49 protein-coding genes and 1 riboswitch (2 of these 50 only partly in view) are annotated in these 56,703 nt (G+C 62.7%); of the genes, 28 read left to right on the top strand and 21 right to left on the bottom strand.

Features of this window, described 5'->3' with window-relative positions; genetic code table 11:
• From tsaE to ACVDHI_RS15280, 9 genes are all read left to right on the top strand, one after another.
• Nucleotides 1-399, top strand: partial view of a tRNA (adenosine(37)-N6)-threonylcarbamoyltransferase complex ATPase subunit type 1 TsaE gene (tsaE, locus tag ACVDHI_RS15240; protein WP_029313846.1) — the 3' portion only. 75 nt of this gene lie to the left of the window's left edge; 399 of the gene's 474 nt are visible here — the last part of the coding sequence; its start codon lies off the left edge, out of view; it ends in the stop codon at nt 397-399.
• Nucleotides 390-1,940 carry an N-acetylmuramoyl-L-alanine amidase gene (locus tag ACVDHI_RS15245; RefSeq protein WP_447212240.1) on the top strand — a complete coding sequence of 517 codons (1,551 nt, stop codon included), beginning with the start codon at nt 390-392 and terminating at the stop codon, nt 1,938-1,940. The genes tsaE and ACVDHI_RS15245 overlap by 10 nt, the downstream gene beginning before the upstream one ends.
• A gap of 106 nt (nt 1,941-2,046) precedes the next feature.
• On the top strand, nt 2,047-3,930 hold the full coding sequence (mutL, locus tag ACVDHI_RS15250; RefSeq protein ID WP_408813319.1) for a DNA mismatch repair endonuclease MutL: 1,884 nt from the start codon (nt 2,047-2,049) through the stop codon (nt 3,928-3,930).
• A gap of 92 nt (nt 3,931-4,022) precedes the next feature.
• Entirely contained in the window at nt 4,023-4,940 is a 918-nt protein-coding gene (gene miaA / locus ACVDHI_RS15255) for a tRNA (adenosine(37)-N6)-dimethylallyltransferase MiaA (protein WP_447212241.1), read from the top strand.
• A 72-nt stretch (nt 4,941-5,012) separates the two neighbouring features.
• Nucleotides 5,013-5,276, top strand: coding sequence for an RNA chaperone Hfq (gene hfq, locus ACVDHI_RS15260; RefSeq protein WP_011704864.1), 264 nt, complete (start codon nt 5,013-5,015; stop codon nt 5,274-5,276).
• A gap of 63 nt (nt 5,277-5,339) precedes the next feature.
• Nucleotides 5,340-6,626, top strand: a complete 1,287-nt coding sequence (gene hflX / locus ACVDHI_RS15265) for a ribosome rescue GTPase HflX (protein ID WP_447212242.1) — start codon at nt 5,340-5,342, stop codon at nt 6,624-6,626.
• Nucleotides 6,627-6,719: 93 nt separating this feature from the next.
• Nucleotides 6,720-7,871, top strand: coding sequence for an FtsH protease activity modulator HflK (hflK, locus tag ACVDHI_RS15270; RefSeq protein ID WP_010673195.1), 1,152 nt, complete (start codon nt 6,720-6,722; stop codon nt 7,869-7,871).
• A 3-nt stretch (nt 7,872-7,874) separates the two neighbouring features.
• Nucleotides 7,875-8,759, top strand: a complete 885-nt coding sequence (hflC, locus tag ACVDHI_RS15275) for a protease modulator HflC (protein WP_010673196.1) — start codon at nt 7,875-7,877, stop codon at nt 8,757-8,759.
• A gap of 91 nt (nt 8,760-8,850) precedes the next feature.
• Nucleotides 8,851-9,039 (top strand): DUF2065 family protein, encoded by a 189-nt coding sequence (locus ACVDHI_RS15280; RefSeq protein WP_324058900.1) that lies wholly within the window; start codon nt 8,851-8,853, stop codon nt 9,037-9,039.
• Between the two features lie 88 nt (nt 9,040-9,127).
• Here ACVDHI_RS15280 and ispB read toward each other — a convergent pair whose 3' ends face one another.
• Nucleotides 9,128-10,099 carry an octaprenyl diphosphate synthase gene (gene ispB / locus ACVDHI_RS15285; RefSeq protein ID WP_010673198.1) on the bottom strand — a complete coding sequence of 324 codons (972 nt, stop codon included), beginning with the start codon at nt 10,097-10,099 and terminating at the stop codon, nt 9,128-9,130.
• A 242-nt stretch (nt 10,100-10,341) separates the two neighbouring features.
• Here ispB and rplU point away from each other — a divergent pair, with 242 nt between their 5' ends.
• The 4 genes from rplU to ACVDHI_RS15305 all read left to right on the top strand — a co-directional run bounded on the left by rplU (nt 10,342) and on the right by ACVDHI_RS15305 (nt 14,058).
• Nucleotides 10,342-10,653: a 50S ribosomal protein L21 gene (rplU, locus tag ACVDHI_RS15290; RefSeq protein WP_005304210.1), complete on the top strand. Its 312-nt coding sequence runs from the start codon at nt 10,342-10,344 to the stop codon at nt 10,651-10,653.
• A gap of 17 nt (nt 10,654-10,670) precedes the next feature.
• Nucleotides 10,671-10,928, top strand: coding sequence for a 50S ribosomal protein L27 (gene rpmA / locus ACVDHI_RS15295; protein ID WP_010673199.1), 258 nt, complete (start codon nt 10,671-10,673; stop codon nt 10,926-10,928).
• A gap of 189 nt (nt 10,929-11,117) precedes the next feature.
• Nucleotides 11,118-12,320 carry an Obg family GTPase CgtA gene (gene cgtA / locus ACVDHI_RS15300; RefSeq protein ID WP_010673200.1) on the top strand — a complete coding sequence of 401 codons (1,203 nt, stop codon included), beginning with the start codon at nt 11,118-11,120 and terminating at the stop codon, nt 12,318-12,320.
• Nucleotides 12,321-12,687: 367 nt separating this feature from the next.
• On the top strand, nt 12,688-14,058 hold the full coding sequence (locus ACVDHI_RS15305; RefSeq protein ID WP_447212243.1) for a YjiH family protein: 1,371 nt from the start codon (nt 12,688-12,690) through the stop codon (nt 14,056-14,058).
• A gap of 70 nt (nt 14,059-14,128) precedes the next feature.
• Here the strand turns inward: ACVDHI_RS15305 and ACVDHI_RS15310 are convergent, their stop codons facing one another.
• Nucleotides 14,129-17,014 (bottom strand): HD domain-containing phosphohydrolase, encoded by a 2,886-nt coding sequence (locus ACVDHI_RS15310; protein ID WP_324062740.1) that lies wholly within the window; start codon nt 17,012-17,014, stop codon nt 14,129-14,131.
• A 216-nt stretch (nt 17,015-17,230) separates the two neighbouring features.
• On the opposite strand from ACVDHI_RS15310, the gene ACVDHI_RS15315 reads away from it, so the two are divergent.
• Together ACVDHI_RS15315 and ACVDHI_RS15320 are read left to right on the top strand one after the other, a co-directional pair.
• Complete coding sequence (locus ACVDHI_RS15315) at nt 17,231-18,220, top strand: luciferase-like monooxygenase (RefSeq protein WP_010673203.1); 990 nt, start codon at nt 17,231-17,233, stop codon at nt 18,218-18,220.
• A 184-nt stretch (nt 18,221-18,404) separates the two neighbouring features.
• Nucleotides 18,405-18,890 (top strand): 2TM domain-containing protein, encoded by a 486-nt coding sequence (locus ACVDHI_RS15320; RefSeq protein ID WP_041211140.1) that lies wholly within the window; start codon nt 18,405-18,407, stop codon nt 18,888-18,890.
• Nucleotides 18,891-19,016: 126 nt separating this feature from the next.
• On the opposite strand, the gene ACVDHI_RS15325 is transcribed toward ACVDHI_RS15320, so the two are convergent.
• Genes ACVDHI_RS15325 through lptD form a run of 6 tightly spaced genes read right to left on the bottom strand, consistent with a single transcriptional unit; the run spans nt 19,017 to nt 25,815 of the window.
• Complete coding sequence (locus tag ACVDHI_RS15325; RefSeq protein WP_039040022.1) at nt 19,017-19,838, bottom strand: symmetrical bis(5'-nucleosyl)-tetraphosphatase; 822 nt, start codon at nt 19,836-19,838, stop codon at nt 19,017-19,019.
• A gap of 6 nt (nt 19,839-19,844) precedes the next feature.
• Nucleotides 19,845-20,207 (bottom strand): Co2+/Mg2+ efflux protein ApaG, encoded by a 363-nt coding sequence (gene apaG / locus ACVDHI_RS15330; RefSeq protein WP_010673206.1) that lies wholly within the window; start codon nt 20,205-20,207, stop codon nt 19,845-19,847.
• Nucleotides 20,208-20,211: 4 nt separating this feature from the next.
• Nucleotides 20,212-21,024, bottom strand: a complete 813-nt coding sequence (gene rsmA, locus ACVDHI_RS15335) for a 16S rRNA (adenine(1518)-N(6)/adenine(1519)-N(6))-dimethyltransferase RsmA (RefSeq protein ID WP_010673207.1) — start codon at nt 21,022-21,024, stop codon at nt 20,212-20,214.
• The gene (pdxA, locus tag ACVDHI_RS15340) at nt 21,014-22,009 is read right to left on the bottom strand and encodes a 4-hydroxythreonine-4-phosphate dehydrogenase PdxA (RefSeq protein WP_447212254.1); all 996 of its coding nucleotides are present in this window, start codon (nt 22,007-22,009) and stop codon (nt 21,014-21,016) included. The genes rsmA and pdxA overlap by 11 nt, the downstream gene beginning before the upstream one ends.
• 50 nt (nt 22,010-22,059) lie before the next feature.
• Nucleotides 22,060-23,352 carry a peptidylprolyl isomerase SurA gene (gene surA / locus ACVDHI_RS15345; protein WP_010673209.1) on the bottom strand — a complete coding sequence of 431 codons (1,293 nt, stop codon included), beginning with the start codon at nt 23,350-23,352 and terminating at the stop codon, nt 22,060-22,062.
• A gap of 30 nt (nt 23,353-23,382) precedes the next feature.
• A complete protein-coding gene (gene lptD / locus ACVDHI_RS15350; protein WP_045523771.1) occupies nt 23,383-25,815 on the bottom strand; it encodes an LPS assembly protein LptD in 2,433 nt (810 codons plus the stop codon).
• A 174-nt stretch (nt 25,816-25,989) separates the two neighbouring features.
• On the opposite strand from lptD, the gene ACVDHI_RS15355 reads away from it, so the two are divergent.
• The 3 genes from ACVDHI_RS15355 to djlA are packed head-to-tail and all read left to right on the top strand — an operon-like array spanning nt 25,990 to nt 28,509.
• Nucleotides 25,990-27,000 (top strand): aminoglycoside phosphotransferase family protein, encoded by a 1,011-nt coding sequence (locus ACVDHI_RS15355; RefSeq protein ID WP_447212244.1) that lies wholly within the window; start codon nt 25,990-25,992, stop codon nt 26,998-27,000.
• The gene (gene murU, locus ACVDHI_RS15360; RefSeq protein ID WP_447212245.1) at nt 26,997-27,665 is read left to right on the top strand and encodes an N-acetylmuramate alpha-1-phosphate uridylyltransferase MurU; all 669 of its coding nucleotides are present in this window, start codon (nt 26,997-26,999) and stop codon (nt 27,663-27,665) included. Before ACVDHI_RS15355 ends, murU begins: the two co-directional genes overlap by 4 nt.
• Nucleotides 27,666-27,684: 19 nt before the next feature.
• On the top strand, nt 27,685-28,509 hold the full coding sequence (gene djlA / locus ACVDHI_RS15365; protein WP_069784555.1) for a co-chaperone DjlA: 825 nt from the start codon (nt 27,685-27,687) through the stop codon (nt 28,507-28,509).
• A gap of 85 nt (nt 28,510-28,594) precedes the next feature.
• On the opposite strand, the gene ACVDHI_RS15370 is transcribed toward djlA, so the two are convergent.
• From ACVDHI_RS15370 to ACVDHI_RS15385, 4 genes are all read right to left on the bottom strand, one after another.
• Entirely contained in the window at nt 28,595-29,950 is a 1,356-nt protein-coding gene (locus ACVDHI_RS15370) for an NCS2 family permease (protein ID WP_010673214.1), read from the bottom strand.
• Nucleotides 29,951-30,205: 255 nt separating this feature from the next.
• Nucleotides 30,206-30,535, bottom strand: coding sequence for a hypothetical protein (locus ACVDHI_RS15375; protein ID WP_039040029.1), 330 nt, complete (start codon nt 30,533-30,535; stop codon nt 30,206-30,208).
• Nucleotides 30,536-30,646: 111 nt separating this feature from the next.
• The gene (gene ettA, locus ACVDHI_RS15380; protein WP_010673216.1) at nt 30,647-32,314 is read right to left on the bottom strand and encodes an energy-dependent translational throttle protein EttA; all 1,668 of its coding nucleotides are present in this window, start codon (nt 32,312-32,314) and stop codon (nt 30,647-30,649) included.
• Between the two features lie 198 nt (nt 32,315-32,512).
• On the bottom strand, nt 32,513-33,358 hold the full coding sequence (locus ACVDHI_RS15385) for a lytic transglycosylase domain-containing protein (RefSeq protein WP_219603968.1): 846 nt from the start codon (nt 33,356-33,358) through the stop codon (nt 32,513-32,515).
• A gap of 310 nt (nt 33,359-33,668) precedes the next feature.
• On the opposite strand from ACVDHI_RS15385, the gene ACVDHI_RS15390 reads away from it, so the two are divergent.
• The 3 genes from ACVDHI_RS15390 to ACVDHI_RS15400 are packed head-to-tail and all read left to right on the top strand — an operon-like array spanning nt 33,669 to nt 36,446.
• Complete coding sequence (locus tag ACVDHI_RS15390) at nt 33,669-34,409, top strand: glycosyltransferase family 2 protein (protein WP_124813446.1); 741 nt, start codon at nt 33,669-33,671, stop codon at nt 34,407-34,409.
• Entirely contained in the window at nt 34,409-34,768 is a 360-nt protein-coding gene (locus ACVDHI_RS15395; protein WP_039040033.1) for a lipid-A-disaccharide synthase N-terminal domain-containing protein, read from the top strand. Before ACVDHI_RS15390 ends, ACVDHI_RS15395 begins: the two co-directional genes overlap by 1 nt.
• Nucleotides 34,758-36,446 (top strand): ArnT family glycosyltransferase, encoded by a 1,689-nt coding sequence (locus ACVDHI_RS15400; RefSeq protein ID WP_324062751.1) that lies wholly within the window; start codon nt 34,758-34,760, stop codon nt 36,444-36,446. The genes ACVDHI_RS15395 and ACVDHI_RS15400 overlap by 11 nt, the downstream gene beginning before the upstream one ends.
• A gap of 42 nt (nt 36,447-36,488) precedes the next feature.
• Here ACVDHI_RS15400 and ACVDHI_RS15405 read toward each other — a convergent pair whose 3' ends face one another.
• Together ACVDHI_RS15405 and ACVDHI_RS15410 are read right to left on the bottom strand one after the other, a co-directional pair.
• Nucleotides 36,489-37,487 (bottom strand): NAD-dependent epimerase, encoded by a 999-nt coding sequence (locus ACVDHI_RS15405; RefSeq protein ID WP_324062753.1) that lies wholly within the window; start codon nt 37,485-37,487, stop codon nt 36,489-36,491.
• A complete protein-coding gene (locus tag ACVDHI_RS15410) occupies nt 37,484-38,833 on the bottom strand; it encodes a UDP-glucose dehydrogenase family protein (protein ID WP_324033463.1) in 1,350 nt (449 codons plus the stop codon). Before ACVDHI_RS15410 ends, ACVDHI_RS15405 begins: the two co-directional genes overlap by 4 nt.
• A gap of 292 nt (nt 38,834-39,125) precedes the next feature.
• Here ACVDHI_RS15410 and ACVDHI_RS15415 point away from each other — a divergent pair, with 292 nt between their 5' ends.
• The gene (locus tag ACVDHI_RS15415; protein WP_039040037.1) at nt 39,126-39,734 is read left to right on the top strand and encodes a YitT family protein; all 609 of its coding nucleotides are present in this window, start codon (nt 39,126-39,128) and stop codon (nt 39,732-39,734) included.
• A gap of 97 nt (nt 39,735-39,831) precedes the next feature.
• Here ACVDHI_RS15415 and ACVDHI_RS15420 read toward each other — a convergent pair whose 3' ends face one another.
• The 3 genes from ACVDHI_RS15420 to ACVDHI_RS15430 are packed head-to-tail and all read right to left on the bottom strand — an operon-like array spanning nt 39,832 to nt 42,512.
• Nucleotides 39,832-40,623, bottom strand: a complete 792-nt coding sequence (locus ACVDHI_RS15420) for a heme ABC transporter ATP-binding protein (RefSeq protein ID WP_042016790.1) — start codon at nt 40,621-40,623, stop codon at nt 39,832-39,834.
• A 15-nt stretch (nt 40,624-40,638) separates the two neighbouring features.
• Nucleotides 40,639-41,670 carry a FecCD family ABC transporter permease gene (locus ACVDHI_RS15425; RefSeq protein ID WP_324062792.1) on the bottom strand — a complete coding sequence of 344 codons (1,032 nt, stop codon included), beginning with the start codon at nt 41,668-41,670 and terminating at the stop codon, nt 40,639-40,641.
• Nucleotides 41,667-42,512 (bottom strand): heme/hemin ABC transporter substrate-binding protein, encoded by an 846-nt coding sequence (locus ACVDHI_RS15430; protein ID WP_103260746.1) that lies wholly within the window; start codon nt 42,510-42,512, stop codon nt 41,667-41,669. The genes ACVDHI_RS15425 and ACVDHI_RS15430 overlap by 4 nt, the downstream gene beginning before the upstream one ends.
• Before the next feature lie 167 nt (nt 42,513-42,679).
• Between ACVDHI_RS15430 and hutX the strand changes: the two genes are divergently transcribed.
• Nucleotides 42,680-43,192 (top strand): heme utilization cystosolic carrier protein HutX, encoded by a 513-nt coding sequence (gene hutX / locus ACVDHI_RS15435; RefSeq protein ID WP_042881286.1) that lies wholly within the window; start codon nt 42,680-42,682, stop codon nt 43,190-43,192.
• Complete coding sequence (gene hutZ, locus ACVDHI_RS15440; protein ID WP_010673228.1) at nt 43,189-43,746, top strand: heme utilization protein HutZ; 558 nt, start codon at nt 43,189-43,191, stop codon at nt 43,744-43,746. Before hutX ends, hutZ begins: the two co-directional genes overlap by 4 nt.
• A 65-nt stretch (nt 43,747-43,811) precedes the next feature.
• Here the strand turns inward: hutZ and ACVDHI_RS15445 are convergent, their stop codons facing one another.
• From ACVDHI_RS15445 to ACVDHI_RS15455, 3 genes are read right to left on the bottom strand one after another with little or no spacing between them, the layout of a single operon-like run.
• Nucleotides 43,812-44,219, bottom strand: a complete 408-nt coding sequence (locus ACVDHI_RS15445) for a hypothetical protein (RefSeq protein WP_041211184.1) — start codon at nt 44,217-44,219, stop codon at nt 43,812-43,814.
• A gap of 39 nt (nt 44,220-44,258) precedes the next feature.
• A complete protein-coding gene (locus ACVDHI_RS15450; protein ID WP_039040040.1) occupies nt 44,259-44,810 on the bottom strand; it encodes a cysteine hydrolase family protein in 552 nt (183 codons plus the stop codon).
• A gap of 14 nt (nt 44,811-44,824) precedes the next feature.
• A complete protein-coding gene (locus ACVDHI_RS15455; protein ID WP_324062755.1) occupies nt 44,825-45,793 on the bottom strand; it encodes a ChaN family lipoprotein in 969 nt (322 codons plus the stop codon).
• A 196-nt stretch (nt 45,794-45,989) separates the two neighbouring features.
• On the opposite strand from ACVDHI_RS15455, the gene ACVDHI_RS15460 reads away from it, so the two are divergent.
• The 4 genes from ACVDHI_RS15460 (at nt 45,990) to ACVDHI_RS15475 (ending at nt 56,009) form a co-directional block, all read left to right on the top strand.
• Nucleotides 45,990-48,083, top strand: coding sequence for a TonB-dependent hemoglobin/transferrin/lactoferrin family receptor (locus tag ACVDHI_RS15460; RefSeq protein WP_324062757.1), 2,094 nt, complete (start codon nt 45,990-45,992; stop codon nt 48,081-48,083).
• Nucleotides 48,084-48,344: 261 nt separating this feature from the next.
• On the top strand, nt 48,345-49,487 hold the full coding sequence (locus ACVDHI_RS15465; RefSeq protein WP_210600401.1) for a 3-phenylpropionate MFS transporter: 1,143 nt from the start codon (nt 48,345-48,347) through the stop codon (nt 49,485-49,487).
• 63 nt (nt 49,488-49,550) lie between these two features.
• Complete coding sequence (locus ACVDHI_RS15470) at nt 49,551-53,012, top strand: hybrid sensor histidine kinase/response regulator (protein WP_010673234.1); 3,462 nt, start codon at nt 49,551-49,553, stop codon at nt 53,010-53,012.
• Between the two features lie 201 nt (nt 53,013-53,213).
• Nucleotides 53,214-53,300: riboswitch (cyclic di-GMP riboswitch) on the top strand.
• A 111-nt stretch (nt 53,301-53,411) separates the two neighbouring features.
• Entirely contained in the window at nt 53,412-56,009 is a 2,598-nt protein-coding gene (locus ACVDHI_RS15475) for a glycosyl hydrolase family 18 protein (protein WP_043152616.1), read from the top strand.
• A 139-nt stretch (nt 56,010-56,148) separates the two neighbouring features.
• On the opposite strand, the gene ACVDHI_RS15480 is transcribed toward ACVDHI_RS15475, so the two are convergent.
• Nucleotides 56,149-56,703: the 3' portion of a putative RNA methyltransferase gene (locus ACVDHI_RS15480; RefSeq protein WP_042864341.1), read on the bottom strand. 246 nt of this gene lie beyond the right edge of the window; the window shows 555 of its 801 coding nt (coding positions 247-801); the start codon falls outside the window, past its right edge — the gene reads right to left on this strand; the stop codon is at nt 56,149-56,151.

Consider the following 56,703-nt stretch of genomic DNA (forward strand, 5'->3'; position numbering starts at 1 on the left):
TGCCAACAGGCCACCACGGTATTTCTGCACGGTGCCCTCGGGGCCGGCAAAACCACCCTGACCCGAGGCTGGGTGCAGGGACTGGGTCATGAGGGCAAGGTCAAGAGTCCGACCTATACCCTGGTGGAACCCTATGAGCTTGCCCAGTGGCAGGTCTATCACTTCGATCTCTATCGACTGGCGGACCCGGAAGAGCTGGAGTTCATGGGCATTCGCGACTATTTCGCCGCCGATACCCTCTGCCTGGTGGAGTGGCCAGAGAAGGGCGACGGCTGGCTGCCAGCCCCGGATCTCGAGATCACCCTGAGTTATGCAAACGAGCAGCGCGAGGTGCAGATTGATGCCCGCACTGCTATCGGCGAAGCCATTCTGGAACGGTTGTCATCTCAGTGCGCGTGATCCTTGTTTTTGTTCTCTCCCTGATGGCATTGCCCACCTGGGCCAATCAGCTCAAGAGTGTGCGGGTGTGGCCATCACCGGACAACACCCGGGTGGTGCTCGACATGAGCAGCGCCCCCAATTTCAACTACTTCACCCTGACCGGTCCGAACCGTCTGGTCATCGACCTGAAAGGGGCGAGCAACGCCACCAACCTGGCCCGCATCGAGAACAAGAGCGAGCTGGTGCGCAAGATCCGCGAGAGCACGCCGCTGGAGAAGGGGGGCCTGCGACTGGTGCTGGATCTCGGCTCTGCCATCAAGCCGGTGGTCTTCCCGCTGGCGCCGGCAGGCCCCTATGGCCACCGTCTGGTGATCGATCTTCCCTATGAAGAGAAGGGGAGCGCTGCGGCGCAGCCCGCTCCCGTCGGGGGGCACGGCAAGGCCATCGTCATCGCCATCGATCCTGGTCACGGCGGGGAAGACCCGGGCTCCATCGGCCCGCGCCGCACCTACGAGAAACGGGTGACCCTGGCGGTCTCCCAGAAGCTGGCGGCCCTCATCGACCGGGAGCCCGGCATGCGAGCCGTGCTGACCCGCCGTGGCGACTACTTCGTCGATCTCAACAAGCGCTCCGAGATTGCCCGCAAGGCCAAGGCTGACCTGCTGGTGTCGGTGCATGCCGACAGCTTCCACAACTCGACTCCTCGCGGCGCCTCCGTCTGGGTGTTGTCGACCAACCGCGCCAACCGCGAGATGGGTAGCTGGCTCGAGAAGCAGGAGAAGCAGGGTGAGCTGCTGGGGGGCGTTGGCAAGGTATTGGCCGAGTCTGATCCCAACCCCTATCTGGCGCAGACCTTCCTGGATCTCTCCATGGACAAGTCCAGGGCCGAAGGCTATGACGTCAGCCGCCAGATCCTGCGCTCGCTCGGCCGGGTGGCCAGATTGCACAAGAAGGCGCCGGAACATGCGAGTCTGGCGGTGCTGAAGGCGCCGGACATCCCCTCGGTACTGGTGGAGACGGGCTTTATCTCGAACCACGCCGAGGAGAAGCTGCTGGCCACCGCCAGCTATCAGGATCAGCTGGCCCGGGCCATCTTCGAGGGGATCCGCAACTATTACCGCAGCCATCCGACCAAGGGGCCCATGCTCACCGGCAAGGGCCAGGTTGCCGCCCCGCCGCGTCAGGCGCCTGCCAGCAAGCCGCTCGCCGTCAGCAAGCCGGTTGCCCAGCCAACGCAGCAGGTCGTGACCAACCGGATGCCGGCGAGCGAGCCCTATCGCGTTGGTGAGGGCGGCGCCCCGGTCAGCAGCGTCGGCAGCGCCTCCGGTGCCGGCGTGATCAAACCTTACAAGGTCGCAGCCCAGGAGCCGAGTGCGCCGGTAGCCAGCGTGCAGAGCAACGACAAGTCCAACATGATCCGCCACGTGGTCACCCGCGGCCAGAGTCTCTCCCGTCTCGCCGAGAAACATGGGGTGAGTCAGGCGCGACTGGTGGAGATCAACAAGCTCAAGTCACGGGACATCCAGATAGGGCAGGTGCTCTATATTCCGCGAAAATAGCGCGGGCTGAAGAACGCCGCCCTTCTCTGCCGATGGCAGGGAGGGGCGGTGAGCGTTGATGGCGCCAGGTCCACCTCTTCCCCTTTTTCATCTGCAGGAGCAAGCGATGCCAATCCGTATATTGCCGCCGATTCTGGCCAACCAGATTGCTGCCGGTGAGGTCGTGGAGCGGCCCTCCTCCGTGGTGAAGGAACTGGTGGAAAACAGCCTGGATGCGGGGGCTGACCGGGTCGAGATCGACATCGACAAGGGAGGCGCCAAGCTTATCCGCATTCGTGACAACGGCTGCGGTGTCGCCAGGGATGAGCTGGTGCTGGCGCTGTCGCGCCACGCCACCTCCAAGGTGGCGACCCTGGACGATCTGGAAGGGATCAACAGCCTGGGCTTTCGCGGGGAGGCGCTCGCCTCCATCAGCTCCGTCTCCCGCCTCACCTTCACCTCCCGTACGGCAGAGCAGAGCGAGGCCTGGCAGGCCCAGGCGGAAGGGCGTGAGATGAGCGTCACCGTCAAGCCGGCAGCCCACCCGGTGGGCACCACGGTGGAGGTGGTGGATCTCTTCTTCAACACCCCGGCGCGGCGCAAGTTCATGCGCAGCGAAAAGACCGAATTTGCCCACATCGACGAACTGGTGCGCCGCATCGCGCTCTCCCGCTTCGACGTCACCCTGATCCTGCGCCACAACGGCAAGGTGGTGCGCCAGTACAAGGCGGCCAACACGGTGGCGGAGCAGGAGCGCCGCCTCGCCGCCGTCTGCGGCTCCCCCTTCATGCACCATGCCCTGGCGGTATCGAGCGAACACAGCGACGTGCGGTTGTGGGGCTGGCTGGCCACCCCGGCAGGAGCCAGGCCGCAGAACGACCTGCAATACACCTATGTCAATGGCCGCATGATGCGGGACAAGCTCATCAATCACGCCATTCGCCAGGCCTATGACGAGCTGCTGCCCGCCGACCGCTTCGCGGCCTATGTGCTTTATATCGAGCTGGATCCCCGCCAGGTGGACGTCAACGTCCATCCGGCCAAGCACGAAGTGCGTTTCCATCAGGCGCGTCTCATCCACGATTTCATCTTCCAGGCGCTGTTTACCGCCCTGCGCCAGGACGGGGCAGGGAGCGCCACCGATGCCCCCCTGGCCGAGACCCAGGTCGAGCTGCCGGGCAGCCCGGAGATCACCTATCCGGGTCAGGCGCCGCGCACCGAGTGGTACGGTGCCGAACACGGCTATCGGGCTCCTGCCCCTGCGCGAGATGGCGACGGCGTGCGGGAAGGCGGTGGTGGCAGGGGAGGACACTACCAGCCTCCCGAGCCCCCGAGCCGGGCCGCGATGCGAGGCATGGGTGCCTTGCTCACCACCCTGCCCGAGGTGGCGATGCCAGAATCCCGGCCCGTAGCCGAGAGCGGTGCCGTCGAGACGCCAGCCCGAACGGGGGAGTGGCGTGCCCTGAGCCTGGTCGAGCAAGCCTATCTGCTGATGGAGCGTCAGGGGCAGCTGGCGCTGCTCTCCCTGGTGCGCGCCGAGCGTCTGTTGTTGCGCCACTGGCTGCTGGATGCCTGGGGCCAGGGGCTGGCGGCCCAGCCTCTGTTGCTGCCGGTCTCCTTCAAGCTGCCGAAAAACCTGGTCGCCATGGTGGAGGAGCGGGAACGCCTGCTCAAACGCATGGGGCTGGAGTTGAAAAGCGGGGGACGCGACACCATGATCCTGACTCGGGTGCCTGCCCTGCTGCGCCAGACCGATCTGGCCCGCCTCTTACCCGAATTGTTGCAGCTGGTCGAGAGCGGATCTGACAGTGATGCCGACGCGCAGGCTGGGGTACTATGCCAGTGGTTGGTGGAACAAGGCATAAGTGCCGAAAAAATATACGATTTTGCCACTGCCACCCGGTTGTTGACGGAACTTGTTGCCGATTTCAGTGACCAACTGGCAGACGTTCGCATGGTGCGCCCGTTGCCGCTGGCGAACGTGCTGGCCGAGTTTGCCGATGGCAACTGACGGCGTCTCGTCGTCTGTTGCATCCATATGACCAGTTTTATGCCGGCTCGCCCGTGAAGGGGCGGCCGAAGGGAGTGTTTAACGTGGCTGACTTGCCGACTGCAATTTTTCTGATGGGGCCGACGGCCTCCGGCAAGACGGATCTCGCCATTGAACTGTGCCAGGCCCTGCCCTGCGACATCATCAGCGTGGACTCCGCGCTCATCTATCGCGGCATGGACATAGGTACCGCCAAGCCGACGCCAGCCGAGCTGGCGCAGGCCCCGCACCGGCTCATCGACATCCTGGATCCCGCCATGAGCTATTCGGCGGCGGATTTTTGCAAGGATGCCCTGCGGGAGATGAAAGAGATCGCCGACCGTGGTCGCATTCCGCTGCTGGTGGGCGGCACCATGCTCTATTTCAAGGCGCTGCTGGAGGGGCTTTCTCCGCTGCCTTCCGCCGATCCCGCCGTGCGGGCCGGCATCGAGGAAGAGGCTGCCCGCCTCGGCTGGCAGGCGCTCCATGACGAACTGGTGCGCATCGACCCGGTGGCCGGTGCCCGCATCCACCCCAACGATCCCCAGCGCCTGTGCCGGGCGCTCGAGGTTTACCGCATCAGCGGCAAGACCCTCACCGAGCTGACCCAGGTACAGGGAGAGGGGCTGCCCTACCGGGCGCTGCAGTTTGCCATCGCGCCGAGGGATCGGGCCGTGCTGCACCAGCGCATCGAACAGCGGTTTGACAAGATGCTGGGCAGCGGCTTCGAGCAGGAGGTCAGGGCGCTTTACGAGCGGGGGGATCTCACCCCGGATCTTCCCTCCATTCGCTGCGTGGGATACCGCCAAATGTGGGACTACCTGGCGGGGGAAGTGGAGTATGGTGAGATGCGTTATCGCGGCATTGTTGCCACCCGCCAGTTGGCCAAGCGTCAGATGACCTGGTTGCGCGGTTGGCCTGATGTGACCTGGTTGGAATCTGGTGAGTCTGGCAATCTGGCCAGGGTCGTCGCCCAAGCTGGTCCGGCTTGACACTCCTGTATAATCAGGTTGTTATATTGAATATCCGGTGTTTAAAAACAACAAACTATAAGGAAAAGAAAGATGGCTAAGGGGCAATCTCTCCAAGACCCGTTTTTGAATGCGCTGCGCCGTGAGCGTATTCCTGTTTCTATCTATTTGGTGAACGGCATCAAACTGCAGGGTCAGATCGAATCGTTTGACCAGTTTGTCATTCTGCTGAAGAACACCGTGAGCCAGATGGTCTACAAGCACGCCATTTCCACCGTGGTGCCGGCCCGTGCCGTCAACCATCACCAGCACGCCCCGGGCGCCGCCGGTGAAGAGCAGGGTGAAGCCGAGGCGTGATATCCTGCGGCGAGTCCACTCGCCAACTCAGATCCATCATGATACCTGTCAAGGAGCAAGCGCTTGTTTGACCGTTACGAAGCTGGTGAACAGGCCGTTCTGGTACATGTCAACTTCAGCGATGAGGGCGAGCGGGAGGATCTGGACGAGCTCAAGATGCTGGTGAGCTCGGCCGGGGTCAATGCACTGGGGGTGATCACCACCAGTCGCAGCGCACCCAGCGCCAAATTTTTTGTCGGCAGCGGCAAGGCGGAAGAGATCGCGTCCCAGGTCCAGATGCTGGACGCCGATGTGGTCATCTTCAACCATGCCCTGACCCCCGCCCAGGAGCGCAACCTGGAGCGTCTGTTCCAGTGCCGGGTCGTGGACAGGACAGGCCTTATCCTCGATATCTTCGCCCAGCGCGCCCGCACTCACGAAGGCAAGTTGCAGGTCGAACTGGCCCAGTTGCGCCATCTTTCCACTCGTCTGGTGCGAGGCTGGACCCACCTTGAGCGACAAAAGGGGGGGATCGGTCTGCGCGGCCCGGGTGAAACCCAGCTTGAAACCGACCGACGCCTGCTGCGTGAGCGCATCAAGGCCATTTTGGGCCGCCTCGACAAGGTGGCCAAGCAGCGGGAGCAGGGGCGCCGTGCCCGCAACCGCAACGAAGTGCCGACCGTTTCTCTGGTGGGGTATACCAACGCCGGAAAATCCACTTTGTTCAACCAACTTACAGATGCCAGCGTGTATGCTGCCGACCAATTGTTCGCAACCCTGGACCCCACCCTGCGCAAATTGGTGATCCAGGATGTGGGTGATGTGATCCTGGCGGATACAGTTGGATTTATTCGGCACTTGCCCCATGATCTGGTCGCGGCCTTCAAGGCGACCCTGCAGGAGACTCGCGAAGCGGACCTGCTGCTGCACGTGGTGGACTGCGCCGATGAACAGATGCAGGAGAATATCGAGTCGGTCCAGCGTGTGCTGGCCGAGATCGAGGCGGATGACCGTCCCCAACTGATGATCTGCAACAAGATCGACAAGCTGGGGGATCGTCCGGCTGGTCTTGAACGGGATGAGGCTGGACGACCGGTGCGAGTCTGGTTGTCGGCCCAGACTGGCGAGGGCAGTGAATACCTGTTCCAGGCACTGACCGAACTGCTGGCCGGCTCCATGGTGCATCACACCCTGCAACTGCCCCCTTCCGCCGCCAGACTGCGCAGTGCGCTCTATCGGCTGAAAGGTATCGAGCAGGAAGGTTTCAGCGAGGAGGGGGACTTTGTGCTGGAAGTTCGCCTGCAACTGGCTGACTGGAACCGCCTCATGAAACAAGAAGGTGAGAGTTTACAACGCTTTATCAGGCATTGATGGGTCGATGAACATAACTGGTTTGCTGATTTCATCGCCCCTCTGTGGCCCGATAGAGATGATATCCATCCGCATGTATTAATGGAGACGCTGATGGCTTGGAATGAGCCTGGTAACAATGGCAAAGACCGTGACCCCTGGGGGAACAACGGCAAGAATCAGGGCCCCCCTGATCTGGACGAGATGCTTCGCAAGGTGAGCCGTCGTTTTGGCGGTCTGCTCGGTGGTGGCAAATCCGGTGGTGGTGACGTCGGCAAGTTCGGCCTCTCCATCGCGCTGGTGGTGGCCGTGGTGGTATGGGTCGTCAGCGGCTTCTACACCATTCGCGAAGCCGAGCGGGGCGTGGTGCTGCGCTTTGGCGAATACTCCCACAACGTGGATCCCGGCCTGCGCTGGAAACCGACCTTCATCGACCGGGTGATCCCGGTGGACGTGGAGTCTGTCCGTTCCCTGCCGGCGTCCGGTTTCATGCTGACCCAGGATGAGAACGTGGTGCGGGTCGAGATGGACGTGCAGTATCGCGTGGTCGATCCCGAGCAGTACCTGTTCAGCGTGACCAATGCAGACGAGAGCCTGAGCCAGGCCACGGACAGCGCCCTGCGCTACGTGGTGGGTCACACCCGGATGGACGATGTGCTGACCACGGGTCGTGAGAAGGTGCGTCAGGAAACCTGGCAGGTGATCGACAGCATCATCGAGCCTTATCAGATGGGTCTGCAGATCGTGGACGTCAACTTCCTGCCGGCGCGTCCGCCGGAAGAGGTGAAGGATGCGTTTGATGACGCCATCTCCGCCCAGGAAGATGAGCAGCGTTTCATCCGTGAAGCGGAAGCCTATGCCCGTGAAGTGGAGCCCAAGGCTCGTGGCCAGGTCAAACGTCTGGAGCAGGAGGCCGAAGCCTACAAGTCCCAGATCGTGTTGAAGGCCAAGGGTGAAGTCGCTCGCTTCAACGAGCTGCTGCCCCAGTATCAGGCCGCGCCCGAGCTGACCCGTGATCGTATCTACCTGGAAACCATGGAAGAGCTCTATCAGCAGGCCAACAAGGTGGTGGTCGACATGCCGGCTGGCAACAACAGCATGATCTACCTGCCGCTCGACAAGCTCTCTGGCAAGGCGAATGCCGTGCAACCGGCACGTCCTGCGGGCACCCCGGCAGTCGAGGCGGCCCAGCCGTCCAACGAAGGGGCCAACTCCACTCCGACCCCGCTGCGTGGCGGTGATCGTTTCAGCACAGGGAGAAACTGATAGATGAAAAAGCTAGCTATTGGTGTCATCGCTGTGGCCGCCATGGTCTGCTTCTCTTCCATCTTCATCGTCGATGAAGGACAGAAGGGGATCGTGGTGCAGTTTGGCAAGGTGAAACGGGTCGACTCCGGTGAACCGCGCCTGTACGAGCCGGGCCTGCACTTCAAGGTGCCGCTCATCGACCAGGTACGCAAGATGGATGCCCGCATCCAGACCCTGGAAGGCCAGGCGGATCGCTTCGTTACGTCCGAGAAGAAGGATCTCATCATCGACTCCTACGTGAAGTGGAAGATCGAGGACTTCTCCAAGTACTACCTGGCGACCGGTGGTGGCAACAAGATCCAGGCTGAAGACCTGCTCAAGCGCAAGATCAACAACGGCCTGCGTTCCGAGATCGGTAACCGCACCATCAAGGACATCGTCTCCGGCGAGCGCAGTACCGTGATGGAAGATGCCCTGATGAAGATGGCGCGCTCCTCCGAGCTCGGCATCAAGGTGGTGGATGTGCGCATCAAGCAGATCAACCTGCCGGTGGAAGTTTCCAGCTCCATCTATCAGCGGATGCGTGCCGAGCGGACTGCGGTAGCCCGTGAACACCGTTCACAGGGCCGCGAGCAGGCCGAGATCCTGCGTGCAGACATCGACCGCAAGGTGACCGTCATGATCGCCGACGCCGAGAGTAATGCCCGTCAACTGCGTGGTGAAGGGGATGCCGAAGCCGCCAGGATCTATGCCGACAGCTACAAGAAGGACCCCGAGTTCTTCAGTTTCGTGCGCAGCATGGAGGCCTATCGCAAGAGCTTCGCCGGTGGGAACGACCTCATGGTCCTGAAACCGGACAGCGAGTTCTTCCGCTACCTCAAGTCGCCGCACGGCAACAAGCAGTAAACATGTGTTGATATGACCCAAGGGCCTGATGATTCAGGCCCTTTTGTTTGCCGGCCACAGACCGGCAGGGGAACAGGGACAAGGAGAGGTGATGCTGACATCCATGTTGATGGGGCTGGGGTTGCTGCTGCTCTTCGAAGGATTGGGGCCCTTGCTTGCTCCCAGGGCATGGCAGCAGATGCTGCGCCTGCTCGGGGAGTTGCAGCCGGAACAGCTGCGCCGCATCGGCGGCTGTCTGGTGGTGGCAGGTGGTGTCATCTTGTGGGCGTTGGCCCGTTAGAATCTGTGTTGATACGACAGTGGCACGGGGAATTCGGACAATAAAAAAGAGGCCCTCTGGCCTCTTTTTTATTGTCCGCCGGCTGGCATCAGGCGCTGCGCTGCACCGCCATGTGGGCCAGGGTCTCCAGCGCTTGCTTGTGCCGGGAGTCCGGCAAGATGGCGAGGGCGGCGATGGCCTTGTCAGCCTCTTCCCGAGCCCGCTGGCGGGAGTATTCGAGAGCTCCGGTGCGATCCAGGATGCCCAGAATACGCTCCAGGTGATCCATACCGTTGCGGTGCTCGATGGCATCGCGCACCAGTTGACGCTCTTCCGGGGTACCCACTTCCATGGCGCGCAACAGCGGCAGGGTCGGCTTGCCTTCGGCCAGATCGTCACCCACGTTCTTGCCCATCTCCTCGCTCTGGGAGCAGTAGTCCATCACGTCGTCGATGATCTGGAACGCGGTACCCAGGTACTTGCCGTAGTCGGTCATGGCCTGCTCGACGGGCTCGGGCTGATGGGTCAGCACGGCGGCGAGTCGGGTCGCGGCTTCAAACAGCTTGGCGGTCTTGCAGTAGATGACCGTCATGTAGCTCTCTTCCGTGGTATCCGGATCGTTGCAGTTCATCAGCTGCAGCACTTCGCCTTCGGCGATGGTATTGGTGGCATCGGAGAGGATCTCCATCACCTTCAGGTTGGAGAGTTCGCTCATCATCTGGAAGGAGCGGCTGTAGAGGTAGTCACCCACCAGGACGCTGGCGGCGTTGCCAAACAGGGCGTTGGCGGTTTCCCGGCCGCGGCGCAGGTCGGATTCGTCGACCACGTCGTCGTGCAGCAGGGTGGAGGTGTGAATGAATTCGATGATGGCGGCCAGTTTCAGGTGATCTTCACCCTCATAGCCCAGTGCGCGTGCGGCCATCACGGTCAGCATGGGGCGCATCCGTTTTCCGCCTGCACTGACAATATAGAAACCCAGCTGGTTGATCAGGCTGACATCGGACTGGAGTCTCGCCAGGATCAGTTCATTGACCGCCGTCATGTCGGCGGCACAGAGCGCACGGATAGTCTGTTGGTCCATAAGTCTCGTAACGTGACGGCAGCATTTACTGCGTTTTTAGCAATGGCGGGGATTCTACACGATTTCACAATGGGTTACAGTTAGGCGTTTATTCACGGGGGCAGATATGCGCACAAAATAAACTTTTTGCTAAATTGGCCTTGCCTCGGCAAATCGTTCTGCGTAGAATGCCCGCCCATTGTTATAGGTTTTTGTGCGTGTCTGGCCTTGAGCAAATGACACGCCTTTACGGAGTTAATCAAATGTACGCGGTATTCCAAAGCGGCGGAAAACAACACCGTGTGGCCGAAGGTCAAATCGTTCGTCTGGAAAAGCTGAACGTTGAGACTGGCGCTACCATCGACTTCAACGAAGTGCTGATGGTTGCTGCAGGCGACACTTTCAAAGTAGGTGCTCCTTTCGTTGAAGGTGGCAAGGTTGTGGCTGAAGTTGTGGCTCACGGCCGTGGCGAGAAAGTGACTATCGTCAAGTTCCGTCGTCGTAAGCACCACCGTAAGCAAGCGGGCCACCGTCAGTGGTTCACTGAAGTCAAAATCACTGGCATCAGCGCTTAATTAGAGGAGTCCGATAGATGGCACACAAAAAAGCTGGCGGTTCATCCCGCAACGGTCGCGATTCTGAAGCTAAACGCCTGGGCGTGAAGCGTTTCGGCGGCGAAACAGTTCTGGCTGGCAGCATCATCGTTCGTCAGCGCGGCACCAAGTTCCACGCTGGTGAGAACGTTGGTCTGGGCAAGGACCACACTCTGTTCGCTACCGCGAACGGTAAAGTGCAGTTCGAAGTTAAAGGTCCGCAGAATCGTAAGTACGTCAGCATCGTTGCTGAGTAATTACGGACCGCAAGGATCCGAAGCCCCGCCAACCTGGCGGGGCTTTTGTTTTTCTGATGAGTTTGACGAAAAAACGGCACGCGGATGAGCCGGCGCTGACAGCCCTCATCGGCCAGATGCGCCTCGCCCGAAGGGGCCCGTATCACTATAATTGCGTATCGGTTTTTCGAATTAAGGTGACGGTTACCTATGAAGTTTGTTGATGAAGTCCAGATTCGAGTCGATGCCGGTGACGGTGGTAACGGTTGTGTGAGCTTTCGCCGAGAGAAGTACATCCCGAACGGCGGCCCGGACGGCGGTGACGGCGGTGATGGTGGCGACGTGTATCTGGTGGCCGATGAAAACCTGAACACCCTGATCGACTACCGTTTCGAGCGCTTCCACGCCGCCGAGCGTGGCGAGAACGGCCAGAGTGCCAACTGTACCGGTCGTCGCGGCAAGGACAAGATCCTGCGCGTGCCGGTGGGAACCCGTGCCACCGATGAAGACACCGGCGAACTGCTGGGGGATTTGACCAGTCACGATCAGAAGCTGCTGGTTGCCAAGGGCGGCTTCCACGGCCTTGGCAACACCCGCTTCAAGAGCTCGGTCAACCGGGCGCCGCGCCAGAAGAGCAACGGCACCCCGGGTGAAGTGCGTACCCTGAGGCTGGAGCTGCTGCTGCTGGCGGATGTCGGCATGCTGGGTCTGCCCAACGCAGGCAAGTCCACCTTCATTCGCGCCGTTTCTGCGGCCCGTCCGAAAGTGGCAGACTACCCCTTCACCACCCTGGTACCGAACCTGGGTGTGGTACGCGGTGAGAACTCCCGCTCCTTCGTCATTGCAGACATTCCCGGCCTCATCGAAGGGGCTGCCGAGGGTGCAGGCCTGGGGATCCGCTTCCTCAAGCACCTGGAGCGTTGCCGCGTCCTGATCCACCTGGTGGATATCTGCCCGGTGGATGGCTCCGATCCTGCCGAGAACGCCGTGACCATCGTCCGGGAGCTGGAAAAATACAGTCCCGAGCTGGCGGGCAAGCCGCGCTGGCTGGTGTTCAACAAGATGGACCTGATCCTGGAAGAAGAGGCTCAGGAAGTGATGGACAGAGTCAAGGCAGCCCTCAACCACGAAGGTCCGGTCTACGCCATTACCGCCATCAGCAAGGAAGGCACCAAGAAGGTGTGCTACGACATCCTGGATCTGCTGGACACCATGCCTCGTCAGCTGGCGGAGGATGCCAGAGACGCCATCGAGAAGGTGGAGTTCAAGTGGGACGACTACCACAAGAACCAGCTTGCCAAGGCGGAAGCCGATGCCCTGGCGGCGTCCAAGGCCTTCGATGATGGCCTGGACGATGACGACTGGGACGATGAGGACGACGACGGCGTCGAAGTCATTTACGTTCGCGATTGAGCATCATGTTCGTGACAAGACCGGAGCCAGACAGGCTCCGGTTTTTTTTATGGGAGGATCGACGGGATCACCCTATAGATATATTTTTCATGTCTCTTATTGCCTGGCAGTGGCTGCGGATTATACTGCGCACCTGAATGTAACCTGTGTGAAACATTATGCTAACCATTCAAATTGAATCGATATGCATGACTGTTTTGGTTTGTTCTTATGGATGGTTCGCCTGATAAAATATTTATGCTTGAAATGATCAATTAACGGCTTGTTTGTGCAGTTTTTTGGGTTATTCTTGCGCCCGTTTTCCGGGCGAGGGCATGAGTATGCAGGCGGCCCGGCTGAAGGAAAAGTCACATTTAAGGCTGTTTATATGTTGGAAAAGACCCTGGAAGCACCGGCAATCCGTACTCGCCGCAACGTGCTGATGTTTTTGATCCCGTCACTGATCGGGATCCTGCTGTTCATGACCCCGGTCATCTATGACGGCAATGTCACCATTCCCGTCGCCGTGCTGGCGAAGCTGGTTCAAACGGTGTTTGCCGATCATCTGGTGGCCATGGTCAGCGCCATCATCACCACCACCATGCTGATGACCCTGATCGCCTGGCTGTTCAAACCGGCGATCCTGGTAAAACGCCCCTTCCTCAACAGCCTGTTCAACGTCTCCCCCTTCTGGGCGTGCGTGCGGGTGCTGGGCGGGGTCTTCGTGCTGTTGACCTTCTTTGAAGCCGGTCCCGAGATGCTGCGCTCAGGGGCGACCGGCGGCCTGGTGCTGCATGATCTGTTGCCGGTACTGTTCTCCGTCTTCATCTTTGCGGGCCTGCTGCTGCCCTTGCTGCTGGATTTCGGTCTGCTGGAGTTTGTCGGTACCATGATGACCCGCATCATGCGTCCGGTGTTCCGTCTGCCGGGTCGTTCTGCGGTGGACTGCTTCGCCTCCTGGCTCGGTGATGGCAGCGTCGGGATCCTGCTGACCAGCAAGCAGTATGAGGGCAAGTTCTATACCCAGCGGGAAGCGGCCGTCATCGGTACCACCTTCTCCGCCGTCTCCATCACCTTCTGTCTGGTGGTGATCTCCCAGGTGAAGCTGGAGCACATGTTCGTCCCCTTCTACCTGACCGTCTGCCTGGCCGGTGTGGTGGCCGCCATCGTGGTGCCGCGCCTGCCGCCGCTCTCCTGGAAGAAGGATGTCTACAGCGACGGTACTCCCCTGTGCCGCAAGCAGGAGGCCATCCCCCATCAGCACAGCGTACTGAGCTACGGCTACCATCGTGCCCTGACCAAGGCCGAGGGCATGACCGACATGGGGGCAGTGGCACGGGAAGGGGTGAAAAATGCGCTGGACATGATCTTCGGCGTGCTGCCGGTGGTGATGGCCATCGGCACCTGCGCCCTGATGCTGGCGGAGCACACCCCGGTGTTCAACTGGCTGGGGGCCCCCTTCGTACCCTTGCTGGAGCTGCTGCAACTGCCGGAGGCGGAAGCTGCTTCCAAGACCATCATGGTGGGCTTCGCCGACATGTTCATCCCGGCGGTGCTGGCCTCCACTATCGAGAGCGACATCACCCGCTTCGTGATCGCCGCCATGTCGGTCACCCAGCTCATCTACATGTCGGAAGTGGGCGCTCTGTTGCTGGGCAGCAAGATCCCGGTCAAGTTGTGGGAGCTGTTCGTCATCTTCCTGCTGCGCACCCTGGTCACCCTGCCGGTGATTGCCGGTGTGGCGCACCTGCTGTTCTAAGGGGCGAAGTGGAACGAAAAACGGTCAACCTGGGTTGACCGTTTTTTTATGGGCGAGTGCCAGCGGAAGGTCAGTGTGATCCTGCCAGCAGGGCCTGGCATTCGACCTCGTCCAACTGCTCGGGGGCGAGGAAGCGTATGGCGTAGTCCCGCCAGATGCCGCTCTCGATGAAGAGGGCAAACAGGGCCGGGTCTATGTGCTGTTCCTGCACCATCTTCACCATGATGGCCAGGGACTGGGAGACCGTTTTGCCAGACTTGTAGGGGCGATCGCTCGCCGTCAGCGCCTCGAAGATGTCTGCAATGGCCATGATGCGGGCGGGAATGCTCATCTGCCCCCCTTGCAACTGGCGCGGATAGCCCGTGCCGTCCATCCGCTCGTGATGGCCCCCCGCAATCTCCGGCACCTTGCGCAAATGGCGGGGGAAGGGAAGCTTCTCCAGCATGCGTATGGTCTGGATGATGTGATCGTTGATCTTGTAGCGCTCCTCTTCGGTGAGGGTGCCACGGCCGATGGCGAGATTGTAGCGCTCCCCCCGGTTGTAGAGGTGGGTGGGCACCCGCACCTTGAAGCCCCATGGGTTGTGTCGGGCGAGATTGTCGTGCTCGGGGCGAGGGATGAGATGGACCGCCTTGTCGGCGAGCAGCGACTCGCGGCAGGGGAGGGGAGAGGGGGCCTCCTGGTGGCGCTTGCGCTCCTCCTGACTGATGCCGAGCCGATCGTCCAGAGTGCGCAACCAGGTGCGGCTGGCAATGGCATCCAGCCTGGCGAGCTTCTCCGGCGCCATCCACTCGCCCCCCAGATTGCACTCGGCCACGAAGGCGAACTCCTGATCCAGGGTGTGCCAGAGGGGGGTTACAGCCTCGAGGGCGGCCTGCTGCCTGGATGGGGGCAGCAGGGCGCAGAGTGCCTCGATGTGGGCATCCCGCTTGAGCACCTCGAAGCGAGTGCGGATCTCGTGGATCCTGTCGTAAATGGTCTCGAGTTTGGTCGCCTTGTCCACCACGAACTCCGGGGTGGTGACCTTGCCGCAGTCGTGCAGCCAGCTCGCGATATGGATGGCCTCCCACTCCTCTTCGTTGAGCCGGAAATCGGCAAAGGGCCCCGTCTGCTGTGCGCAGGCAGCCTGGGTCAGCATCCTGGCCAGTTCCGGCACCCGCTGGCAGTGGCCGCCGGTGTAGGGGCTCTTGGCATCGATGGCACCGGCGATGAGCTCGATGAAGGCTTCCAGCAGCTGCTTCTGCTCCTCCAGCAGGCGCTGGTTTTCGATGGCGGAGGAGGAGGTGCCCGCCAGCGCCTCGATGAGGCTGATGCGCGAGGCCAGTTCGCGGGCCGAGCAGTCTGGCAGGATCAGCAGCAGGCAGCCGATCAGCTCCTGACGGTGGTTGTGAAGGGGTTCGACCAGCAGTTGGCAGGCGCCGGGGAAGGGGCCCCAGTCGCTGAGGTAGCGGGCCCACTGTGCCTCGTCGAGGGGCAGGCAGAGGCGCTCCGTGTGGTAGAGACCGCCGAGCAGCGCCGCCTGCCACTGTACCTGTTCGCACGCCAGCGGCTGCCCCTGCCAGATGGCGTGAACGGCCTGCATCTCGCTCTCCTGGGCCAGGAAGAGGCAGCCGCCCTCGGCCTGGGCAGCCGCCACCGTCTCGTGCAGGATGCGGCTGAGCAATGAATCGAAGCGATGCTCTGCCGCCAGCGCCCGGCCCATGTTCATGAAATTGCCGAGGGTCAGGCGCATGCTGGACATGGCGCGGGCGAGGTCGTCAATTTCGCGGATCGCCGAATCCGGCCCCGGGCTTTCGCCAAAGTCGAAGTGCTGGATCCGCTCAGCCTCCCCGGTCAATACCAGCAAGGGGGCGGCAGTACGCCGGGCAGCCAGCCAGATGACGGGCAGCAGGAGCAGCAGACCGGCAAGGGCCCAGGCGAGATTGTGCAGCGCATCCTGGCGCGCCGGGGCGGTGAGCACCTCGGTGGGCACCAAGAGGGCGAGATAAAACGGGGACTCTTCCCCGAGGGAGGAGAGGTTGACCAGCCACTCCTGACCCTGAACCGTTGCCAGGGTCAGCTCGGCGGGGTGATGCAGCAGGGCAGGCCGCGCGGCCATCTCCTGTTGCAGCCTGGTGAGAATGGGGTGATTGAGGGCCGACAGCATGGGCAGGCGGCTCAGTTGCTCGAAGCTTGGGAGGCGCTCGGGATCCGTGGCCAGCAGGGTCCCGACCTCGTCAAACAGCACCAGCTGGCTGTGACCGGGCAGGGGCAACTCGCCGATGAGGGAAGAGAGTCCCTCCACGCCCGCATCGAGCCCGATCACTGCCCGGCGATCGTCGCTCTCCACCGCCAGTGTCATGCCTGGCTCCCGGGTAGTGAAGAAGAGGTAGGGGTGGGTCACTATGATGCCCGTGCTCCAGCGCGCCTCCTTGTACCAGCCCCGATCTCGCGGATCGAAACGGTAGTCCGGCATGGGGCGCCGCTCCAGCAGCCGCAGCCGCTGGTCGAAATAGAGGAACTCTCCCTGTCCCTGATGCAGGCTCTGGACCAGCAGGCGGCTCTCGGGCGGAGGCGCCTCCAGCGCCCCTCTCGCTCGTTCGGTCAGCTTGCGAACCAGAAAGAAATCGCCGTCCTCGTAACCGGCATAGATGGCGCCGTAACTGGTACTGTTGGCCAGTACTTCCGCCAGCTGGGGCAGGAAGGCGAGCCGCGTCTCGAGGTCTGTCATGGCGGACAGCTGGCCGCTGCGCAGCAGATTCAGGGACATGCGGGCTGGTCGCTGGTTCAGCTTGATGGCGAGGGCAAGCTGCTCCCGGTATTGCTTGAAGCTCTGACGTTCGTGCTCCAGCCCCTGCTGCATGCCCTGCTGGAACTGCAGCACGATGAGGGCGCCCCCCAGCAAGGAGAAGAGCAGGATGAAAAGGGTGGCAATGTGTACGTAAAAGGGTCTGCGACTGAGACTTGCGTTTGTCATGGACGGATCCTTGTCCCCTGGCGATCGCCGTATTGGTCACCTAACAGTGTGCTTGCTGGATGACAAAAAGCCTAGGACTCGATCTTGCGCTCTTCGGCCCGAAATCAACAGCCGGCCTTCGCGCTGCCCCCTTGCCCTGTGGTGAGATGATTCGTTCAGATATCTCGTGCTACATTGCTCCCCTGATAAACGCCCTGTGAACCAATGGAGTGTCCCATGTCTGTCGTCCCCTATTCCGTGCTGGATCTGGTGCCCGTGCCCGAAGGTGGTCTACCGGCCGAGTCGTTTCGCCACTCGCTGGATCTGGCTCGCCATGCGGAGCGCTGGGGCTACCACCGCTACTGGCTGGCGGAGCACCACAACATGCCGGGCATTGCCAGCGCCGCCACAGCGGTGCTGATTGGCCACCTGGCCGGGGGCACCACGACGTTGCGGCTCGGGGCTGGCGGCATCATGTTGCCGAACCACTCCCCCCTGGTCATTGCGGAGCAGTTCGGCACGCTGAGTTCCCTCTATCCGGATCGCATCGATCTCGGCCTGGGCCGCGCCCCTGGCAGCGATCAGCGCACCATGCAGGCGCTGCGCCGCCAGCGCAGCGGCGAGGTGGATGACTTCCCGGCGGATGTGCGCGAACTGATGAGTTATTTTGGCGACGAGGTCGGTGCCGTGCAGGCGGTGCCGGGTCAGGGACTCCATGTGCCCATCTGGCTGCTGGGCTCCAGCCTCTACAGTGCCCAACTGGCAGCGGCCATGGGGTTGCCGTTCGGCTTTGCTTCCCACTTCGCTCCCGCCATGTTGCTGCAGGCGCTGGAGATCTACCGTACCCAATACCGTCCCTCTGCCCGCTGGCCCAAACCCCATGCGGTGGTGTGCGTCAATCTGATCGCCGCCGACACCGATCGTGAGGCCCGCTTCCTGTTCACCACCCTGCAGCAGCAGTTCCTGCGTCTCTACCGGGGGGATGCCGGCAAGCTGCCACTGCCGGTGCAGACGCTGGGGGATGAGTGGTCTCCCCGCGAATTGATGGCGATGGAGCAGACCCTGGCTCGCTCCCTGGTGGGGGAGCCGGATCGGGTACGCCACGGCCTCAAGGCTCTGCTGGCAGAGACCGGAGCGGACGAGCTGATGTTCAACGGCCCCATCGTCGATCATCAGGCGCGCCTGCGCTCCTTCGAGATTGGTGCCGAGCTGATGCAGGGGTTGTAAGCCCCCGTGACGCCTGGCCGCCAGCGGCACGCCAAGCCTGGTTGCTCGGGGCGCAAGAGCCACGATTGCGTGGTAGTAAGATTTTGATTTTTAAAGGAAGTCAGGTGAGTGTCGGCCATCTGTCGTGTCGCCTCTCATCCCCTTTCCCTATGCTGGCCCTGTCAATCACCACAAGGAGCGCAAGATGATCGTCAGGAAGTTGAGATTGCAACGGGGATGGTCCCAGGAACAGCTGGCGACCCTCACAGGCCTGAGCGTTCGCACCATTCAGCGAATAGAGCAGGGCCAGCAACCCGGACTGGAATCCCTCAAGGCCCTGGCCGCCGTCTTCGAGCTCGATGTGACCCAACTGCAGGAGAGCGAGATGAAAGGGAATGAGGGCGAAGATCGGGGACGCGTGCAGGTGGCGCGAGATGAGCGGGAGGCGATGAAGTTCGTGGAGGGGCTCAGGGGCTTCTATGGCCACCTCATGAGCTATGTGCTGGTGATAGGGGGGCTGTTTGTCATCAACTACCTGAGCAACCCGGATTATATCTGGGCCTGGTGGCCCATGCTGGGCTGGGGGTTGGGGCTGGCTTCTCACGCCATCAACCTGTTCCAGCCCTTCAAGCTGTTTGGCCCGGAATGGGAGCGGCGCCAGGTCGAGAAACGGCTGGGGCGCAGGCTCTGATCCGCTCATCATGAAAAAACGGGCCCGGCATTGCCGGGCCCGTTCTGTTTTCAGCTCCATTTCGCAGGAGAGGGCATTGCTCTCCTCTCAACGGCGGATCATTCCCATGTTCCGCAAAGAGCCGCTCTACTTGGCATAGGCCGGGCAGGGGGTGGCGATCAGGGCGTCGTCCTCGTAGCGCCACAGGGTGAGGCTGTTGCCCCAGACGCACCCGGTGTCGAGTCCCTTGATATCGGATTTGCCGGTGTTGCCCATCAGGGCCGCCCAGTGGCCGAAGACCAGGATGGGGTCATCCACATGGTGCTCGCGCTGCTCGAACCAGGGGCGCAGGCCCGGGGTCGATTCGGTGGGGCCCTTCTTGCATTTGAAGTCGAGGCGCCCGTCGAAGTAGCAAAAGCGCATCCGGGTGAAGCTGTTGATGATGTAGCGGTAACGCTCTATGCCCAGCAGGTTGTCGTTCCAGCTGTCGGGCTGATCGCCATACATGTTGTGCAGCAGCCAGCTGTACTGATCCCCGCGCAGCAGGCTCTCCACCTCCCGGGCACAACTGCGGGCGGTGTGGGCGTCCCAGGCGGGGGAGAGGCCCGCATGCACCATCATGATGGGCAGGTCGGGGTGTTCTGCCAGCAGGGGACGGTGACGCAGCCACTCCAGCAGCTCGTCCCGATCCGGCGCCTCCATCAGCGCCTGCAGCTTGTCTTTCTTCTTGAGCGGGGCGACTCCGTGGGCCACCGCCAGCAGATGCAGGTCGTGGTTGCCGAGCACGGTGACGGCCTGCTGCCCCAGTGATTTGACGAAACGCAGGGTGTTGAGGGAGTCCGGCCCCCGGGCGACGAGATCGCCGCACAGCCAGAGCGTGTCGTTATCGAAGTCGAACTCGGCAAGATCCAGCAGACGGCGCAAATCGTCGTAGCAGCCCTGGATATCACCGACGAAACAGTTCGCCATGAAACCTCAGTTGATTATGTTGGGGACGGCCAGCGTGAAGGGGGCGATGGGGGCTTCGAATTGTTGCCCCGATTCATCCTGCAGGATGTAGCTGCCTTCCATCACGCCAAGCGGTGTGGCGAGGGGAACGCCACTCTGGTAGGAAAAGGTCTCGCCGGGGGCGATCAGGGGTTGTTCACCGACCACGCCGGGACCTTCCACTTCCAGCATCTTGCCATTGGCATCCGTAATGAGCCAGCGTCGATGCAGCAGTTGCACCGTGCCCGGACCCAGGTTCTCAATCTCGATGCGATAGAGAAAATGGTAGGGATCTGCGGTTCCCGCCACATAGCTGGGGTGGGGGCGGACCACTATCCGGGCTTGGGTCATGGGATCAGGCCTGTTGCTGGTCGGCCAGCCAGTTGGCGATCGTGACGAACTGCTCGAGGGAGAGATTCTCCGGGCGCAGGTTGCCATCGATGCCAAGCTCGGTCAGCTGGGCGTCGGTGATGAAGTTGGAGAAGCTGTTGCGAATGGTCTTGCGACGCTGGCCGAAGCCTTCAGTGCAGACCCGGTTCAGGCAACGAATGTCTTTCGCGACGATAGTCGGGTTCTTGTGCGGGATCAGACGCACCACGGCGGAATCCACCTTCGGCGCCGGCTTGAAGGCGCCCGGGCCCACTTCCAGCACCGGCACTACCTGACAGTAGTACTGGGTCATCACGCTCAGACGGCCATAGGCCTTGCTGCCCGGGCCGGCGGCCAGACGCAGCACCACTTCCTTTTGCAGCATGAAGTGCATGTCCTCCACCCGGTCGGCAAATTCGCACAGGTGGAAGATGAGCGGGGTGGAGATGTTGTAGGGCAGGTTGCCGAAGATGCGCAGCGGCCCCTTGCCTTCCCCCATCAGGGTGCTGAAGTCAAAGCGCATGGCATCGGCTTCGATGACGGTCAGCTTCTCTTTCAGGGTGGGGTGTTCGCGCAGACGTGCCGCCAGATCCCGGTCCAGCTCGACCACGGTCATCTTGTCCATCTGGGCGGCGACCGGCTCGGTGAGCGCGGCCAGACCCGGGCCAATCTCCACCAGATTCTGACCCGGTTGCGGGTTGATGGCGGCCACTATCTGGTCGATCACATACCGGTCGTGCAAGAAGTTCTGACCGAAACGCTTACGGGCCGTGTGGCCCATGTGCACCTTACTGCTCATATCTTTTTTTCTCTACCATCTGGATGGCGTGGTTGATCGCGGTGGTGAGGCTGCCGGGGTCTGCCAGGTTCTTGCCTGCCAGATCCAGCGCGGTGCCGTGGTCCACCGAGGTACGGATGAAGGGAAGTCCGAGGGTGATGTTGACCGAGTTGCCAAAGCCCTTGTACTTGAGCACGGGCAGCCCCTGATCGTGGTACATGGCGAGTACCGCATCCGCATCCTTGAGGTATTTGTCCTGGAACAGGGTATCGGCCGGCAGCGGGCCGACCAGATCGATCCCTTCCTGGCGCAGGGCGGCCAGGGCGGGTTCGATGACATCAATCTCTTCACGGCCCAGGTGACCCCCTTCCCCGGCATGGGGATTGAGGCCGCAGACATAGATCCGGGGCTGTTCGATGCCGAATTTGCGCTTGAGATCCGCATCCAGGATGCGGATCACCTTGCCAAGGCGATCCTCGGTGATGGCCTTGGCCACATAGGCAAGGGGAATATGGGTGGTCGCGAGGGCCACTCTCAGCCCTTCGGTGGCCAGCAGCATCACCACATCGGCGGTGTCGGACTGCTGGGCGAAGAACTCGGTGTGACCGCTGAACGAGACGCCCGCCTGGTTGATGATCCCCTTGTGCACCGGCCCGGTCACCACGGCGGCAAATTCGCCGCTCAGGTTGCCGTCGCAGGCGCGCTGCAAGGTAGCCAGCACATAGGCGCCGTTGCCCTCATCCAGCTTGCCTGGCACCACGGGGGCGCCGAGCTGCACGGGGCAGACGGTCAGAGTCCCCGCCCGCTGCGGACGGGTGGGGGCGCTTTCGTCATAGGGTTCAAGCTCGACGGACAGCCCCAGCAGGGCGGCCCGTTCGCGCAACAGGGCGGGATCGGCGATCACAACCAGCTGATGGGGCCAGGCCCGCTGGGCAATCTGCAGGACCAGATCCGGGCCTATGCCAGCCGGTTCACCCGGGGTGATGGCAAGCCGGTGGCAGCTCAGCTGTGCCTCGGCGTGCCCTGGATGCGCCTTGTTCATCTGCTTGTCGCCCATCAATTGGGTTCGATCTGGATGTAGGCTTCGTCGCGCAGCTCATCCAGCCAGGCCTGGGACTCTTCGGCGAAGCGGCGGTTGAAGATGAGCTGGTAGGCGCGTTGCTCCTGGGCCTTGCCGGTGGCGTCCTGGCTGCGGCGATCCTCGAGCTGCACGATGTGCCAGCCGTGGCTGGTGCGGAAGGGTTCGCTGATCTGGCCCGGTTGCAGGCGCCCCAGCATGTCGCGGAATTCCGGCACATAGACGTTGGGATCAGACCAGCCCAGCTCACCACCCTGCACCGCAGAGCCCGGATCCTCGGAGTATTTCTCTGCCATGCTGGCAAAGCTGGCCTTGCCGCTCTTGATGTCGTGCAGGATGCCGTCCAGGGTGCCCTTGGCCTTCTCCTCGCTCAGGATGATGGAGGGCTTGATCAGGATGTGGCGCGCCTTGACCTCGGTCTGCATGACCTGTTGCTGACCCTTGGTGTCGAAGATCTTGATGATGTGCAGACCGGCGCCGGAGCGCAGCGGGCCGACGATGTCACCCTTGCCGGCCCCTTGCACGGCTTCCGCCATCAGGGTGGGCATCTCCTGCGGGCTCAACCAGCCCCAGTCACCCCCTTCCAGCGCCTTGGGACCGTTACTCTCGGCAATGGCCAGCTTGCGGAAGTCGGCCCCCTCTTTCAGGGACGCCAGAATGCGCTCGATCTTGGCCTTGGCAGCGTTGAGCTGCTCGGCATTCGGGTTGTCCGGCAGCGCGACCTGGATATGGCCGATATGATATGACGTCTGCTGCTGGCCCTGTTTGCTCAGGGCCTCGACCACCTGTTTGACCTCCTGATCGGAGATGTTGATGCGACGGCGGACCTGGCTGCGGCGCACCTCGTTCATCAGGATCTCGCGGCGCACCTCCTCACGGTACTGGGCGTAGGTCAGGCCTTCCCGCTCCAGCTGGGCGCGCAGTTGCTCCAGGTTCATCTTGTTGTCGGCGGCGATGCTCTGAATGGCCTGTTCCAGCTGGGTGTCACTGATCTTGAGCCCCTGGCGCTCCGCCAGTTGCAGTTGCAGGCTCTCCTGGATCAGCCGATCCAGCGCCTGCTTGCGCAGGGTGACGTCATCGGGCAGGGACTGGCCGCTCTCCTGGGCGGAGGCCTTGACCTTTTGCACCAGGGCCTCCTGCTGACTGGCCAGCACCACATCCTTGTTGACCACGGCAAGCACCTTGTCCATCAGCTCGGGGGCGGCGAGGGCACCCTGGCTCATGACTCCGAACAGGCCTGCGGTCAGCAGGGAAATCAACGTCTTCTTCATATCCATCTCTCAAGGCGTTTGCCAGACCGGTTACTGGTCTCGCAGGTTAAACGGACGAATGTAAGGCAGTGCTTCGGTGTCCAGGGAAGTGCCCTTGGAGCCGGTACCCACGCTACCCAATCCTTTCATTTCAAATTGAATGCCGAGGCTGCGCTCGGACGTCGGGGTCAGGTTCACGTTGTCTGGCGTGTTGACCCATTCCAGGTTGAAGTTGATGCTCCAGCAGCAGGAGTCGTATTTCAGACCCACCTTGCGGTCCACTTTGACGTTCTGGTTGAGCTCCTGATAGTAGCCGCCATAAAGGTGCCAGCGATCGTCCAGCGGGGTGGTCAGCAGCAGGCCGATCTGGTTGAGATCCGTCACCTGGCCCTTGTGGTCGAGGTCGTAGTTGGCATCCCGCACGAAGCGGTGGTTCAACTGGCTGATCAACTTCTCGTGACGGTATTCCAGGGCGCTGTTGGCAGAGCTTATCTGGCGCTGTTCCATATCATATTGTGCCCCCGCATGGGCATACCACTGCTCGTTGATCTTGGCGTCACCCTCGAACGACAGCGGGGAGCGGGTATTGGTACTCAGCTCATCGCTGCTGTAAAGCTTGACCCTGGGCGCCACGAAGTCGAAGGCTTGGGCAACGGCCAACCGGATTCGTTCATCCCCGGCCGGATCATAAATGCGGGTGGTGACCCCCAAGGAGAGCCGGTTGGAGTCGCTGATGCGGTCCAGACCGGCGAAGCGGCGATCGCTGAAGAGGCTGTAGTAGTCCTGGCGCATGGTGGTGGAGTCATAGACACCGATGTTGTCCTGATCCTTGTAGGGCACATAGAGGTACTGGAATTCAGGCTCCAGGGTCTGGTTGGCACCCTCGCCAAACCACTGCTGATCCCGCTCGAAGGTCATGCCGCCCTTGAGACGGAACGAGGGCAGTACCCGGGTGATGGTCCCCTCTTCCAGGGTGACGTCGCCGCCCTCTCTCGGGGTGAAACGATTGGTGAAGGTGCTGCTCATCTGGTCAGGCACCGTCTGGTCGTAACGGGTGTACATCAGCTTGTACTGGCTGTCGAGGAAGTAACCCGCCTCGTCAACGAGGGGGATAGTCAGGGTGGGGGCCGTGTAGACCCGGGTGCCGGTGTAGGCTTCACCCTTGTTCTGCTCGATGGCCTGATCGTTGTTGTAGCCGAAGTTGGTCAGCTCGGTATTCCAGGCCAGATCGTACCAGCTGCCCTGCTGGTAGTAGTTGTGGTTGATGCGCGGCATCAGCTCGTGGGGCTGCTGGGCGCTGGCCAGCAGGATCTGGTAGGTCCGTACCTCGGCATCGAGGTTCCAGTTCTGCTGGTAGTAACCCGCCTTCAGGGATTGCTGCAACTGGTTGTCGACCTGGGTCCCCACCTTGGGGGTGAAGTCGTTGAAGTAGTTGTAGTCCTGGTCCCGTACCTTGGTGTAGTCCACCGACACCCGCATGGCGTTGTCCATGAACATGGAGGTGTGGCGGGCACTGAGCAGGTAACGGTGACCGTCAGAGAGATGCTGATTGAGGCTGGCCGTCTCGTCGTACTGCTTGTCGTCCGCCAGGTTCTCGAAGTAGAGGCTCCCCACGTGGGCCGGGTCCGGCATGTAGCGGAACTCGACTTGTTCCATCAGGCCCCGTCTGTCCATGAAGCGGGAGGTGATGGTGGCATCGTAGTTGGGGGCGATGTTCCAGTAGAACGGCTGGGTGATGTCCATACCGTTCTTGGAGCTTTGGGTATAGCCCGGGTAGAGCAGACCGGTCTTGCGCTCATCCTTGATGGGGAAGTTGATATAGGGGAAGTAGAAGACCGGATAGTCATAGAGCCAGAGGCTGGCGTTCCAGGCCTCCCCAAATACCTCGGACTGATCGATGTCGATGCTGCCGGCCTTCAGGGTCCAGGCCTCCTGGCCCGGTGGGCAGGTGGTGTACTGGGCCCCTTCCAGAGTGATGTTCTGGTTGTTGTTGGTCATGGTCACCTTTTCGGCGAAGCCGCGCACCGGTGAGCCATGGACCTGATACTTGCCCTCTTCCAGCTCGGAGTTCTTGGTGTCCAGGTTGGATTTCAGGGTTTTGTCGCTGGTGACCGTGATCTGGCCATCGTTGTAATAGATGTTGCCGATGGCGATGACATCCCGGCTCTTCTGGTCGAGCTGGGCATAGTCGGAGTCGAACTTGCGCACGCCCTGGCGCACCTTGACGTCACCCTCGTAGACGGCGGTACCGCCCTGTTTGGCCTCCAGGCGATCGGCATCCACCTCGACGGGCTGGGCATTGGCGTCCTGGCCCGCACTGGGCTTCTCTATCTTGGGGACATAGTCATAGCAGAGGCTGTCGAGGATCCCGGTAGCGGGTGGCGCATTGAGTGGCGCTGCCTGGGCCATGAGCGGGCTCAGGGCAGGAACAAGGCTGATGGTCAGGGCGATGGGACAGGAGTATCCCAGTGTCCATTTTGTCATGTGAAAGGCTCGCGCAATCCGTAGTAAAAACGGTGGATTCAGGGCATGCATTTTATGTCAGGATCCATCGAGTTGACATTGCATGTCATTGCTTTATGTTAGCCGGCAATGATAAAGCATTATTGCGGCCAGGGCTAACAGCCAAGTGCTGCTTTCCAATTTGGTTCCCGACTCATGCACGATCGCGCTTCCCTGCTTTTGCAATGGGCTCGCCGGATTTCCGGTGACGCCAACCTCTCGTTGACGCTTATTTCCGGTGACGCCAGTTTCCGCCGCTACTTCCGGGGTGGCGGTCTGGTGTGGGTGGATGCTAATCCGAAAACCGAAAAAAATCATGAATTCGTTCGCAATGCGGCCGCCCTGCACGATGCGGGGCTGCTGGCCCCCGAGGTAAAGGGGGTCGACTACGAGCAGGGATTGCTGGCGGTGACGGATCTGGGGGATACCCAGCTTATCGGCTGCCTCAACGAAGAGAGCGTACTGGCCTGGTATGGCAAGGCCATCGCCCTGCTGCCAAGGCTCGGCGCCGTGGCGCTCGAGCTCGAGCCCTTCGATGAGGCCTTCATGGCCCGGGAAAATGCCATCTTCCCCGAGTGGTTGCTGGGCCATCACCTGGGGTTGAGTCTCGATGAGACCGAACGGCAATTGCTGGACGAGATGTTTGCCTGCCTCACCGAGAGCAACCTGGCCCAGCCACAAGGAGTGATGCACCGGGACTTCCACAGCCGCAACCTGATGGTGTGTGGCGGGACGAACCCGAAGGAGAGCGACCTCGCCCTTATCGACTTCCAGGACATGGTCATCGGGCCGCTGAGCTATGACCTGGTCTCCCTGCTCAAAGATTGCTACGTGCGCTGGCCGGATGCGGTGATCGAGCAGGGCATGCGACTTGGCTTCGACACCCTGCAAGGGGCCGGCCTGCTTGGCAATCTGGACTATGCCGCGTTTCGTCGCGCAGCCGATCTCACCGGCATGCAGCGCCACCTCAAGGCGGCGGGGATCTTCACGCGCCTCTATCACCGCGATGGCAAGGCCGGCTACCTCAAGGACATTCCCCGTACCCTGGGCTACGTCGTTGATGTCTGTCGCAGCCATGGCGCCGCCTATCCGGTGCTGGCCCGCTTCGACCAGTGGCTGGAGCAGGTGGTGCTGCCCGGATTGGCGCGCACCGGGGTGACACCATGAAGGCGATGATCCTGGCCGCCGGGCGCGGCGAGCGGATGCGTCCGCTCACCGATCTGCTCCCCAAGCCGCTGCTGGCGGCGGGGGGCAAGCCGCTCATCGTGCACCATATCGAAAAACTCAAGGCAGCCGGCGTGACCACACTTGTCATCAACCACGCCTGGCTCGGACACAAGCTGGTGGCGGCCCTCGGCGATGGCAGTGCGCTCGGGGTATCCATCCACTGGTCGGCCGAAGAGAGCGCGCTCGAGACCGCCGGCGGCATCGTGCAGGCGCTGCCTCTGCTGGGCAGCGAACCCTTTCTGGTGATCAACGGCGATACCTGGCTCGACCTGGATTATCGCGCTCTGGTGAACCAGCCGCTTGGGGAGGATCTCGCCCACCTCTGGCTGGTGCCCAACCCTCCCCAGCATCCGCAAGGGGACTTCTCCCTGCAAGCGGGTCGGGTGCTGGACACCCCGGCCCTCACCTTCAGCGGCGTCGGCCTCTATCACCCCGCCGCCTTTGCCGGCTTGCCCAGCGGGGCGCGCAAGCTGGCCCCCCTGCTGCGCGACTGGATGGCGCAGGGACGGGTGGGTGGCAGCCTGCTGGCAGGCGAGTGGCGCGACATCGGCACAGTGGATCGGCTGCGCGAGCTGGACGAGCAACTGCTCGCCGGCACCCATTAACTTCACGAGGTCTTGAACCATGCGTATTTGGGGCAAGGTGCTTGGCACCTTCTTCGGTTTTTTGCTCGGCAACATCTTCGGTGCCCTGCTGGGCCTGTGGATCGGCCATCGCTTCGATCGGGGCATGGGGATCCGCGGGGCCTTCCAGCGGGCACCCAGCCAGCAGCAACAGGCCGTCTTCTTCCATGCCACCTTCGCCGTCATGGGCCACATCGCCAAGGCGAGCGGCCAGGTCACCGAGCACGAAATACGGGTCGCGTCCAACCTGATGGACAGGATGCGTCTGGCCGGAGAGCAGCGGGTACGGGCTCAGGAGTCGTTCCGCCTTGGCAAGGAGGCGGACTTCCCCCTGCGCGAGACCCTGGCGGAGTTTCGCCAGGCGAGCCTGGGGCAGCGCGACATCCTGCGCTTCTTCCTCGAGGTCCAGCTGCAGGCCGCCTTCGCCGACGGTCAGGTGGAGGCGAACGAGCGGGCCATCCTGCAAACCATCGCCGACGAGCTGGGGTTCAGTCGCATCGAGCTTGCCCGCATTCTGGCCATGGCCGAGGCCCAGATGAACTTCTTCCACCGCCAGCAACAGCAGGGCAGTGGCCAGGGGCAGCAATACCGCCAGGAGCCCCCCTCCCGGGATCGCCTCAAGGATGCCTATCAGTTGCTTGGGGTGAACGAGAGCGACAGCGATCAGGAGATCAAGCGTGCCTATCGCAAGGAGATGAGCAAGCATCACCCTGACAAGCTGGCCGCCAAGGGATTGCCCCCCGAGATGATGGAGATGGCCAAGGAGAAGACCCAGGAGATCCAGCAGGCCTGGGAGTGGATCCGCGAGGCCCGCGGTATTCGCTGAGCCCTGTGCCCGCCATAAATAAATGCCCGTCGATGACGGGCATTTTTGTTTTCAGAGTCTGGTTTTGCTTTTCATGGAAGAAAAATCAGTGGGCATCGACCCAGACAAACTTGAGGACGAAGAGCAGGGCCACCACCAGCACGCAGGGGTTGATCTCGCGCCAGCGGCCGGTGCCCGCCTTCATCACGCAGTAGGAGATGAAGCCCACGGCGATCCCCTCGGTGATGGAGAAGCTGAACGGCATCATCACCGCGGTCATGAAGGCCGGCACCGCTTCGGTCAGGTCTTCCCACTTCACCCGGGTCAGCTCGGAGCACATCAGCACGCCCACGTAGATGAGGGCCCCCGCTGCGGCATACGCCGGTACCATGGCGGCGACCGGAGAGAAGAAGATGGCCAGCAGGAACAGGATGCCCACCACGATGGCGGTCAGGCCGGTGCGACCGCCGACGGCGACGCCGGAGCTGCTCTCGATGTAGGCCGTCACGGACGAGGTCCCCATGAAGGCGCCGCCGACGGAGCTGACGCTGTCCACCACCAGGGCCTGCTTCATGCGCGGGAAGTGCCCCTTGTCATCGGCCAGCTTGGCGCGGTTGGTCACGCCGATCAGGGTGCCGGAAGAGTCGAACAGGTTGACCAGCATGAAGGAGAAGATGATCCCGGCAAGGCTGATGTCCAGCGATCCCATCAGATCCAGCTGGCCGAAGACCGGTGCAATGCTCGGCGGCACGGAGACGAAGCCCTTGAAGGTGACATCGCCGAACAGCCAGCCCAGGGTGGTGGTGACGACGATGGCGATGAGCACGGCGGAGTGGACGCCGCGGGCGGAGAAGATGCAGATGAGGAAGAATCCCAACAATCCCAGCAGGCAGGGCAGGGAGGTAAGGTTGCCCACGGTCACCATGGTGGCGGGGCTCGCGACCACGATGCCGGCATTGTGCAGGCCGAGCAGGGCGATGAGCAGACCGATGCCGGCGGTGATGCCGACCCGCAGGGTCAGGGGAATGTTGGCGATGAGCCAGTAGCGTACCCGCAGCAGGGTCAGGATCAGCAGGCCCAGCGCACCCCAGAAGATGGTGCCCATGCCGACCTGCCAGGAGTAGCCCATGCCAGCCACCACTACGAAGGCGAAGAAGGCGTTGAGGCCCATGGCGGGAGCCAGGGCGATGGGCAGGTTCGCCAGCAGACCCATCAGGATGCTGCCGACACCGGCGATGAGGCAGGTGGTAACGAACACGGCCTGGGTGTCCATGCCTGCCGCAGAGAGGATCTGCGGGTTGACGAAGACGATGTAGACCATGGTCAGGAAGGTGGTGATGCCGGCGATCACCTCGGTGCGGGCCGTGGTGCCATGACCGCGCAGGGCAAACAGGCGCTCGAGCAATCCCTGCCCGGCAGCCGGGCTGGCGGTCTGCCCGGTAGCGTGATGTGGTTGATTCATGTTGGATTCCAATGGGTGACGTGAAATAGGCAGCAGGGGGCCCGGCCCATCCATGCGGGGCGATGGACCCTGATTCTGGCGGTGAAGTGACCAGACTCGTCCTGATACCGTGACAGCGCGCACATTTTCACACAGGCGGCCAGGTTTACAAACCCCGGATGTGCGAGGCGGATCAATGAATAGAGTAAAAATTCAAACGTTTTCCCCCGGAGGCAGGAAAAAGGGGACCAATAGAGCCCCGTTTCCACATCGGGATCAACGGTTTTTCTGGTAGCGTTCGATAAGCTGGCTCAGCACGGCATCGCTCTGCTCCAGCAAGGGATCGAGGGCCAACCCCATGCGTTGGAGCAGCAGGGTGGCCTGGGTTTCGCTCAAGGGACGGCCATCGAGGAAGTAGGCCTGCTCGGCCAGTTGCTTGTCATGGCGGGGCAGCAGCACCCAGTGCACCCGTCGGGGTTCGATGGCGGCGAGGATCCGGTTGGCGGCCGCGCAGAAGGTATCGATGTGCTGCTTGCCATCCGGCCCCAGGCAGCCGGGTTCGAGCCGGATCTGGATGGTGAGTCTGGTGGTGGAGGCTTGGGTCATGGGTCGCTATCGCTGGGGAAGAGGTGGAGATTGTAAGTCAGAAGAGGCAAAAAAGGGGAGCCCCGGCTCCCCTTGTGACGTCATGCCTGGCGGCGCGGCTGTTGCCTCGCCTTACTTGGCGATGCGCTTGTACTTGGCGCGGCGCGGCTGGATAGCCTCGGCACCGTAGGTCTTCTTCTTCCACTCTTCGTATTCGGTGAAGTTGCCTTCAAAGAACTCGATCTTGCCCTCGTCCTGGTAGTCCAGGATGTGGGTGGCGATGCGGTCGAGGAACCAGCGGTCGTGGGAGATGACCATGGCGCAACCCGGGAACTCCAGCAGGGCGTTCTCGAGGGCGCGCAGGGTTTCGATGTCCAGATCGTTGGTCGGTTCATCCAGCAGCAGCACGTTGCCGCCGGTCTGCAGCAGCTTGGCCAGGTGCAGACGGCCACGTTCACCACCGGAGAGCTCGCCGACCCGCTTCTGCTGGTCGGAACCCTTGAAGTTGAAGCGACCGATGTAGGCGCGGCTCGGGAACTCGTAGTTGCCGATGCGCAGGATGTCCTGGCCGTCGGCGACTTCCTCGAACACCGTCTTCTTGTCGTTCATGCTGTCGCGGAACTGATCCACGGAGGCCAGCACCACGGTGTCACCCAGGGTGATGGAACCGGAATCCGGCTGCTCCTGACCCGACATCATGCGGAACAGGGTCGATTTACCGGCACCGTTCGGACCGATGATGCCGACGATGGCACCCTTCGGAATGGAGAAGGAGAGATCGTCGATCAACTGGCGGTCGCCATAGGACTTGCAGAGGTTGGCCACCTCCACCACCTTGTCGCCCAGGCGCGGTCCGGGCGGAATGAACAGCTCGTTGGTCTCGTTGCGCTTCTGGTAGTCGTTGGTGTTGAGCTCTTCGAAGCGAGCCATACGAGCCTTGGATTTGGCCTGACGGCCTTTCGGGTTCTGACGAACCCACTCCAGTTCCTTCTCGATGGACTTGCGACGGGCGGCCTCGGAACTCGCTTCCTGGGCCAGACGGGCATCTTTTTGCTCCAGCCAGGAGGAGTAGTTGCCCTCCCAGGGGATGCCTTCGCCGCGGTCCAGCTCCAGGATCCAGCCCGCCACGTTGTCGAGGAAGTAGCGGTCGTGGGTGATGGCCACGACGGTACCTTCGTAGTCGTGCAGGAAGCGCTCCAGCCAGGCCACGGATTCCGCATCCAGGTGGTTGGTCGGTTCGTCCAGCAGCAGCATGTCCGGTTTTTCCAGCAGCAGGCGGCACAGGGCCACGCGGCGGCGCTCACCACCGGAGAGGTGCTTGATCTGGGCATCCCAGGCCGGCAGGCGCAGGGCATCGGCCGCGCGCTCCAGCTGGTTTTCCATGTTGTGGCCGCCCTGGGCGGCGATGATGGCTTCCAGCTCGCCCTGTTCGCGGGCCAGCTTGTCAAAATCCGCATCCGGGTCGGCATAGGCTGCATAGACCTCGTCGAGGCGCGCCATGGCGCGTTTGACGTCGCCGACCGCCTCTTCGACCGCTTCGCGTACGGTCTGCTCCGGATCCAGCTTCGGCTCCTGGGGCAGGTAGCCGATCTTGATGCCGGGCTGCGGACGGGCTTCCCCTTCGATCTCGGTGTCGATACCCGCCATGATGCGCAGCAGGGTCGATTTCCCGGCGCCGTTCAGACCCAGCACGCCTATTTTGGCCCCCGGGAAGAAGGAGAGGGAGATGTTCTTGAGAATATGACGCTTGGGCGGCACGACCTTGCCAACCCTGTTCATGGTGTAAATAAATTGAGCCATTGGCTAATTCTCTTCCTTTCAGCAGTTTAATGTCTTGGCATTAACAAACTGATGTCGTGGTGGGGCCGGGTCGACGGGTCGTCAACCCGGTTCCAAAAAACCCGTCGATTGTAAACCAATGGGAGAGGGGCGGCAAAGCCGGGCGCCGCAGGCCGGGACGGCCGACAGGCGCGAGGGAAGAGGGGCAACCGGGTAAGCTCAGCGCGGTGAGTTGCGGCGGGCCGGTTTGTCAGGATCCTGCCCCGAGTAGTAGAGCACCCGCTGCACATACTCCTGGGTTTCCTGATAGGGCGGCACACCGCCGTGGCGCAGCACGGCCTGCTCCCCGGCGTTGTAGGCGGCGCTGATCCTCACCCAGTCCGGACCGAACTGCTTCTCCAGCCACTTCAAGTAGATCATGGCGCCACGGATGTTCTGCTGGGCATCGAACGGCCGGGTCACGCCGAAGCGGGCCTGGGTTTCGGGAATGAGCTGCATGACGCCCTGTGCCTGCTTGGGGGAGACGGCGGTGCTGTTCAGATTGGATTCGGCGATGGCGATGGCCAGGGCGAGCTGGGGGTCCACTTTGTGACGCTGGGCGGCCTGGCGGATCATGACAGCCAGCTTTTGCTTGGCCTGTGACTGTCTGGCCAGGTAGCGCTCCTGATCGAAGGGGGTGCTGGGGCGTACCCAGGGAGCACCACCGCCACCGCCTCCGATGCCGCAAGTACCCAGGGGGGCATTGCCGACCCGCTCGTTGTAGTAACGGGCGGCCTGCTGGTTGCCAAGGCGCATGGCCATGGCCAGGTAGGCGTTGGCGCTGCGGGCATTGCGGATCCCCTGGGGGCCGCGGGCCAGCAGGCGGCCGATGCGGTAATAGGCTTCCGGGTTGCCAAGGTTGGCGGCGGTGCAGTAGTGGGCGATGGCCTGCCGCGGGTTTCCCTGTTCCATGGCGGCACCCTGGCGCAGTGCGCTCATGGCCTTGGGGGCCTGACGAAAGGGATCTGCGTGGGAAGTGGTGGCGAGCAGTATCAGGAGTCCCCAGCCCCAGAGTCGTTTTTTCATGAAAACCTCGTCGTTGGTATCCGCAACATATAGGCCCGATCCGGGGAGGGACGCCAGCCAGCAGATGGAACATCTGGTTATGTGGGTGAGCGGCAGAGATGAAAACGGTATGGAACTTTTGGTGCAGGGGAGGAGCGGCAGGCTCCCGGGTCAGTGACTGCTTTGATAGATTTGTTAATTGAAGTTCAATATGCTGACAGAGTTGTTTTCTAACGCCTTGTATTTGCATGATGTCAGCCAGGCCACGATGCAATGTCGTCGGGTCTGCCGGGTGAATCGATAGCGCCTCTGATGAGGGCAGGATATGCATATGGTCGAATCGGTCGATATCTCTGTCGTGGTACCCGCCAAGGATGAGCGGGACAATCTGGCCCCGCTTGTCGGCGAAATAGATGCCGCCCTTGGGGGCAGGTTCGAGTACGAACTGATCTATGTGGACGATGGCAGTGTGGACGACAGCCATGTGGTACTGCGCGATTTGCAGACGCGTTTCCCCAGGCTGAAGGTGCTACGCCATGTCCATGCCGTGGGCCAGAGCATGGCGGTGCTGAGCGGAGTGCGCCACGGGCGTGGTGACTGGCTGGTGGTACTCGACGGCGATGGTCAGAACGATCCCGCCGACATCCCCGCCATGCTGGAGGAGGCGATGCGCCGCTACCAGAGCGATCCATACCAGGTGGGCCTCATCGGCCACAGGGTCAACCGCCGTGACGACTGGGTCAAGCGCCTCTCTTCAAAGCTGGCCAACGGCTTTCGCGATCTGCTGCTGCGCGACGGTATTCCGGATACCGGCTGCGGGCTCAAGGTAGTGCGTCGTGACTGGTATCTGAAACTGCCCGCCTTCAATCACATGCACCGCTACATCCCCGCGCTGATCCAGGCACAAGGGGGGCGCATGGCGCCCTGGCCGGTCAACCACAGGCCACGCCAGGCGGGCATCTCCAAATACGGGGTCTGGAACCGGCTCTGGGTCGGGCTGGTGGACGTGGTCGGGGTCTGGTGGTTGCAGCGCCGCTCCAAGGTGGTTGAAATCCGGGAGATGCTGGAGTGATGGACGCCTGGCTGTCTGCCCCCATCGACTGGCTGGACTGGACCGGGGTGCATGTCACCGGCTGGAAGCTGATCGGCTACACGGGGGCGCTGATGTTCGGCGGACGCTGGCTGGTGCAGTTTCTGGCGTCCAGGCGGGCGGGACGACCCGTCATTCCGCGCCTGTTCTGGTACATGAGCGTGATCGGCAGCCTGATGACGCTCAGCTACTTCACCTTCTCTCCCAAGCAGGACTCTGTCGGTGTGCTGCAAAACCTCTTCCCCACCTTCACCGCGCTCTACAGCCTCTATCTCGATATCCAGCATCGGGGCTGGCGGCGGGACAAGGCAGTGACCGGGGAGGCTCGTCATGGTGAGTGATCGCACCCTGCTCAATCAGACGTCCCTTGGCTGGTTGCTGCTGATCGCGCTGGTGGTGCTGGGGGCCGGGCTGGGTCTGCGGGATCCCTGGCCGGCGGACGAGCCGCGTTTTGCCCTGATCGCCCGGGAGATGGTGGAGAGCGGCCAGTGGCTCTTCCCCATGCGTGGCGGGGAGCTCTATCCGGACAAGCCGCCGCTGTTTATGTGGGGGATCGCGATCGGTTATGTGTTGACTGGCTCCATCAAGGTGGCCTTTCTGCTGCCCTCCCTGCTGTCTGGCTTGCTGACCATCTTGCTGGTGTGGGACCTGGGGCGTCGGTTATGGAACCCAGCGGTCGGCTTTATGGCCGGGCTATTGCTGCTGTTCACCGTCCAGTTCACCCTGCAGGCCAAGACGGCGCAGATCGATGCCCTGGCGACGGCCTTCATCACCCTCGGTCTCTATGGTTTTCTGCGCTTCCTGCTCTGCGAGGGAGGGTGGCGCTGGTACTGGCTCGGCTGGTTTGCTGCTGGGCTTGGCGTCATCACCAAGGGGGTAGGAGTACTGGCCCTGCTGGTGCTGCTTCCCGCGCTCTGGACCCACAGGTCGCAAATCCGCACCGCGCCCTTGTCAGCCTGGCTGAAGGCCCTGCTCGGGCCGCTGGCCATGGCCCTGGCGATGGGCCTCTGGCTGGTCCCCATGCTGGAGGCCGTGACCCGAAGCGGGGATCCCCTCCTGCTGGCCTACAGAGACAACATACTGCTGCGCCAGACGGTGACTCGCTATACCAGCGCCTGGCATCACGTCAAACCCTTCTGGTACTACCTCACCTCGGTGATCCCGCCGTTCTGGCTGCCGCTCTCCCTGCTGCTGCCCTGGCTGGTGGTGGCCTGGCGGCGCGCCATCCGGGCGCAGGACAGGCGTATCCTGCTGCTGCTGGGTTATCTGGTGCTGGTGGTGCTGTTTTTCTCCTGCTCGCCGGGCAAGCGGGGCGTCTACATCACGCCCGGTACGCCCGCCCTGGCGCTCCTGACCGCACCCTTCATCGGCACCCTGCTGGTCCGGATCTGGCCGGGGCGACTGCTGGCCGGGCTCGGCTGGCTGCTGGGGGGGGCAGGGCTGGTGGGGGCTCTGGTGCTGGCATTTAGCGACAGAGTGGCCAGCCGTCTGGGGGAACTGGGGCCGGAGCCCTGGCTTCCCCTGCTGGTGCTGGGGGGATCCTTGCTGCTGATCAATGCCTGGCTTCGCCGGGCGCCACTGACCGCCATTCTCAGCTCCCTGGTGGTGGGGTGGCTGATCTACTCCTGCTGGATAAGCGTGCGCCTCAACGAGGTGCGCACCCCTCAGGCAGTCATGGCATTGGCGGCGCAGAAGGTGCCTGTGGGGGATGAACTGCTGCTGGCGGGCTTCAAAGAGCAACATCTGCTGTTTAGCCTGCAACCAGTGAAACATTACCCTTATCTAATGGGGGACGGGGAGCAGGCCAGGGAAGCTGCCGCCTGGATAGGGGCTGCCCCCGGGCGCTGGGTACTGGGGAGCGCCGACCTGATGGTGAGGTGTTTTGACCCCGCGAAGATGGAAAACCTCGGCAACCGTCACCGCACCGACTGGCTGCTGGCAGGCCCGCAGGCCCTCAAACCCGCCTGTCGTGGGCTCTCCCCCACCATGGTGCCCTTCAGCTATACCCCTTCATCCTGAGCGCAGGGTCGCGAGCCAGGGGACCCTGCCACCTCGTTTGGCTCAGACCCGGTAGTAGTCCCGATACCAGCGGACAAAGCTGTCTACCCCTTCCTTGAGCCCGACACGGGGGCGATAGCCCGTGGCGTCGAACAGCGAGCGGGTGTCGGCCCAGGTGGCGAGCACGTCGCCGGGCTGCATGGGCAGCATGTTGCGGATGGCCCGTTTGCCGAGGGCCGACTCGATGGCATCCACGAAGTCCAGCAGCCTGACCGGGCTGCCGTTGCCGATGTTGAAGAGGCGATAGGGGGCCGGGCTGGCGTCCGGGGCCCCCTGCCAGTGGGCATCGCCCGCGGGGGGGCTGTCTGCGATGCGCACTATCCCCTCGACGATGTCGTCGACATGGGTGAAATCCCGGCTGAGCTGGCCCTGGTTGTAGAGGTCGATGGGGTCGCCGTTCAGGATGGCGCGCACGAACTTGAACAGGGCCATGTCGGGCCGGCCCCAGGGGCCGTAGACGGTGAAAAAGCGCAGCCCGGTGGTGGGCAGGCCGTAGAGATGGGAGTAGGAGTGGGTCATCAGCTCCCCCGCCTTCTTGCTCGCCGCATAGAGGGAGACGGGATGATCCGCCCCATCGGACGGCTTGAACGGCATCTGTTCGTTCAGCCCGTAGACCGAGCTGGAGGAGGCATAGACCAGATGTTGCACCCGGGTCTGGCGACACCCCTCCAGCACGGTAAGGTGGCCGGTGAGGTTGCTGTCGGCGTAGGCGAAGGGGTTGTCCAGGGAGTAGCGCACCCCGGCCTGGGCCCCCAGATGGATCACCCGGTCAAACTGCTCGTGGGCAAAGAGCGAGGCCATGGCCGCGCGGTCCGCGAGATCGAGGTGTTCGAAGCGAAAGCCGGGTAGAGGCGTGAGCAGGGCGAGGCGCGCCTCCTTGAGACTCACCGCGTAGTAGTCGTTGAGGTTGTCTATCCCCACCACCTGATGGCCGTCGCCACAGAGCCTGCGCGCCACATGAAATCCGATAAACCCGGCGGCGCCGGTGACGAGGTACTTCATCGCTCCTCCTGATGAGCCAGGCTGTCGCCACGGCCGATGGCATAGTAGGTGAAACCGCGCTGGCGTAGACGGGCCGGATCATAGAGGTTGCGGCCGTCGAAGATGATGGCCTGCTTCAGGGTCTGGCGAAGCAGGTCGAAATCCGGTGCGCGGAACTGTTGCCACTCGGTGCAGACGAGCAGGGCATCGGCCCCCTGAAGGGCGGCTTCCTGGGTGTCGCACAGGAGCAAATCTGCCCGCTGGCCATAGAGGCGGGCGGCCTCGGTCATGGCCTCGGGGTCGAACGCCTGCACCTTGCCTCCTGCCGCCCAGATCGCCTCCATCAGCACCCTGCTCGGGGCTTCGCGCATGTCGTCGGTATTGGGTTTGAAGGCGAGTCCCCATAACGCGAAGGTGCGCCCCGACAGACTGGCACCAAAATGGTGGTGCAGCCGGGTCATGAGCCTGTGCTTCTGCGCCTCGTTGACCTGCTCCACCGAGCGCAGCAGGGGGGTCTCGCACCCCGCCTCCTTCGCGGTGTGGATCAGCGCCCTGACATCCTTGGGGAAGCAGGATCCGCCATAACCGCAGCCTGGGTAGATGAAGTGGTGGCCGATGCGCGGATCGGCACCGATACCCTTGCGCACCTCCTCGATATCGGCGCCCAGGGCTTCGGCCAGGGTGGCCATCTCGTTCATGAAGGAGATGCGGGTCGCCAGCATGGCGTTGGCGGCGTACTTGGTCAGTTCGGCGCTGCGTGCATCCATCCGCAGGATGCGGTCTCGCTTGCGGTTGAAGGGGGCGTAGAGCTCCTCCAGCAGGGAGAAGGCGTGATCGGAGTCGGTGCCGATGATGATGCGATCCGGCCGCAGGCAGTCGGCGACGGCGGCGCCCTCCTTGAGAAATTCGGGGTTGGAGACCACGTCGAGCGGAAGGTCGAGACCACGGTCGGCGAGGCGCTCCGCAATGTGTCGCCGTACCCGGCTGGCGGTGCCGACAGGCACAGTGCTCTTGTTGACCACCACCTTGCCCCCTTGCATCAGGCGGCCTATGGTGTCCGCCACCGTCATTACCTGATGGAGGTCGGCAGACCCGTCCTCGTCCGGCGGCGTTCCGACCGCGATGAAGATAAGCTCGGCAAACTCCACCGCCCGGGCCGGGTCTGTGGTGAAGATCAGGCGACCGGCCTGATGGTTGCGCTGCACCAGGGGGGCGAGACCGGGCTCGAAGAGGGGAATGCGCCCCTCTTTCAGGCCCGCGACCTTGTCGGCATCCACATCCACGCAGGCCACCTTGTGACCCATCTCCGCCAGTACGGCGGCCTGAACCAACCCGACATAACCTATTCCGAATACGGTGACTCTCATCCGCTGTTGTTCCGCTGGCAGTGACAAGCGACTCATTCTAGAACGATTCGGGCGCGGGGGCAGCGGCCCGTTTCAGGTTTTTCAGCATCAGGCCGGCGGTGAGTGTGGGACATTTTGGTGCAAGGATTGTAACGCCTGGATGACGCGCACCATTTTGGCGCGTGAAGGGCGGGACTTGTGATCCATCTCACTCAAATTGGAGACTGTCGGCATAACGAAGCCCCGGTTAACGGGGCTCGCTCCGCCCGACGGGCGGCCAACACTCTCTTGCTTCGCGACTGGATACCTGGTTATGGACAACACTTCACGCTCTGCGCACCCGCTCTATGAGGATGTGCTCGCCTTGCTGACCGCAGCAGGCTTCGTTTCCCTCGGCATCTTCCTGTTCCATCAGGTCGGCCTGCTCACCGGTGGCACCGCCGGCCTGGCGCTGCTGCTGCAACAGGTGACCGGCATCAGCTTCGGCCTGCTGTTCTTCGCCATGAACCTGCCTTTCTATGCCCTGGCCTGGCTCAGAATGGGGCCGCGCTTCACCCTCAATACCTTTGCCGCCGTGGCCACAGTCTCCTTCATGACGGATCACCTCAACGCCGTGCTGCAAATCGGCAAGATCGAACCCGTCTATGCGGCGCTGATCGGCGGCACCCTGATCGGCATGGGACTGCTCATCATGTTCCGCCACAAGGCGAGCCTGGGGGGCTTCAACATTCTGGCGCTCTTCATTCAGGACAGATGGGGTGTGCGGGCAGGCAAGCTGCAAATGGGGCTGGATTGCGCCATCGTCGTCGCCTCTTTCTTCGTGGTCTCCCCCTGGCTGCTGGCGCTTTCCGTGGTGGCAGCCATCATCTGTAATCTGGTGTTGACACTCAATCACAAGCCGGGGCGCTACCAGATAGCCTGATGTGCCCGTGGGGATTGCCCTGCTGGTCAGCCCAAGGCTGGATACCGCAAAAAGACAGAGCGCCTGATGGCGCTCTGTTGCTATCTGCCCCCGGGTGTCACACCACCATGGGGACGCCGCTCTCGGGGTGGTGGATCACCTGTGCGGGGTAGTCGTAGAGTCGCGCGATGAGCGCCGGGGTCAGCACCTCGCCTGCGCTGCCGTCAGCCATCAGCCTGCCCTGCTCCAGCATCACCAGCCTATCGGCGTAGCGGGCTGCCAGATTGAGGTCGTGCAACACCACCAGCACGGCGGTGTTGCGACCGGCCAGCGCCCGGGCCATGGCGAGCAACTGGTGCTGGTATTTGAGATCCAGCGCAGAGGTGGGCTCGTCCAGCAGCAGCAGCCGCGCTTGCTGCGGTTCCTCCGGGGCCTGCCAGATCTGGGCCAGCACCCGGGCGAACTGCACCCGTTGACGCTCCCCGCCGGAGAGACCGGGATAGAGGCGGTTCGCCAGATGGTCGACCCCGGCGTGGGTCATGGCGGCACGGACTATCTCGTCGCGCCGGCTGGCAGGCTCGCTGTGGGGCAGCCGGCCCATGGCCACCACCTCTTCGCACAGGAAGGGGAAGCTCAAGGAGGAGCTTTGCGGCAGCACACCGACCCGGTGTGCCAGAGCGTTGTCGGCCCACCCCCTGCGTGTCTGGCCGAACAGGTGGATCTCCCCTTCATGTTCCAGCTCGCCGGTCAGGCACTTGAGCAGTGAGCTTTTGCCCGCCCCGTTGGGGCCGAGCAGGGCGGTCAGGCTGCCGGCATGCAGGTCGAGATCCAGGCTGTCCAGGATAAGCCGGTTGCCACGACTGAGGCGAAGACCCCGGCAACTGAGCAGGGGGGAGGGGGATCCGGGCAAGGTGGCGATCTCCTGTTACAGGGTTCGGCGGCTCTTGACCAAGAGCCAGATGAAGAAGGGGGCCCCCAGCAGGGCGGTGATGATGCCGACGGGCAGCTCGGCCGGAGCGAGCAGGGTGCGTGCCAGCATGTCGGCCCCCAGCAGCAGGCCAGCCCCCAACAGGGCAGACAGCGGCAACAGGCGGACATGGTTGGGACCGGCCAGCAGCCGCACCAGATGGGGAACCACCAGGCCGACAAAGCCGATCATGCCCGCCACGGCTACCGCCACGCCGACACCGGCAGCGGTGAGCAGGATGAGGCGACGCTTCAGCGTCTGCACGTTTACCCCCAGATGCCGTGCCTCTCCCTCTCCCAGCAGCAGGGCGTTGAGGGGATTGGCATCGCGCATGAACAACAGCAGCAAAGCGGCCAGGGTCAGCAGCGCCAGCGTCACATCGACCGGCTTGCCTGCCGCCAGGGAGCCCATCTGCCACAGGCTCAGGTTGCGCAGCATCTGATCGTCGGCGAGATAGGTGAGCAGTCCGATGACGGCGCCGGAGAGCGCCGTGATGGCCACCCCGGCCAGCAGCATCACGGTGACCGAGGTGCCCCCTTCTCGGGTACCCAGCAGATAGACGAGGGTGGTGGTGAGGGCTCCGCCGAGAAAGGCGAGCAGGGGCAGCAACCCCAGGCCGAGCAGGCTCTGCAGGTGCGAGCCCAACGGGGCGAGCAGCACGATGGCCAGGGCCGCGCCGAGTGCCGCCCCACCCGACACCCCTATGATGCCGGGGTCTGCCAGGGGGTTGCGAAACAGTCCCTGCATGACGGCGCCGCAGAGGCCGAGAATGCCCCCCACGGCGATGCAGAGCAGGGTTCGTGGCAGACGGATCTCCTGCACGATCAATAATTTGTGAGTCTCAATCCCGCTCTGTGGTCCGGCAAACAGGGCGCGCAGGCTCTCACCAAGGGAGAGGGACATGGGGCCGGTCGCGAGGGACCCGACCAGCAGCAACGCCAGCGCGCAGCCGGTCAGGGCGAGTAGCCAGGGCAGAGGCAGGCGCATCAGGAACCCTGCTTGATCCACTGGGCGATCTGGTTCGCCTGTTGCAGGGAACGAAGGCTGAGGCCCCCTTGCAGGGCATGTCCGTCGATGGCGTGGATGGCCTTGTTCTTGCCTGCCGGGGTGGCTGACAGGGCGGGCACCTGGCTCAGAACGGCGTCGGGATCCTGATACTGCTGCCAGTCGCGGCCGCTCACCAGCACCAGATCAGGTTGCAGCTCGATGAGGGATTCGGTGGAGACGGGCTTGTAGTCGTGGAGCCCAGCCACCGGATTGACGCCGCCCGCCAGGGTGACGAGGGCGCTGGCGGTGGTGTTGCCACCGGCGATGCTGGTGGGCTGACCCTTGTGCAGCAGCAGGAAGGCGACCTTGAGGGGCTTGTTCTGCTTAGCCTGCGCCGCCAGGGTGTCGCTCTGGGCGGCAATTTCCTCCTTGAGCTTGCTCCCTGCCGCCTGGTCACCCAGGAGATGGGCCAGGGTGTCGATACGCTCGTTGAGGTTGGCCAGCGTCGGGGCTGTGGCCATGACCTCGACCTTGACGTTGGCACGGCGCAACTGATCAAGCGTGCTGTTCGGGCCCATCTCGTCGCTGCCGACCACCAGGGTCGGAGAGAGACTCAGGATCCCTTCGGCAGCGAGGGCGCGGTGATAGCCGACCTTGGGCACACCTCTGGGCTCCGGACTGCTGACATCGGTGGCGACCAGGCTCTGCTCGCCCCCCAGCGCCAGGATGAGTTCCGTGGTGGCCGGGCCTATGCTGACGATACGCTCCCCCGCCATGACGGATGGGGAAGAGAGGGAAAGGGCACAGCCGAGCAGGCTGAATGCGAGGGCAAAACGACGGCCCATGCGAACCTCCGAAGGGTGAATGAAATAGGGTTGCCGCCGAGAATATCAAGTCGCCCATCAAAATGCACTGAGAATGAAAGCGATTATCAATTGCGTTACTTGGGGCGCTTTATTACAGTATCCGCCGCGACACCGAGCACCATCGCCAGATTATCCAGGGAGAACCGATGAGCATTGCACAACGCATTCACGCGCTGCTGGAGCAAGACCCCAGCGCCCACCCGTCCACCCTCGCCACCGAGCTGGCCGTCAGCGAGTGGGAGGTGGTACGCCATCTGCCTGCCGCCCTGATGACGCAAGTGCCGGCCGGGGAGGCCGAAGCCCTGCTGGCGAACCTGGCCAGCTGGGGTCAGGTGACCACCATCGTCGAATCCGATGGCTCCATCTTCGAGGTGAAGGCTCCCTTCCCCAAGGGCAAGAACGCGCGCGGCTACTACAACCTGATGGGGCGGGACGGGGAGCTGCACGGCCACCTCAAGCTCGATAACGTGGCGGGCATCGCCCTGGTCAGCAAGCTCTTCATGGGCAAGGAGGGGCACTCCTTCCAGTTCTTCGGCCACAGTGGCCGCTGCATTTTCAAGATCTACCTGGGCCGGGACGAGCAGCGTCAACTGCTGCCTGAGCAGGTGGAGCGTTTCATGGCCCTGCGCCGTCAGTATCAAGAGGAAGTGAAAGCATGAGTGAACGTCAGGAGCGCCTGCAAAACCGTCTGCAACCGGAGATCCGCGAGTTCCGCGACGGTTGCCGTACCCTGCAGCTCGCCACTGTGGATGGCGAAGGCAACCCCAATGCCAGCTATGCCCCCTTCGTGCTGCAGGAAGATGGATACTACGTGCTCATCTCCGAGATAGCTCGCCACGCCCGCAACCTGCAACAGGTGCCCAAGGTATCGCTGATGCTGATTGAGGACGAAACCGGTGCCCGCGAGCTGTTTGCCCGCAAGCGTCTGACCTTCGATGCGGTCGCCGAGGTGGTGGCCCGCGACGACGCACGCTGGGAGAAGGCCGTTGCGGCGCTGGAAGGGCGCTTCGGCGAGATAGTCAAAGGGCTCTCCAACCTCAAGGACTTCGTGCTGTTTAGGCTCAAGCCCGAGCAGGGACTGTTCGTCAAGGGATTCGGTCAGGCGTTCCGTGTCTCCGGCGACGAACTGGTGGACTTCGTTCACCTGGTGGAAGGGCACAAACGCATCGACAATGGCGCCGAGCTGACCAGCCCGGCGGATGAACCCGTTTGAGGGGACAGTTAGCGAGATGAGAAAACGGGCAGCCTGGGCTGCCCATTTTGTTGTTATGTCCCGGGTTACTCTTGCCAGCCTGCCTGGTTGGGGAAGGCATCGCGATCGGCCTGGGTGGCGCTCTCGTTGCATTCCCCGCGGATCTTCCAGGAGGTCTGGCTGAGGACGATATAGCCGCTTCGGCAATACTTGCGCGTGGCCAGCATCTGGGTGAGCTGCTCGTCCTGCAGGGCTTCCCGGCGTTCCAGCAGGCTCTTGTCGCGGCGGCTCAGCCGGTTGTCATCTCCCTCCTGCAACCGGGTGGGCAGGACGTCGAGAGGGGCGGCCTCGAAGGTGAAGCGCTTGCTCCCGTCGTCGCTGATATGGGTGTGGAACAGGGGGGCCGGGCCATCGGGTGCTGCCCCCGGCAAGCCGGAGCAGGCGGTGAGCGCCGGTAACAGCAGCGTGAGGGCAACGGCAGAGAGTAGACGCACACAAGACTCCAATCGGGTGTTCACATCAGGACGGGCAGCTTAACACGCCCGCTCGGGTTGAATGGTGGCCAGCAGCTCATCCGTCGTGAGCAGGGTCACGCTTCTGCCTTGAGGCAGGCTCAGATGCCGCCACATGAAGTGGTGGTGCTGGATGATCTGCTCCGCACTCAGGTGCGGCCTGTCCGCCGTGGTATGGGCGTCGGTCACCGCAAAGGCGTCAAAGCCCCTGGCGGCGGCGCTGCGCAACGTGGTATCGACGCAAAAGTCGGTGGCACAGCCGCAGATGAGCAGTCTGTCTACCGACTGCTCTGCCAGCAGGAAGCCGAGCTCGGTGTCGAGGAAGCTGTCACAGGCAGTCTTGCGCACCCGGCTGTCGTGGGGAGACGGGGCCAGATCGGCGTGCAGTTGCCAGCCCGCACTGCCAGGTTCCAGCTCGGAACCCGGTTCGTCGTGTTGCACATAGATGACCCGTCCGTGTTGGCCCCGCACGCGATCGGCCAGACGATTGATGTTGGCGATGACCTGGGCATCCTGATGGCGGGGGTTATCGAACAACCCCTGTTGCATGTCGATGACGAGTAACACATCCATATGAAATCCTTGGGCTATTTTGAGGGTTGCAACCATTGGCTGCAGTCACGGCTTCGGGATTGATGCAGTGCGCCCATATCTTGCTTCATTTCCTTTGCATTTAGCCAGCGTTCCGGCAGGGGAGCGATCTGGACCCTGACGTCTGCGTCTCTCCCGGGGGCTGTCTCGTCACCGGTTTGCGGCACGATGAGTGCCACCTTGAGTGCCGGATTGCGGCTGGCGATGCGACTGGCGATCCCGAGCCCCCCTTCCACGTGGAAGTTGCCGGCGATATGCATGATGCGCCTGCCGGGATGCTTGCCCAGATAATCCACCATGCTTTCGGCCATGGTGTCGTCCCAGCTGGTCTGGGCGGCGAAGCGACGGGCGTTGCCGTCCGCATCCCCATGGTGCATGGAAGCCATGAACTTCTGGCGGTAGCCGTCATCCCCCAGAGTCAGCTCGCGGGCAAGCTGGCTGCGGCGATTGGCCGGCAGTTTGTCGAGCCAGGCCGATCCCTCCTGACCGACGCAGCTCACCAGAGGTTTGGGGGCATTGGCGGCAATCACTGGCAGGTGCTGCGCCTTGGCGAACTCCACCAGAGGGCGGTAATCACTCTGGTAGTTGGGCCAGGCATGGCCATCTCGAATGAGGGCCGATTCGCCGATGCGTCCGGCCAGGTAGGCATCCAGCACCGGCTGATCGGCGCGGCTGAACTGCTCCATGGAGAGTACCAGGGCCCGGCCATCTGCCTGCGACGTCTCGTCAAGCCCCGCCAGCAGACGGGCCTGCAACAGATGGATGGCCGGGTGAGTGTGAAGTTCCCCCACCAGCACGATGTCGGCATCCGCCACCCGGGCCACCGCCTGCTCGAAGGTCAACGCCTGCCCCTGGGCCGTATCGAGCCGTGCGTCATAGAGGGTCTCGGGTGGGGTGTTCTGCGGCGTGGTGGCACAGGCGACCAGCAGCAGGGGCAGGGCGAGCAGGGGGAGTCGTCGGATCATGGTTACTCACTCAAGAAACAGGGGATGGGAAAAGGCTGCACCATGGGATGGCGGCATGGCGAGCGAAAAAGTGGCGCCAGTGTAAGGGGGAATGATGATAAAGTGAAATGAGAATGATTCACTTTATTATTGATCTTTGTCTCTGGCGGGGTAATATGCCTCCCGCTTGATAATAATTCTCAATAAGGACTTTGCAGTGGCGCACAACAACACCCCCTCCCTGATAGCCCTCGCCGTGGCGGCCGGGCTGATCTCCCCCGCTTTCGCCGCAGACAAGAAAGCCGATGAAGTCATGGTCGTCAGCGGCTCCCGGATGGAACAGAAGCTGGAAGATGTTTCCGGTCCCATCGCCGTCATTACCTCGGCGCAGATTGAAGAGCAGGTCGTCAGCAACGTCGCCGATCTGTTCCGCTATGAGCCCGGGGTGAGCGTGCAGGGAGGCGCTGGAGATGCCCAGACCTTCACCATTCGCGGCATGAGCGAAAACCGGGTCAAGGTGGTGCAGGACGGTGTGCGCCAGAACGATGCCTACAAGAATGGCGGCGTGGGTCAGACCTACTTCGACACCGACATGATCAAGCAGGTGGAAGTGGCCAAAGGGCCGGCCTCCGCCGCTTACGGTTCCGATGCTCTGGGAGGCGTCATTGCCATCACCACCAAGGATGCTGGCGACTTCCTCAAGGGCCGCGACAGCTATCTGGATGCGACCACGGGTTATGCCTCCAGCAGCCACCAGAGAATGGCCGGCATCACGGGGGCGCTGCGCACCGGGGAAGTCGAGAACCTGCTGCGCTACACATGGCGCGATGGCGGTGTCACCCAGAATTATGACGGCGACAAGAACGAGTTCGACATCGTCAGCCAGGCCGTGCTGTTCAAGAGCAAGTGGAATCTCTCCGATGATCAGTTCCTGAAACTGACGGTGGATTACTTCACCGAGGGGCAGGATCCGGATGCCATCGATCTGACCAAGGCGGGCTCCGTCTTCAACCAGCCCATTACCGACAAGGAGACCGACAACCTCTCCCTGGTACTGGATCATGGCCTCACCCTGAACGCCCCCTGGGCGGATCGCGTGGACAGCAAGATCTACTACAGCCGCGCCAAGCAGACCCTGGATCAGTACGCTTCGTCCAAGTATCCGGTCATGCCGGGCAACCCCTATGTGACCAAGAACTCCCTGGATCACAACGGTTTCGAGCAGGAGAGCCTGGGCGCCCAGGTGAAGTTCAACAAGGCGCTCGCCAGCCAGCGTCTGGCCTGGGGCCTGGAATACGAGCATACCGACAACGAGCGTACCCGCTTCAAGGGGCCGACCGTTCCGGGTGACTTCGTCGGCTACAACGAGCTGAGCTTCCCCTCCACCACCAGCGAGCGCAGTGCGCTCTGGGCCTTTGACGAGATCAAGTTCGGCGAGCGTTGGGTGCTGACCCCGGGCGTGCGTTACGACTACTACAAGATGACCCCGGACGAGGATCCCGCCTACACCGGCGAGAACATGAAGAAGATCTCCGAAGGGGAGTTCTCTCCCAAGCTGGGGCTGGTATTCAAGGCGCACGAGGCGGCGAACCTGTTCGCCCAGTACAGCCACGGCTTCAAGGCGCCCATGTATGACAACGCCTTCTCCACCCTGAACCACCAGGCGTATGGCTATCGCATCGAGCCCAACCCGAACCTCAAGCCAGAGAGCAGCGACGGCATCGATCTGGGGGTGCGCGGCAGCCGTGGCGGGTTCAGCTATGAAGTGGCCACCTTCTACAACAAGTTCGACGACTTCATCGAGCTGACGGCCGTGGGCACCGAAGGCCGTACCGCCCTCTATCAGTACCAGAACCTGGACAAGGCGACCACCAAGGGGGCCGAGGCCAAGGCGGACTACTGGTTGAACGAGCTGGTCAACGTCTGGGGCAACCTGGCCTACATCGAGGGCAAGGATGGCGAGGGCAACTACATCAACAGCCTGAGCCCCCTGAACGGCAGCGTCGGGGTGCGTCTGGAGCAGCCGAACTGGAACATCAACACCGCATTGCGCTTTGCCGACGACATGGACAAGGTGGGCAAGGATGCGCGAGGCAACGACAACATCAAGAGCGCAGGCTGGGGAGTGGTGGATCTCTATGCCCAGTTCAAGCCGGTGCAGGACCTGCAGCTCAACGTGGGGGTGTTCAACCTGTTTGACAAGGAGTACGTGAGCTACGAAAGCATCACCGGCCTTGCCGCCACCGCGGATACCAGCAAGCAGACCGAGCCTGGCCGCAACCTCAGTGCACGGGTCAAGTACGTGTTCTGATGGTCGTCGACCAGCATGAAGGAAAAGGGGCCCTCGGGCCCCTTTTGTCATGAAGGTCGGCGTCTGCAAAAAAGAAACCCGCTAGGGGCGGGTGGAAGGATTGCAACACTCATCAGGAAGCGGTGTTACCCAATAGACAGGGGGATGTGACAAAGGTTCAACTTTATTGATATTTATGGTTTTTATCTGTCATGCCGCCTGGGGATCCCCGTCCCGAAATCGGTTATCATTTGTGCCCCTTGTCATGCAGCCCGAGCCTCTATGCCCGCGTTCTCCTGGTTAGCCCTGTTTTTTGGCGCCTTCTACTTCGTTTATGGCGCCTACCTGCCGTTCTGGTCGCTCTGGCTGGAAGGCATCGGGGTGAGTACTGAACAGATAGGGCTGTTGCTGGGGGTGGGCATGGCCATCCGCTTTGCCGGCAACCTGATGGTGATGGGGCGAGTCAAGGGGGCCGGCCAGTTGCTGCCCGTCACCCGGCTGCTCTGTCTGCTGAGTCTGCTGGCCTTCCTCGGTTTCTATCTGGGCCACAGCCTCTGGTGGCTGGTGGTGCTGACCCTCGCGGCCAACTTCATCTACCCGACCCTGATGCCCATGGGAGAGGCGCTTGCCACCCGCATGGTGGTTCAGACCCACCTCGACTACGGCAAGGTGCGGCTGTGCGGCTCCTTTGCCTTTATCGTCGCCTCCACCCTGGTGGGGGCCCTGGTGGGCAACTTTGGCAGCGACTGGGTGCTGCACACCATGGTGGCCGGGTTGCTGATCATGCTGGGGCTCAGCCTGCTGCCGCTGCGACCCGCCCCCCAGGAGCTGCAAGGGGAGCGGGCCAAGGCCTCGCTGCTCGTCACGCTCAGGTCGGCCCCGGTGCGCCGCTTCCTGCTCATCACCGCCCTGCTGCAGGGGAGCCACGCGGCCTACTACGGTTTCAGCGCCATCTACTGGAAGAGCGCCGGCTACAGCGGCACCCTGATCGGGTATCTCTGGGCTCTGGGAGTGGTGGCGGAGATCGCCATGTTCGCCGCGGACAAGCGCTTCCTCCAGCGCTTCGGCGCCCAGACCCTGTTTCTGGTAGGGGCCCTTGGCTGCGTGGTGCGCTGGGTGCTGCTCGGCAGTTCTACCGACCTGGCGGTGCTGGTGCTCGGCCAGCTGCTGCACGGGGTCACCTTCTGCGTCAGTCACCTCGGCGCCATCCGCTTCATGACCCGCCAGTTGCCCGCGGAGCAGCAGATCCCCACCCAGGCGCTCTATGCGGCCCTGGGCCTTGGCATGACGGTGGCGGCCCTGATGGCGATCTGCGGCGTGCTGTTCGAGCCGCTGGGAGGCGGCATCTTCTTTATCATGGTGCTGGTAGTGCTGCCGGTCTTCGTGTTGCGGCTGCGTGAAGAGAGCCCTGAACAGGGCCGATGACACAGGTCTGCCGGTCTCTGGCGCGGCAGGCCTCCGACTTATCTGGACAAGGGAAGTAGAGAGATGCACCAAGGATGGCTGCTGATCGGGTTGTCGCTCGCCTATCTGGGCTTGCTGTTCCTCATCGCCTATGTGGCGGACAAGAACAAGCGCCGTCGCCCCAAGGGGCAGCCTCTGCTCTACAGCCTGTCGCTGGCGGTCTATTGCACCTCCTGGACCTTCTTCGGCACCGTGGGCCAGGCCAGCGAATCCCCCTGGTCGCCGGTGCCCATCTACCTGGGCCCCATGCTGGTGTTTCTGTTTGGCTGGCGCCTGCTGGCCCGCCTCATCCTGGTGGCCAAGCGCGAGCACATCACCTCCATCGCCGATTTCATTGCCGCCCGTTATGGCAAGTCCCAGCGCCTGGCCATGGTGATCAGCCTCATCGCCGTCATGGGGATACTTCCCTATCTGGTGCTACAGCTCAAGGCGATCGTCACCGGGCTCGATCTGCTGATGGCCAACAGCACGGGGGTCAGTCCCACCAGCAACATGGCGGAGCTGGCGCTGGGGGTCACCCTGCTGCTGGCCCTGTTCAGCATTCTATTCGGCACCCGCAACCTGGATGCCACCGAGCACCACAGGGGCATGGTGGTGGCCATCGCCTTCGAGTCCGTGGTCAAGCTGCTCGCCTTCATGGCGGTGGGGGGCTTTGCGCTCTGGCTCATCATCGCCAGACCGAGCGAGGCGCGTACTCTGGTGGCGGGCGACTTCCTCGATGCGGTGGTGGCGGTGACGCCGGGCAGTCTGCTGGAGCTCGCCATCTACACCCTGATCGCCATGTGCGCCGTCATCTGCCTGCCGCGCCAGTTTCACGTGACCGTGGTGGAGAACAACCAGGGGCAGGATCTGCACTGGGCCCGCTGGATCTTCCCCCTCTATCTCTTCCTGATGGGGCTCTTCATCTGGCCGCTGGCGCTGGCAGGCAAGCAGTGGGTCGGGGCAGATATGGCCTCGGACACCTATGTGATAAGCCTCCCCATGTCCCTCGGATTCGACGGCATGGCGATGCTGGCATTTCTCGGCGGCACCTCGGCGGCCACCGGCATGGTGATCGTCTGCACCATCGCCCTGGCCATCATGGTGAGCAACGATCTGGTGTTGCCGGTCCTGCTGCGCCGGGTCTGGCAACAGGGGCGGGACGAGCGCCTGATGCGGTTGCTGCTGCAGGTGCGTCGGGGGGCCATCTTGCTGATTTTGCTGGCGGCCTGGGCGCTCTATCTCTGGCTCGGGGATCTCACCAGTCTGTCGCGCATCGGCTATCTCTCGTTCGGGGCCGTGGCCCAGTTCGCACCGGCCCTGCTGCTCGGCCTGTACTGGCGTCATGGCAATCGCAAGGGCGTCTATCTCGGGCTCGCCCTCGGGGTCAGCCTCTGGTTCGTGACCCTGCTGGCGGAGAGCGGACTGCTGGCTGGCTCCCCTCTCGAAGCCCTGCTGGCGCCCCCAGACTGGCCGGCGGTGCGGGATCTGAGCCTGGGGGCCTGGTGCCTCTTCCTGAGTCTTCTGCTCAACCTCGCCGGCTATGTGGCGGGCTCCCTGCTGTCACGGGCGGCGGTGAGTGAGCGGCTGCAGGCAGCCAACTTCGTCGGCAAGACGAGCCGGGATACCTCGGCGCTTTATCATGCGCGGGTCTCGGTGAAGGAGCTGGAGATGCTGGCGGCCCGCTTCGTCGGTTCCAGCCGCGTCAAGCGGGCCTTCGGCCGCTTCGCGGGCGAACGGGGAGGCACCCTGGCGCCCCAGATGCAGGCCTCCGCCGAGCTCATCGCCCACACGGAGCGACTGCTGGCGGGGGTATTCGGTACCTCGTCCGCCCGCCTGGTGCTGGCCTCCGCCCTGCAGGGACGCAACATGCAGCTCGAGGAGATCGCCACCATAGTGGACGAGGCCTCCGACATGTTCCGCTTCAACCGCGGCCTGTTGCAGGGGGCAATCGAACACATGGGGCAGGGGATCTCCGTGGTGGACAGGGAGCTCAGGCTGGTGGCCTGGAACCGACGCTACATCGAGCTGTTCTCCTATCCCCCCGGTCTCATTCAGGTGGGCCGTTCCATCGAGGAGATCATCCGCTACAACGCCGGACAGGGGTTGTGCGGCCAGGGAGACATCGAGGCCCAGGTAGCGCGGCGGGTTGCCTTCATGAAGCGTGGCAGCCCCCATGTCTCGGCGCGGGAGCGTCCCGATGGCCGGGTCATCGAGATGCAGGGCAACCCCATGCCTGCGGGGGGCTTTGTCATGACCTTCACCGACATCACCCCGTTCAGGGCGGCGGAGCGGGTGCTGCGGGAAGCGAACGAGCACCTGGAGGCGCGGGTGGCCGAGCGCACCCACGAGCTCTCCGAACTCAACCGCCAACTGCTGCTGGTAAACCAGCAGGTGGAGCGGGCCAACCAGTCCAAGAGCCGGTTCCTTGCGGCGGTGAGCCACGACCTGACCCAGCCGCTGAACGCGGCCAAGCTCTTTACCTCCTCCTTGCTGGAGATGCTGCCCCCGGAGGACGAACCGGCCCGTATCGCTCGCCACATCGACGACGCCCTGGGGGCGACCGAGGATCTCATCACGGATCTGCTGGACATCTCGCGCCTCGAGGCGGGCAAGTTCAAGGCGAAGAAGCTCGATTTCGCCCTGAGCGATGTGCTGGACAATCTCAAGGCGGAATTCGGCGTGCTGGCCCAGGCCGGTGGGATCCAGTTCTCCGTGGTGGAGAGCCGCCTTGCGGTCTACAGCGATGTGCGCTTGCTGCGGCGGGTGTTGCAGAACTTCCTCACCAACGCATTTCGCTACAACCCCGGCGGTCGGGTGCTGCTCGGCTGTCGCCGCATGGGGGAGAAGGTGCGCATCGAGGTGTGGGACAACGGCCCCGGCATCCCGGAGGGCAAGCAGGAGGCGATCTTCGACGAGTTTTCCCGCCTCGATCACTCCCGCACCGCCAGGGAGCAGGGGCTTGGCCTCGGGCTCGCCATCGCCCGCGGCATTTCGCTGGTGCTGGGTCATCAGCTCTCCCTGCGCAGCTGGCCCGGAGCGGGGTCCGTCTTTGCCATCACCCTGAACCTCGCGACCCGGCCCGTCATCCCCAGCCAGGTGACGACCCCGGCCCTGCGAGACAGCCAGCTGGAAGGGGTCAGGATCCTCTGCATCGACAACGAGGAGGATATCCTCATCGCCATGGCCTCGCTGCTGGGACGCTGGGGCTGCGAGGTGCGCTGTGCCCAGAGCCTGGAGCAGGCGGAAGAGATCATCGGCGGCGGCTTCCTGCCTGCGCTGGTGCTGTCGGACTATCACCTGGATGACGGCAAGACCGGGTTGCAGGCGTTGCACATGATCAGGCTGGCCCATGGCAACGGTATCGGCGGCATCATCATCAGTGCGGATCGCAAGAGCGAGTTGCAGGCACAGATCCGTGAGCACGGCTTTGGCTACGTGAGCAAACCGGTCAAACCTCTCAAGCTGCGCGCCCTGATGAACAGCCTACTGATGCCGGTTCAGTGACTGGTCTCACAGAATCCAGCATTGGCTGAACATTTTTTTGATGCCATCCAGGCGCCATGATCGGCGATGATGGTGCCTCTTTCGTCGCCATTTGCCGAGTTTGGTGATAATTGAGTCTTGTTGGGTGTCACTTTTGGCAGGTGGCACCCGGGCGACTCTCCTCTATAGTCATTCGGCGATTATTTTTGTCGCAAATCAAGTTGTGCAAAAAGGCAAACCGGATGAAAGTCCGGGACGCAAAGCTTCCGGTCTAAGGGTCTGCGTACCTAGGATAGCGGGGCCACCACAGGTTGTATCGTCCATGGGCCAAGCCATGGTTGCGATGTTGTCTGCGTTACCTGGCAGGTTGCGTTGCCTTTTTCGTTGTTAATTCCAATAACGAAATAAGGAAGTTCAAATATGTTAAGTCCAAAACTTTCCCTGCTGGCGCTTCTGGTCGGGGGGCTTTGCACTACCTCCGCCTTCGCCGCTGCCCCGGGCAAACCCACCATTGGCTCCGGCCCCACCAAGTTTGCCATCGTTGAAGTCAATCAGGCTGCTTCGGCCTACAACCAGCTGGTGACCGTCCACAAGGATGGCGCTCCCGTCAGCGTGACCTGGAACCTCTGGTCCGGTGACGTCGGACAGACCGCCAAGGTACTGCTCGACGGCAAGGAGGTGTGGTCAGGCCCGGCCTCCGCCGCGGGTACCGCCAACTTCAAGGTCACCAAAGGGGGGCGTTACCAGATGCAGGTGGCCCTGTGCAACGCCGATGGCTGCACCCTCTCCGACAAGAAGGAGCTGATGGTCGCCGATACCGACGGCAGCCACCTGGCGCCGCTCAATGCGCCCCTCAAGGAGAACAACAAGCCCTACGCCAACAAGTCCGGCAAGGTGGTGGGGGCCTACTACGTGGAGTGGGGTGTCTATGGTCGCAAGTTCACCGTGGACAAGATCCCGGCCCAGAACCTGACCCATATTCTCTACGGCTTCACCCCCATCTGCGGTGGCAACGGCATCAACGACAGCCTTAAAGAGATCTCCGGCAGCTTCGAGGCGTTGCAGCGCTCCTGTGCGGGCCGCGAAGACTTCAAGGTCTCCATCCATGATCCCTGGGCGGCGATCCAGATGTCCCAGGGCAACCTCAGCGCCTGGGATGAGCCCTACAAGGGCAACTTCGGCAACCTGATGGCCCTCAAACAGGCCCACCCGGACCTCAAGATCCTGCCGTCTGTCGGTGGATGGACCCTCTCCGATCCCTTCTATTTCCTGGGTGACAAGACCAAGCGCGATACCTTCGTCGCCTCGGTCAAAGAGTTCCTGCAGACCTGGAAATTCTTCGACGGCGTGGACATCGACTGGGAGTTCCCGGGCGGACAGGGGGCCAACCCCAGCCTGGGCGGCCCGAATGACGGCGCCACCTATGTGGTGCTGATGAAGGAGTTGCGAGCCATGCTCGATGAACTGGAAGCCGAGACCGGCCGCCAGTATGAGCTGACCTCGGCCATCAGCGCCGGCGGTGACAAGATTGCCAAGGTGGATTATCAGGCGGCCCAGCAGTACATGGACCACATCTTCCTGATGAGCTACGACTTCAGCGGCGCCTTCGACCTGACGAATCTGGCCCACCAGACCAACCTCTTTGCCTCCAGCTGGGATCCGGCCACCAAGTACACCACCGACAAGGGCGTCAAGGCGCTGCTGGGTCAGGGGGTGACACCGGGCAAGATTGTGGTGGGGGCGGCCATGTATGGCCGTGGTTGGACCGGAGTGAAGAACTACCAGGCCGGCAACCCCTTCACCGGCACCGCCACCGGACCGGTGAGCGGTACCTGGGAAAATGGCGTGGTGGATTACCGCGACATCGTCAACAACCGCATGGGCGCAGGCTGGGAGCAGGGCTATGACGAGTCGGCCGAGGCCCCCTATGTCTTCAAGGCCAGCAGTGGTGACCTCATTACCTTCGACAACGACCGCTCGGTCAAGGCCAAGGGGCAGTACGTGCTGGCGAACCAGCTCGGCGGTCTGTTCGCCTGGGAAATTGATGCGGACAACGGCGACATCCTCAACGCCATGCACGAGGGGCTGGGCCACGGCGAGGGTACGCTGCCGCCGGTCAACAAGCCGCCGGTTGCCAATGCCGGCAGCGATCTGAGTGCCACCGGCCCGGCCGAGGTGACCCTCAACGGCAGTGCCTCCCACGATCCGGAAAACGGGGCGCTGACCTACAGCTGGAAACAGGTCTCCGGACCCCAGGCCAGCCTGCTGGATGCCACCCAGGCCAAGGCCCGTGTGGTACTGGATGCCGTCAGCAGCGACATCAATCTGGTGTTCGAGCTGACCGTGACCGACGATCAGGGGCTCTCGGCCAAGGATCAGGTGGTGGTCACCAACAAGGCGCCGCAGCCGAACCTGCCCCCCGTGGTCAGCGTACCGGCCAGTGCGACCGTCGAGGCCGGCAAGCAGGTGAGCATCAAGGCCACCGCTTCCGACCCCAATGGTGATGCCTTGAGCTATCAGTGGACAGTGCCGGCCGGTCTTAGCGCCACCGGTCTGGACAGCGCGACCCTGGTGGTCACGGGCTCGAACGTGACCAGTGACACGGCATACGATCTGACCCTGGTGGTCACCGACGGGGCGCTGGATGCCACAGCCGTTACCCGCCTGACCGTCAAGCCGGCCAGTACAGGTGGTGGCTGCGAGGCCAGCGATCCGGATGCAGCCAACCACCCGGCCTGGAGTGCAGGTACCGTCTACAACACCAATGACAAGGTGAGCCACAAGCAACTGGTGTGGCAGGCCAAGTATTGGACCCAGGGCAACGAGCCGAGCCGCACCGCTGATCAGTGGAAACTGGTGAGCCAGGTGCAACTGGGTTGGGATGCCGGAGTGGTCTACAACGGCGGTGATGTCACCAGCCACAACGGCCGCAAGTGGAAGGCCCAGTACTGGACCAAGGGCGATGAACCCGGCAAGGCCGCCGTCTGGGTCGATCAGGGCGCGGCGAGCTGCAACTGATCTGCCGTGATGAATAATGGGGCCGAGGGCCCCATTTTTGTCTTGCTGCGTGGTCGGGTGTCTCTTCCTGTCAGGGGAAAGGCGCACTCGCTTTGTCAAAAAGGCCCGTCAGGGCCTTTTTTCATGGTTTGTCACCGGTTTACAGCGGTTTTTGCCACAGGCTGAGCAGCAGATCCTGCTCGAGGGCGTCGGGCCCCTGGTGGGTGAAGGCGTGGCGCTGCTCGCCGCTGGCACGCCAGCCGAGGCGACTGGTCTCCAGAATGTGCTCGCGCAGGCCCTGATCCAGCGCCGTACTGAACTGGGCGCGTTGCTGGGCAACACTGACAAGCCCGGTGAGGGCGGGCCAGCTCAGGGGATGTTCCATGCTCACCGGATTGAGGCTGACGCGCAATTGCCACTGATGGCGAGGGCCTGGCTGCACGTGGAGCAGATAGCCGCCCGGCGCCAGCCAGCTGACCAGGAGTTCCGTCTTGACCTTGAGGTCGTTGACCAGCAGCACCTGGGCCGTGCCAGGCAGCAGCGGGGCGCGCGCCGGGTCGGCGATGACGAACTGGCCTTCCGGTTGCGCCTTGTTGGCGGCGAAGATGGCATTCTTGGCCAGATCGAAACCGCCGACCTGCCAGCCGGGCAGCCGCTCAGCCAGGGCACGGCAGTAGTACCCCTCGCCACAGCCGAGGTGGACAAGCTCGCGCTC

Source organism: Aeromonas sp. 25-248, from assembly GCF_053005425.1.

Coding starts and splice junctions, on each gene's coding strand:
- ACVDHI_RS15430 (WP_103260746.1), bottom strand. CDS start 42,512: ATGGGCCGTCGTTTTGCCCTCGCATTCAGCCTGCTCGGCTGTGCCCTT.
- rplU (WP_005304210.1), top strand. CDS start 10,342: ATGTACGCGGTATTCCAAAGCGGCGGAAAACAACACCGTGTGGCCGAA.
- rsmA (WP_010673207.1), bottom strand. CDS start 21,024: ATGAGCAGTAAGGTGCACATGGGCCACACGGCCCGTAAGCGTTTCGGT.
- surA (WP_010673209.1), bottom strand. CDS start 23,352: ATGAAGAAGACGTTGATTTCCCTGCTGACCGCAGGCCTGTTCGGAGTC.
- ACVDHI_RS15465 (WP_210600401.1), top strand. CDS start 48,345: ATGCCCGCGTTCTCCTGGTTAGCCCTGTTTTTTGGCGCCTTCTACTTC.
- ACVDHI_RS15415 (WP_039040037.1), top strand. CDS start 39,126: ATGGACAACACTTCACGCTCTGCGCACCCGCTCTATGAGGATGTGCTC.
- ACVDHI_RS15310 (WP_324062740.1), bottom strand. CDS start 17,014: ATGACAAACGCAAGTCTCAGTCGCAGACCCTTTTACGTACACATTGCC.
- ACVDHI_RS15455 (WP_324062755.1), bottom strand. CDS start 45,793: ATGATCCGACGACTCCCCCTGCTCGCCCTGCCCCTGCTGCTGGTCGCC.
- hutZ (WP_010673228.1), top strand. CDS start 43,189: ATGAGTGAACGTCAGGAGCGCCTGCAAAACCGTCTGCAACCGGAGATC.
- hflC (WP_010673196.1), top strand. CDS start 7,875: ATGAAAAAGCTAGCTATTGGTGTCATCGCTGTGGCCGCCATGGTCTGC.
- ACVDHI_RS15400 (WP_324062751.1), top strand. CDS start 34,758: ATGGTGAGTGATCGCACCCTGCTCAATCAGACGTCCCTTGGCTGGTTG.
- mutL (WP_408813319.1), top strand. CDS start 2,047: ATGCCAATCCGTATATTGCCGCCGATTCTGGCCAACCAGATTGCTGCC.
- ACVDHI_RS15475 (WP_043152616.1), top strand. CDS start 53,412: ATGTTAAGTCCAAAACTTTCCCTGCTGGCGCTTCTGGTCGGGGGGCTT.
- ACVDHI_RS15450 (WP_039040040.1), bottom strand. CDS start 44,810: ATGGATGTGTTACTCGTCATCGACATGCAACAGGGGTTGTTCGATAAC.
- murU (WP_447212245.1), top strand. CDS start 26,997: ATGAAGGCGATGATCCTGGCCGCCGGGCGCGGCGAGCGGATGCGTCCG.
- hflK (WP_010673195.1), top strand. CDS start 6,720: ATGGCTTGGAATGAGCCTGGTAACAATGGCAAAGACCGTGACCCCTGG.
- djlA (WP_069784555.1), top strand. CDS start 27,685: ATGCGTATTTGGGGCAAGGTGCTTGGCACCTTCTTCGGTTTTTTGCTC.
- cgtA (WP_010673200.1), top strand. CDS start 11,118: ATGAAGTTTGTTGATGAAGTCCAGATTCGAGTCGATGCCGGTGACGGT.
- ACVDHI_RS15390 (WP_124813446.1), top strand. CDS start 33,669: ATGGTCGAATCGGTCGATATCTCTGTCGTGGTACCCGCCAAGGATGAG.
- ACVDHI_RS15325 (WP_039040022.1), bottom strand. CDS start 19,838: ATGGCGAACTGTTTCGTCGGTGATATCCAGGGCTGCTACGACGATTTG.
- ACVDHI_RS15410 (WP_324033463.1), bottom strand. CDS start 38,833: ATGAGAGTCACCGTATTCGGAATAGGTTATGTCGGGTTGGTTCAGGCC.
- ettA (WP_010673216.1), bottom strand. CDS start 32,314: ATGGCTCAATTTATTTACACCATGAACAGGGTTGGCAAGGTCGTGCCG.
- ACVDHI_RS15395 (WP_039040033.1), top strand. CDS start 34,409: ATGGACGCCTGGCTGTCTGCCCCCATCGACTGGCTGGACTGGACCGGG.
- ACVDHI_RS15355 (WP_447212244.1), top strand. CDS start 25,990: ATGCACGATCGCGCTTCCCTGCTTTTGCAATGGGCTCGCCGGATTTCC.
- ACVDHI_RS15405 (WP_324062753.1), bottom strand. CDS start 37,487: ATGAAGTACCTCGTCACCGGCGCCGCCGGGTTTATCGGATTTCATGTG.
- ACVDHI_RS15280 (WP_324058900.1), top strand. CDS start 8,851: ATGCTGACATCCATGTTGATGGGGCTGGGGTTGCTGCTGCTCTTCGAA.
- lptD (WP_045523771.1), bottom strand. CDS start 25,815: ATGACAAAATGGACACTGGGATACTCCTGTCCCATCGCCCTGACCATC.
- ACVDHI_RS15370 (WP_010673214.1), bottom strand. CDS start 29,950: ATGAATCAACCACATCACGCTACCGGGCAGACCGCCAGCCCGGCTGCC.
- ACVDHI_RS15470 (WP_010673234.1), top strand. CDS start 49,551: ATGCACCAAGGATGGCTGCTGATCGGGTTGTCGCTCGCCTATCTGGGC.
- ACVDHI_RS15375 (WP_039040029.1), bottom strand. CDS start 30,535: ATGACCCAAGCCTCCACCACCAGACTCACCATCCAGATCCGGCTCGAA.
- ACVDHI_RS15315 (WP_010673203.1), top strand. CDS start 17,231: ATGTCTGTCGTCCCCTATTCCGTGCTGGATCTGGTGCCCGTGCCCGAA.
- ACVDHI_RS15320 (WP_041211140.1), top strand. CDS start 18,405: ATGATCGTCAGGAAGTTGAGATTGCAACGGGGATGGTCCCAGGAACAG.
- rpmA (WP_010673199.1), top strand. CDS start 10,671: ATGGCACACAAAAAAGCTGGCGGTTCATCCCGCAACGGTCGCGATTCT.
- ispB (WP_010673198.1), bottom strand. CDS start 10,099: ATGGACCAACAGACTATCCGTGCGCTCTGTGCCGCCGACATGACGGCG.
- hutX (WP_042881286.1), top strand. CDS start 42,680: ATGAGCATTGCACAACGCATTCACGCGCTGCTGGAGCAAGACCCCAGC.
- ACVDHI_RS15385 (WP_219603968.1), bottom strand. CDS start 33,358: ATGAAAAAACGACTCTGGGGCTGGGGACTCCTGATACTGCTCGCCACC.
- ACVDHI_RS15305 (WP_447212243.1), top strand. CDS start 12,688: ATGTTGGAAAAGACCCTGGAAGCACCGGCAATCCGTACTCGCCGCAAC.
- apaG (WP_010673206.1), bottom strand. CDS start 20,207: ATGACCCAAGCCCGGATAGTGGTCCGCCCCCACCCCAGCTATGTGGCG.
- hfq (WP_011704864.1), top strand. CDS start 5,013: ATGGCTAAGGGGCAATCTCTCCAAGACCCGTTTTTGAATGCGCTGCGC.